39 protein-coding genes and 4 pseudogenes (1 of these 43 running past the window's edge) are annotated in these 57,671 nt (G+C 67.6%); 16 read left to right on the forward strand and 27 right to left on the reverse strand.

Going from position 1 to position 57,671, the window contains the following annotated elements:
* The 18 genes and pseudogenes from G6039_RS11820 to G6039_RS11905 all read right to left on the reverse strand — a co-directional run.
* Nucleotides 1-952 (reverse strand): annotated as a pseudogene (locus tag G6039_RS11820) (hypothetical protein); the annotation flags it as partial.
* Nucleotide 953: 1 nt separating this feature from the next.
* Nucleotides 954-2,804: a hypothetical protein gene (locus G6039_RS11825; protein WP_043802109.1), complete on the reverse strand. Its 1,851-nt coding sequence runs from the start codon at nt 2,802-2,804 to the stop codon at nt 954-956.
* A 27-nt stretch (nt 2,805-2,831) separates the two neighbouring features.
* Nucleotides 2,832-5,075 (reverse strand): IPT/TIG domain-containing protein, encoded by a 2,244-nt coding sequence (locus G6039_RS11830; RefSeq protein WP_043802106.1) that lies wholly within the window; start codon nt 5,073-5,075, stop codon nt 2,832-2,834.
* An 11-nt stretch (nt 5,076-5,086) separates the two neighbouring features.
* On the reverse strand, nt 5,087-6,745 hold the full coding sequence (locus G6039_RS11835; RefSeq protein WP_043802104.1) for a hypothetical protein: 1,659 nt from the start codon (nt 6,743-6,745) through the stop codon (nt 5,087-5,089).
* Nucleotides 6,745-9,627 (reverse strand): phage tail protein, encoded by a 2,883-nt coding sequence (locus G6039_RS11840; RefSeq protein ID WP_043802102.1) that lies wholly within the window; start codon nt 9,625-9,627, stop codon nt 6,745-6,747. Before G6039_RS11840 ends, G6039_RS11835 begins: the two co-directional genes overlap by 1 nt.
* The gene (locus G6039_RS11845; RefSeq protein WP_043802099.1) at nt 9,627-11,843 is read right to left on the reverse strand and encodes a baseplate J/gp47 family protein; all 2,217 of its coding nucleotides are present in this window, start codon (nt 11,841-11,843) and stop codon (nt 9,627-9,629) included. The genes G6039_RS11840 and G6039_RS11845 overlap by 1 nt, the downstream gene beginning before the upstream one ends.
* Nucleotides 11,840-12,253, reverse strand: a complete 414-nt coding sequence (locus tag G6039_RS11850) for a GPW/gp25 family protein (protein ID WP_043802096.1) — start codon at nt 12,251-12,253, stop codon at nt 11,840-11,842. The genes G6039_RS11845 and G6039_RS11850 overlap by 4 nt, the downstream gene beginning before the upstream one ends.
* Nucleotides 12,253-13,851, reverse strand: a complete 1,599-nt coding sequence (locus G6039_RS11855; protein WP_043802095.1) for a hypothetical protein — start codon at nt 13,849-13,851, stop codon at nt 12,253-12,255. Before G6039_RS11855 ends, G6039_RS11850 begins: the two co-directional genes overlap by 1 nt.
* A gap of 6 nt (nt 13,852-13,857) precedes the next feature.
* A complete protein-coding gene (locus tag G6039_RS11860) occupies nt 13,858-14,568 on the reverse strand; it encodes a phage baseplate assembly protein V (protein ID WP_051446163.1) in 711 nt (236 codons plus the stop codon).
* Complete coding sequence (locus G6039_RS11865) at nt 14,565-15,644, reverse strand: phage late control D family protein (protein WP_043802093.1); 1,080 nt, start codon at nt 15,642-15,644, stop codon at nt 14,565-14,567. Before G6039_RS11865 ends, G6039_RS11860 begins: the two co-directional genes overlap by 4 nt.
* Before the next feature lies 1 nt (nt 15,645).
* Nucleotides 15,646-15,816 carry a hypothetical protein gene (locus G6039_RS11870; protein ID WP_161780460.1) on the reverse strand — a complete coding sequence of 57 codons (171 nt, stop codon included), beginning with the start codon at nt 15,814-15,816 and terminating at the stop codon, nt 15,646-15,648.
* A complete protein-coding gene (locus G6039_RS11875; protein ID WP_043802089.1) occupies nt 15,813-16,523 on the reverse strand; it encodes a CIS tube protein in 711 nt (236 codons plus the stop codon). The genes G6039_RS11870 and G6039_RS11875 overlap by 4 nt, the downstream gene beginning before the upstream one ends.
* On the reverse strand, nt 16,516-16,980 hold the full coding sequence (locus tag G6039_RS11880) for a phage tail protein (protein WP_043802086.1): 465 nt from the start codon (nt 16,978-16,980) through the stop codon (nt 16,516-16,518). Before G6039_RS11880 ends, G6039_RS11875 begins: the two co-directional genes overlap by 8 nt.
* A complete protein-coding gene (locus G6039_RS11885; RefSeq protein ID WP_043802083.1) occupies nt 16,977-19,799 on the reverse strand; it encodes a phage tail sheath C-terminal domain-containing protein in 2,823 nt (940 codons plus the stop codon). The genes G6039_RS11880 and G6039_RS11885 overlap by 4 nt, the downstream gene beginning before the upstream one ends.
* Before the next feature lies 1 nt (nt 19,800).
* On the reverse strand, nt 19,801-20,253 hold the full coding sequence (locus G6039_RS11890) for a phage tail protein (RefSeq protein WP_043802079.1): 453 nt from the start codon (nt 20,251-20,253) through the stop codon (nt 19,801-19,803).
* 9 nt (nt 20,254-20,262) lie between these two features.
* A complete protein-coding gene (locus G6039_RS11895; protein ID WP_043802074.1) occupies nt 20,263-22,197 on the reverse strand; it encodes a phage tail sheath family protein in 1,935 nt (644 codons plus the stop codon).
* A gap of 91 nt (nt 22,198-22,288) precedes the next feature.
* Nucleotides 22,289-23,194 (reverse strand): hypothetical protein, encoded by a 906-nt coding sequence (locus G6039_RS11900; protein ID WP_152103834.1) that lies wholly within the window; start codon nt 23,192-23,194, stop codon nt 22,289-22,291.
* On the reverse strand, nt 23,191-23,781 hold the full coding sequence (locus tag G6039_RS11905) for a Pvc16 family protein (protein ID WP_152103835.1): 591 nt from the start codon (nt 23,779-23,781) through the stop codon (nt 23,191-23,193). The genes G6039_RS11900 and G6039_RS11905 overlap by 4 nt, the downstream gene beginning before the upstream one ends.
* A gap of 215 nt (nt 23,782-23,996) precedes the next feature.
* On the opposite strand from G6039_RS11905, the gene G6039_RS11910 reads away from it, so the two are divergent.
* The 4 genes and pseudogenes from G6039_RS11910 to G6039_RS11925 all read left to right on the forward strand — a co-directional run bounded on the left by G6039_RS11910 (nt 23,997) and on the right by G6039_RS11925 (nt 31,807).
* Entirely contained in the window at nt 23,997-25,403 is a 1,407-nt protein-coding gene (locus G6039_RS11910) for a glycosyltransferase family 2 protein (RefSeq protein ID WP_043802068.1), read from the forward strand.
* A 255-nt stretch (nt 25,404-25,658) separates the two neighbouring features.
* Complete coding sequence (locus G6039_RS11915) at nt 25,659-29,012, forward strand: DUF4185 domain-containing protein (protein ID WP_080688629.1); 3,354 nt, start codon at nt 25,659-25,661, stop codon at nt 29,010-29,012.
* A gap of 196 nt (nt 29,013-29,208) precedes the next feature.
* Nucleotides 29,209-29,439 (forward strand): annotated as a pseudogene (locus G6039_RS11920) (transposase); the annotation flags it as partial.
* A 310-nt stretch (nt 29,440-29,749) separates the two neighbouring features.
* Nucleotides 29,750-31,807 carry a caspase family protein gene (locus tag G6039_RS11925; RefSeq protein ID WP_080688628.1) on the forward strand — a complete coding sequence of 686 codons (2,058 nt, stop codon included), beginning with the start codon at nt 29,750-29,752 and terminating at the stop codon, nt 31,805-31,807.
* Nucleotides 31,808-31,810: 3 nt separating this feature from the next.
* Here G6039_RS11925 and G6039_RS11930 read toward each other — a convergent pair whose 3' ends face one another.
* Complete coding sequence (locus G6039_RS11930) at nt 31,811-32,203, reverse strand: effector-associated constant component EACC1 (RefSeq protein ID WP_152103836.1); 393 nt, start codon at nt 32,201-32,203, stop codon at nt 31,811-31,813.
* Nucleotides 32,204-32,387: 184 nt separating this feature from the next.
* Between G6039_RS11930 and G6039_RS11935 the strand changes: the two are divergent.
* Nucleotides 32,388-33,760: pseudogene (locus G6039_RS11935) on the forward strand (IS1380 family transposase).
* Nucleotides 33,761-34,236: 476 nt separating this feature from the next.
* On the opposite strand, the gene G6039_RS11945 reads toward G6039_RS11935, so the two are convergent.
* Nucleotides 34,237-34,806 (reverse strand): hypothetical protein, encoded by a 570-nt coding sequence (locus tag G6039_RS11945; protein ID WP_043802066.1) that lies wholly within the window; start codon nt 34,804-34,806, stop codon nt 34,237-34,239.
* Between the two features lie 250 nt (nt 34,807-35,056).
* On the opposite strand from G6039_RS11945, the gene mobF reads away from it, so the two are divergent.
* The 4 genes from mobF to G6039_RS11965 all read left to right on the forward strand — a co-directional run bounded on the left by mobF (nt 35,057) and on the right by G6039_RS11965 (nt 42,095).
* Nucleotides 35,057-39,343, forward strand: a complete 4,287-nt coding sequence (gene mobF / locus G6039_RS11950; protein WP_164528077.1) for a MobF family relaxase — start codon at nt 35,057-35,059, stop codon at nt 39,341-39,343.
* Between the two features lie 47 nt (nt 39,344-39,390).
* The gene (locus G6039_RS11955; RefSeq protein WP_043800234.1) at nt 39,391-40,554 is read left to right on the forward strand and encodes a hypothetical protein; all 1,164 of its coding nucleotides are present in this window, start codon (nt 39,391-39,393) and stop codon (nt 40,552-40,554) included.
* 213 nt (nt 40,555-40,767) lie between these two features.
* Entirely contained in the window at nt 40,768-41,214 is a 447-nt protein-coding gene (locus G6039_RS11960) for a hypothetical protein (protein ID WP_080688567.1), read from the forward strand.
* Nucleotides 41,215-41,255: 41 nt separating this feature from the next.
* Nucleotides 41,256-42,095: a zeta toxin family protein gene (locus tag G6039_RS11965; RefSeq protein WP_051446093.1), complete on the forward strand. Its 840-nt coding sequence runs from the start codon at nt 41,256-41,258 to the stop codon at nt 42,093-42,095.
* A gap of 64 nt (nt 42,096-42,159) precedes the next feature.
* On the opposite strand, the gene G6039_RS11970 is transcribed toward G6039_RS11965, so the two are convergent.
* The 5 genes from G6039_RS11970 to chvE form a co-directional block, all read right to left on the reverse strand.
* Nucleotides 42,160-43,092 (reverse strand): intradiol ring-cleavage dioxygenase, encoded by a 933-nt coding sequence (locus tag G6039_RS11970; RefSeq protein ID WP_051446092.1) that lies wholly within the window; start codon nt 43,090-43,092, stop codon nt 42,160-42,162.
* Between the two features lie 126 nt (nt 43,093-43,218).
* Entirely contained in the window at nt 43,219-44,265 is a 1,047-nt protein-coding gene (locus G6039_RS11975; protein WP_043800231.1) for a maleylacetate reductase, read from the reverse strand.
* A 114-nt stretch (nt 44,266-44,379) separates the two neighbouring features.
* Nucleotides 44,380-45,624, reverse strand: a complete 1,245-nt coding sequence (gene mmsB / locus G6039_RS11980) for a multiple monosaccharide ABC transporter permease (RefSeq protein ID WP_043800228.1) — start codon at nt 45,622-45,624, stop codon at nt 44,380-44,382.
* Nucleotides 45,621-47,159: a multiple monosaccharide ABC transporter ATP-binding protein gene (gene mmsA, locus G6039_RS11985; protein ID WP_043800226.1), complete on the reverse strand. Its 1,539-nt coding sequence runs from the start codon at nt 47,157-47,159 to the stop codon at nt 45,621-45,623. The genes mmsB and mmsA overlap by 4 nt, the downstream gene beginning before the upstream one ends.
* Nucleotides 47,160-47,234: 75 nt before the next feature.
* The gene (gene chvE / locus G6039_RS11990) at nt 47,235-48,392 is read right to left on the reverse strand and encodes a multiple monosaccharide ABC transporter substrate-binding protein (protein ID WP_043800223.1); all 1,158 of its coding nucleotides are present in this window, start codon (nt 48,390-48,392) and stop codon (nt 47,235-47,237) included.
* A 299-nt stretch (nt 48,393-48,691) separates the two neighbouring features.
* Between chvE and G6039_RS11995 the strand changes: the two genes are divergently transcribed.
* The 5 genes from G6039_RS11995 (at nt 48,692) to G6039_RS31415 (ending at nt 54,065) form a co-directional block, all read left to right on the forward strand.
* Nucleotides 48,692-50,320 carry an IclR family transcriptional regulator gene (locus tag G6039_RS11995; protein ID WP_152103988.1) on the forward strand — a complete coding sequence of 543 codons (1,629 nt, stop codon included), beginning with the start codon at nt 48,692-48,694 and terminating at the stop codon, nt 50,318-50,320.
* 183 nt (nt 50,321-50,503) lie between these two features.
* Nucleotides 50,504-51,562: a Gfo/Idh/MocA family protein gene (locus tag G6039_RS12000; protein ID WP_235194080.1), complete on the forward strand. Its 1,059-nt coding sequence runs from the start codon at nt 50,504-50,506 to the stop codon at nt 51,560-51,562.
* The gene (locus G6039_RS12005; RefSeq protein ID WP_235194079.1) at nt 51,559-52,449 is read left to right on the forward strand and encodes a sugar phosphate isomerase/epimerase family protein; all 891 of its coding nucleotides are present in this window, start codon (nt 51,559-51,561) and stop codon (nt 52,447-52,449) included. Before G6039_RS12000 ends, G6039_RS12005 begins: the two co-directional genes overlap by 4 nt.
* Nucleotides 52,450-52,542: 93 nt before the next feature.
* The gene (gene iolG, locus G6039_RS12010; RefSeq protein WP_043800217.1) at nt 52,543-53,556 is read left to right on the forward strand and encodes an inositol 2-dehydrogenase; all 1,014 of its coding nucleotides are present in this window, start codon (nt 52,543-52,545) and stop codon (nt 53,554-53,556) included.
* 176 nt (nt 53,557-53,732) lie between these two features.
* Nucleotides 53,733-54,065: an RES family NAD+ phosphorylase gene (locus tag G6039_RS31415; protein WP_373867516.1), complete on the forward strand. Its 333-nt coding sequence runs from the start codon at nt 53,733-53,735 to the stop codon at nt 54,063-54,065.
* On the opposite strand, the gene G6039_RS12020 is transcribed toward G6039_RS31415, so the two are convergent.
* Entirely contained in the window at nt 54,041-54,622 is a 582-nt protein-coding gene (locus G6039_RS12020) for a DUF4913 domain-containing protein (RefSeq protein WP_043800215.1), read from the reverse strand. The genes G6039_RS31415 and G6039_RS12020 overlap by 25 nt on opposite strands.
* A 2-nt stretch (nt 54,623-54,624) precedes the next feature.
* Nucleotides 54,625-56,617 (reverse strand): annotated as a pseudogene (locus G6039_RS31235) (type IV secretory system conjugative DNA transfer family protein).
* 141 nt (nt 56,618-56,758) lie between these two features.
* Between G6039_RS31235 and G6039_RS12030 the strand changes: the two are divergent.
* Together G6039_RS12030 and G6039_RS30565 are read left to right on the forward strand one after the other, a co-directional pair.
* The gene (locus G6039_RS12030) at nt 56,759-57,514 is read left to right on the forward strand and encodes a hypothetical protein (protein ID WP_152103989.1); all 756 of its coding nucleotides are present in this window, start codon (nt 56,759-56,761) and stop codon (nt 57,512-57,514) included.
* A gap of 46 nt (nt 57,515-57,560) precedes the next feature.
* A protein-coding gene (locus tag G6039_RS30565) for a hypothetical protein (protein WP_241258760.1) crosses the window boundary here: on the forward strand, nt 57,561-57,671 show its beginning. The gene runs 543 nt beyond the window's last position; 111 of the gene's 654 nt are visible here — the first part of the coding sequence; its start codon is at nt 57,561-57,563; its stop codon lies off the right edge, out of view.

Raw genomic sequence — 57,671 nt, forward strand, 5'->3', positions numbered from 1 at the left:
GCTCGGGCGCGGGTGACGCCGTCGCCTCGGGGGCGGGCTCCTGCCGCCGCCGAGGCCCGGCTCGGGCCGGGATGGGTACCGGATCGCGGGTGTGTCGGGCCGATTTGGCAGAACCGGCGTCGGTTGCGGCAGGGCGCGGTTCGACGTCGTCGACCGGGGCGCTGTCGTGCTCGGTTGCGGGTGGGGCGGCGGCGACTGCCACCGCGACGTGGGTGAAGGCCGATGACCGTGCCAGGAGGGGGTCGTCGGCGAGTTGCAATGCGCAGGCGGCGAACAGTCGCCGGGCGGGGCCGACGATGCCGGTCAGTGTGCCCACAAATGCCCGGTAGGCGCAGTCAGCGACTGGTTTGCCGACCGGCGCCGGTGCCGTCACAGCGTCGAGGGCCCGCGTGAAACGGGGCGCGGCGTGGACGTCGGTGAGTGTCCTGGTGAGTTGCGCACATGTCGGCTCGTCAAGCACCGAAACGACGTGGGCTAGCCGTCCCAGCGTCCGCAGTTCGGCGAAAATGCTGGGCGTGCAGGCCATCTGCTCGGAGAGGATCCCGGCCACGGTGTCGTTCCAGGCAAACCTGCCGTGCAGCGCGGCCCACCACCAGCGATCGCCGACACGGGCATCGGCGAGATCGACGAGATAGTGGGTGAGCAGCTCGGTCAGGTCGCGGAACACGACGGCGTTCGCAGTCGCCGCCGCCGGGATGGGTGGCAGTGCCGAGCGCCAGCATTGGTCGACGCGGTGCTGCAAATCTGCGCTGAATGCTGCCCGCCGCTGCGGGTCGAGGCGGCAGTCGGTGATCGACCGGATCACGAGGATGGCGCGCGATGAGGGCCCCGTCGTGCGCAGTGCAACTCGGCGCACGGCGTCGGAGGCCGCCAGCTTGCTCTGCGGGTTGTCTTGGGCGCTCCTGACACGAACGGTTCCGATCGTGTCGGTCAACGCGGGCATCGCCGACATGTCACGGACCGAACAGTCCGGTGATGCGTTTGAGGATCGATTCAATGAAGCGCCAGATCGCGCCCAGGCATCCGGGTCGGCCCGGCTCCAGCGCCTCGACGACGGTGGTGATCTGCGCGGTACCTTCTTCGGGCACCTCAAGCGAGAAGAATCGTTCGGTCAGCTGGGTGGCGCCGCGGATCTCGTCGTGCCAGCCGCCGAGGTCCCCCTCGTGGTCGACGAAGAACCCAAACGCCGTGCCTGGACGCACCACCCGTCGTGTTCTGCCGTCGCGGTTCACGTCCAGGCCGGTGTCGTGGTAGGCGTGGTAGCGGATCGTAGGTTGCTGTTCGAGCCGATCGTTGGGGTCGCCGAGCTGCTTGGCCGCTTCGGCGAGCAGCTCGGTGGGATCCTGTTCGCCGTTGCCATGGCCAGTGCCATGACCGTCCGCTGCGCGCTCCGTGGCGTCGGGCGGGCGATCTTGGCTGCCGCCGCTCACCGTCGGCGGCATGTTCAGCTTCTCGACGAGGATGTAAGCCGGCCGTGGGTTTCCGGGCACGGGGCTGGGGCCCAAGCCGACGTTGCTGATCGTCGCGGCACGAAGCATGGTCGACGCGGAGACGAAGTCCATGTTGCGCCAGACGCTGGCCGGGTTGAACGCGTGGGCCCCGCTGAGGGTGACGAGGATGCATTGGTGGCGGGATTTGGGGCCGCCGGGGGCGAACTGGTCCCGCTCGGCATTGCTCAGCTGCCATTTCATGGTGATGAGGCCCTTGGTCGCATTGGCGATGCTGCCGGTGTTCGACGCGGGGTTGGTCGACCCGCCGGTGGCCGGTATCGGACTCCACGGGGCGTTCGGGTCGGCCACCGACCCCCAGTTGGCCAGGCGGAATTCGGCGTGGATTTCACCCGGGTTCACCGTGGCGCCGGTCAGGTTCTCGGGCTTGGCCTCGAACGTGTTGTCGGAGACGAGGTTGATCTTTGACGTAGGGGCGTTCTGCGTGCCGACATCGGCGACGGTGAGCCTGACGAAGCCGGTGGCTGTGCAGGCGGGGTCGCCGGGGCCGGTGCTGAGGTGGAAGTCGCCCCAGTCGGCGGGGTCGGGTACGTTCATCCGGCTGGGCAGGCCGCAGAAGTCGACGACGCAGACGTCGCGGGGCCAGCTGTAGGGGGCCATGAGGTTTCCGGGCAGTTCGATCGACACCTCGAACCACATCTTGAAGGTGTCCGCGAGGTTGAGCTGCGTGTCGACGTTCGAGTCGCCGATGGGGACGCGCATCTGCACGGCCCACCGGTGTGACACCGAGTCGACCCAGACGTGAGTGTTGGCGGCGATCCACGACGGCGTCGCCCCGCCGTTCTCGGTCCAGGTTCCCACCGGGCCGCCGCCGGCGGGCACCGTTGAGACGGTGACCGGGCCGACCGGTGCGGCGCTCACCGTCGCCGGCGAGGTGCTCGGTATGATGCGTAGCACGAACGGGTCGCCGCTGGCGCGGGTGAAACCGACGTGAATGGCGTCGTCGAGCAGGCTGTTGACGTCGGCGGCCTTGACCCACCATGACAGATAGAGGAAGCGGCCGGCGCCGACGGAGTCGTACAGGGCACGGAACACGACATCGTCATTGGTGGCGGCGCCGAAGGTTTGCGACGTGGCCGCCGATCCCCCGCAGCAACTCGTGGGCGCCGCGGTGACCGACGGGAAGCCGATGGACAGATGTCCCTGCCAGCGGGGATCGTCGAGGCCGAGCGGGGTCGACACCGAATTGGTAGTCGACCAGGCGGTGTGTCCGTTGAGCGCGGCGATGGGCTGCCAGGTCGGTGGCTGGCCGAACAGCCCGGGGACGCCGACGGCTTCGGGTATGCACCAAGGCATGGGATCCTCCTCGTTGTGGACGAGTCGTCATAGACCGGCGAGCTGGAATGACACCCGCGCGTCGTCGGCCCGGCCGGGCCGGTTCACGATCAGAGTGACGGTCGCGGGTGGCGGCGCTCCGGAGCTGTCCCGGCCCACCGTCACCCGTATCTCGCGGGTGGCCACGCCGTCGCCGCCGATCTCGCTGACCTGGATGCTGGGGAACACTCCGGTTGACGGGGCCGACAGCACGCTCGGCCACGGCGGGGACAGCGATGACGGTTCGACCCGCACCTCGTACGATCCCGGCTGGGTGACCTCCAGCACGAATTCGAGGTTGGCGGTGGCCTGGTGGGCCATTCGGATTGTGGTGCCGTCGAAGGTGGCCGCCGGGCCGGGCTGCGGGTCGAAGTCGGGAGACAGGATGGTGATGGCCGGGTCGCGTGGCGGTGTCGGCATCCCGATCGTGAATTGCCGTGTGTTGGAGCCAGTAATGCCCCCGACCGCAGCGGCGAGGCTGATGGTGAGGGTGGCGACCTGTGGCACTTTCTCGATCTGCAGCCGCACCGTCTTCTCGTCGCCGGTGTTCATCCGGATCGGGCCGGTGATGGCCGTGCCCGCCTCGTCGACGAGTTGCGCGAAGTCGGTCGCCGACTGGGTGAGCACGACGTCGACGGCCGGAGTGACGGCCGACCGGATCCGGTAGGTAAGGGTGGCGGGCAGGCCGATCTCCAGCGTCGTGGGCTCGACAGACACCCACTCGACGTGTAGCTGGCCGACTGGTGACTGTTCGGGGTGGCCTACGACGACGGGTACCGAGTCGGTGCCGATGTTGCTGGACACCTCGAGCGTCATCGCGGTGCCTGTCGGGTCGACGGTCAGGGTGAGGGGCACCGTGACGAGCAGCCTGGTATCCGAGGATCCCGGCAGCGGGTTAGCGGCCCGGTCATCGAAACGGACCCGGGCATCTCCGGTGGTGAAGCCGAAGCCGCGGCCCCGGATCTCGATCTGCTGCCCGATGAACAGGGTTCCGCCGGGGAAGACCGCGTCGATCACCAGTTCGTCGCCGAGGAATTCCATGCGGCTGGTGCAGAACACCAGGTGGTCGACGGCGCCGGAACCGGCGGCGACGGTGTAGACGAAGATCACCTCTCCGCTGGCGAGGTCAATCGCGGTGTGACGGAACGACTCGTCGAGGATCGCCCCGACGCGGGTGGGTGCGATTGGGACGGGGCCGCGCACGATGGCGTCGCCGAACACGGTGTCGGCAAATCCGCTGCGGCCGGTACGGGCGATCGGGATCAGACCTGCGGCCGGCAAGTACCGGAAGGCATCGGCGAGTTCAAAGGCTTGGCGGGCGGCCGGGCCGAGCTCGCTGCGGATGGTGTCGAGGTGGTCCTGGAACTGGGCGAACGATGCCCGCCCGAGGAGTTGTCGGCGCGCGGTCCCCAGCGACTGGATCGCGGTGTAGGCCGGTTCGGTCGACGGTGGCCGGCGCACCGCCCAGGTGTCGATGAATCCGACGCCGTCGAACGACCAGGTGATCAGCGCGATCGGAACCTCGCACGGTCGCAGCGCGCCGGCGCGCAGGGCGGCGAGGGTGCCGAGTTCGACCTGGCCGGTCGGGTCCCCGAACGGGTCGGCGAAGCGCTGCGACCAGGGCACGGTGTCGAGGAACAGGTGGGCCAAAACGTTGCGGGCCAGTGGACTCTGCGTCGCGCCGCCGAGGGCGCCGAGGTCGTCGACGTCGGCGGGGTCGTGGCCGGCCTGGGTGGCCAGCGCGGTGGCGTCGATGCCGATGAGACGGAACGACACGCCGTCCACGGTGTACTTCGGACCGCATTCGGTGGCCACGCCGGACCCGAGGGCCTCCACCCCGACCGCCAATGATTGTGACTGCGACGCGGGCCGCGCGGCGAGCAGGTACAGCCCGGTGCCGGTCGGCGTGTTCGAGGTGACCGGGTCGCACACCGTGAACACCCCGTCGCCGCCGGCGGTTTCGGCCGGCACGACCAGCGACAGGTCTACATCGACCGGCAGTTCGATCATCTGCCCCGACGGGTCGACCGCCAGTCCGGCGCTGACCATGACGTGCGTCGGTGACGATCCGGGGGACACTGCAAACCCGCGGACCATCCCGGCGCCGACGGCGCGGCCGATCCGGTTGCGTCCCAGCAGGTTGGCCACCTGCTCGGCGCGCAGATCCTCGGCGGTCAACACCCGCCCGTTCCAGAACGCGACGTGCGGGATGCCCCTGGTCGCGAACGCAGTGTCGAGTGCGAGCTGCTCCATCGTCGTTCTCCTCAGAGCTGCGGATCGGAGCCGAATACGAACACCGTGACGAGGTCATCGACCTGCCCGGTGAACCAGATGCCGTTGTGGTTGGCCCAGTCAAGGACGGTCCCGCCGCCGCCCCCGGTCAGCCGAAGCCGGTTCAGGTCGAAGGTGAATCGCAACGTTGTTCGATCGTTTCTAACCTGGACGACGTACACGTTGCGGCTGAGGCGGCTTGGTCTCCCTGTCGTGGCGGGATCGAGGAAGGGGTCGACATCAGTTTCGCGCTGGACAACTAGAGAGCCCTCCACGCTGTCGTGGTCGATCTCAGCTTGATTCGCCGGTGCATCGAGGTTGAACCACACGATGTACCGCTGGTTCATTGCCCGCCTGATCGTCGCGAGTGGAACGATGCTGGGGCGTCCGGCGACCCACTGCCCGTTGCGAACGAGGAGCACGTGCCGTTCGGCCGGAGCCCGGGCAGTGACCGGGGTGTTCTGGATGGCGGCCAACTCCAGGTCGGGGTACTGCTGTACCAGATCACCACCGGCGTCCTGGCCGAACACGATCGGCTGCCCGGCGGCGGTGGCGGCGGGCAGATCGGTCAGCCGGTTGTTGCCGGCGCTGAGGTCGCCGCTCAGCGGCCGGCTGCCGTCGGTCAGCAGGTATTGCGGGTGGTCGTCGTTGCCGAGGCCGGCCAGGGCGCCGTGATCGGCCACGCCCCCACCACCGAGATTGCCGGGAACCCAACTGACGCCGTCGAACACCAGTTCGTCACCGGCGGCCGGGCCGACCCCGAGGTTGACGTCATCAAGACCGGAAAGGCTGTGGCTGTGCCCGATACCGCCCTGGTCGCCGCCGGCGATCAGGGCTTCCTGGAGCAGCCGGGTGCTGACCAGAATGGGACGTTCGGCGTCGTCGATGGTGGCGGCGGCGACGTCGACGCCGCCGAGCCCGACCGCGGTGTCGAGGTCGACCCGGGCCAGCAGCACGCAGGTCTCGTCCGGCGCGGGCAGGCAGGCCTCGCCGGCGACCACCTCGGGTCGCCGATCGACGGCCCAGTCACGCAACAGTGCGGCAACGCCGTCGGTGTCGGGCGGTGAGCCGCCGGAGACGTCAAGCATGCCGCGTAGTTCGCTGATGAGCACGTCGAGACCGTCGAGGCTGCCGGGTGCGACTTCGCCGACCGGCGGGGGTGGCTGGGTGCGCAGGCGCAGCTCGAACGAGTCCTTCAGCCGTGAGGCCGCGCGGGAGTGTTCGGCCGACAGGCAGGAGTCGGCCGGGATCGGGACGTCGTCGGTTGGGCATTCGGTCCAGCACAACACCACGTACACGGTGAGGGTGGCCGGTAGGCCGCCGCTGACCTCGTCACTGTCGGCATGGTCGCGCAGCCAGTCGGTGAGCGAGGCGCAGTATTCGACCGGCACGCAGATCAGACGTCCGGCCGGGTCGACGGCGAGGCCGGGTCGCACATGCAGCCGGCGATTGGCGTGGTCGTAGCCGACGGCCAGCCCCGACACCGTCCCATACCCGTGCAGGGCGCGGGTCGCGTGGTGGTCGCGTTCACGGTGGTGGAACTGGTCCTGGCGGAATTCGTCCTCGCCGAGCACCAGCCCGAGTTGGTAGTTCACCCGTTTGCGCGCGTCGAGGCCGGCCGCACCGGCAGCACTGGGTGTGAATCCGCCCATCACTGGCCTCCTGTTCCGGCCGGGTGCGCCGACCGCTCGATTCGGTTGCGGCCGACGACCACCCGGTCCTCGACCCGCCAGTTGGCGCCGCCCGGGATCGCGGCGTGCGCCAGCCGGTCGGCGCCGAGGACCAGGTCGACGTACCGGCTGCCTTCGCCGACGATCGTCTCGAACCCCACCCGCGCCGAGCCGACGCGGAACGCGGCCCAGTACGGCGCGACCGTGACCAGGGTGTGGGCCGGCCGCTCGACGTCAACGACGCGCTGAACCCGGCCGAGGCGTTGTCGTCGCGCCTCGTCGGAGTCCTCGAAGCGGATCGGGACGAGCACCATCGCCTGGTGGGCCGCGCGCCGGACCGGCAGCACCGATGACACGAACAGCATCCAGTCCTGCAGCGGTGCACCGTCGGCTGGCAGCTGGGCCGGGAAACCGACCGCACCGAAGCTGCCCGGCGCGGCGGTGGCGGTGACCGCCCAGGCGGTGCGGTAGTCCTCGATCCGGCGGTAGCGCTGGGCCAGAAATGCCCGGTAGCCCGCGAGGTCGTTGGCGCCGACGTCGGCGTAGGTGACAGCCAGCTCGGCCCGCACGAACTGGCCCCAGTCCCGCGCCGCTGCGGCGATCACCGGGGTGAGCACCGGGAAGGCGGGCGGTGTGCCGACCGCGGCCACCGGCGCCCCCCACGCTGCAGCAACAGCTGTGCTCAGGTCGCCGCCGCCGGTGTCGTAGCGGTCGGCCAGGAACGCCCGCCAACGACGCTGCAGCGCCGAGCCGCCCTCGGTGAGCCGCCACCGCGCTTCCGGCGCGGTGTAGCGCGGACCCGCCAGATCGGTCGGATCACCCAGGGCGGTGCCCGGCACCGAGCGGGTCCGGAACGCCTCGACGACCCGCACATCGAACCGGTCGACGCGCGGATCGGGATCGAAGATGGCCTCGGTGGGGCACGGGTCGGTGGCCAGCCGGATCGCCTCGATCAGACCGCGGGGTGTGCCGCGGCGGGTGAACATCCGGGCGGCGTACCGGACCAGCAGACGCTGGCGCTCCGGCTCCCAATCGGGTTCCACGACAGCGCCTACCCATGCGGCCAGCCACGGCAGGAATTCGGTGTCGATGGTCTTCGGGTCGACGAGTCGCCGGATCGCGGTGATGCGGCCTTCCAGCGCCGTGTACAGGCCTTCGGCGTTGGCGAGGTAGCGGTCCAGGAACCAGGCCGACTCGCGGTCCCCACGGTAGATGTCGGGTAGGTAGTGCTCCAGATAGGAGAATCGCGGATAGTGCAGCCGCGCCGCCCACAGCCGCGGGGTGCGGCGCCCGTCTCCGCGCAGCGTCAGCCTGACCTGCAGGTAGCGCCCGACCGCATGCTGCAACAGCAGCTCCCAGCTGCCCTGGCCCACACAGGCCCCCGGCCGGTACTCGTGGTAGGGGATCTCGCTTCCCCCACCGCGCAGGTAGGGATCCGGTTCGGTCAGCCACCGCTGACGCTGCAGGACGACGAGGTCATCAGCGGCACGGGTGTCCACCGACACCGTGGTGCCGGGCGGGATCGCAGCGTCGAACACGAGCCGATGCCAGACGGTGCCCGGCGCGCCGGCATCGAAGCCGCGGTGGGTGCCGTCCCCGGGGGCGAGCACGATCACCGCCTCGGTCGCATATCGGCGCACCGGCAGCGTCGGAATCGGATACCACCGGTCGGCGAGGTCATAGGACACGGTCGACCCGTCGGAGATCAGCGCCTTGCCGGAGAACAACCGCAGGGGGTGGTAGCTGCTCACGAGGTCGGCGCCGGTCTCGTCGAGGACGAACTCGAACGCCTGGTCGCCGCGGTCGTCGACAATGAACAGCCGCGCGAGAGCCCCGGTGTCGGTCGCCGCGACGGCGACCAGATCGTGGCCAACCGCCCCGCCGAGCGCCTGTTGAACACTGGCGCGCTGGTCGGTGCACGCCAAGGTGGTGGCGGGATCGGTGGGGTCGTTCCCACGGATCTCGAACGCTGTCCGGTGACCGCAACGCCACCGCGACACTTCGAGGCGGTCGCGGGGACCGACCCGGTCGAGCACCAGGACCGAGCCGTCGGGGAGTGCCTCGACCGCGGTCGCCCAGGTGACGTCGAGTGCCACCGCGCACGCCGCGTCGGCCCGGTGCAGATCGCAGCGGTCAACCGCCGCGGTGGCGTCCCCCCCACCGGCGTCGGTGTCGACCGGACGGAAATGGGGTGCGTACGCGTCGGCGGGCTGCATCGCGGTCGGGGGCACCACCCGCAGGTGGCGGTCCACGTGCCACAGCCTGGCAGGTCCGGGCACTGACGGGTGGGCGACGTCGAGCACCACCACCCCTCCATCCGGTGTCGCCGCGAGGTCGAACGGGCGCACACCCAGGCCCGCCGGCCACCCCAGCGGGAGCGGGGGGCCCCCACCGGTCAGATCGAACACCAGCAGACCGCCCCCGACCGAGTCGCCGACGGGCAGGTCGAGCACACCGACGACCAGGTGGTGACCGGGGGTGATGGCCAGACCGCTGAGCTGGAGATCGTCGAACGCGGGCGACTCGCACCGGGTGAACGCGCCATCGGGCTCGCGCCGTGGCCCCGGCGTTGGCGGCCACCAGCTGAAGGCCCGGGTTTCGGCGGCTCTCGAAGCCCACACGCTGCGCCGGTCAGAGCCGATCCAGAAGCGGTTTCCGTAGCGATCCACCCCGGCGCCCCGTCGGTCGGCCGGTAGCAGGGGGGTTGCGTGCGCGCGGGTAGGGAAGATGAACGGGCGCGGCCGCAGCCCGAGCGTGTCGTGCTGGCCGTCGAAGCACACGCGGGGATCGGCGGGTGCAACGATCGAGCGAGCCCAGTCGTCGAATCCGAGGACCAGATGCAGCCGGGTGCCGTTGGCGTCCATCAGCATTCCTCGGGCACGACGGGGATGGGCAGGCCCGAAGGGGCGGGTTCGGCCACACCCTGCAGATTGGTGATCGGCAGCGGGTCACCCTGACGAACCTCGATGCCGACCAGGTGAGGCAGGTGCAGCGCGGTCGGCATGTCGACCTGCTCGACCGGGGTACCGCCCTCGCCGGCGAGCTGCACGTCGAAGACCTTCCCGACGCCGTCGACCCGGGCCACCACCGCGGTCAGCTCCAGTCGGCTCACTGGGGTGAGCAGCGGCCAGCCGGTGCCGGGGTGTCCGCCGGTGAGAGGCGACAGGTAGGCCCGGACCGCGGCCTTGGCGGCCTCCCGCACGGGGCCCACCGCGCGTCCGGGCATCACGTCGATACCGATGGACGCCCAGACCGGCACGTAGACCGGGCCGCGCAGGTGAACTTCTGTGGTCAGCAGCCGCCGGTCCTCGACGTAGTCGCACACGGCCCGCAGGAAGTGCTGGTCGGGCGTGGGCGCATCGGGCGATACCGGGTCGTGCAGTGGGATGAGAAGCAGCGTCACCACGCCGGGCAGCTGCTGACCGGGAAGGTCCGGGTGCACCAGGGGCAGCGCCTCGACGCGTCCGAGATCGACACCCGGGGTCTGGCGAGTGACGTCTTCGAAGTCGGCCGGGGCTACCATCCGGTCGCGGTGGCGCACGAACGCCGCGATCGACCGCTCGGCCTGCGCGACGGTGGGGGCTTCGTCGCCGCCCCAGGTCGGCAACGGGTTGGCGACCCGCGCGCCGGCCGGCAGGAACGGCGCCTGGGAGATCGAGCCGGCGCCGACGAGGCCCTGGCGGCCGCCTCCGGTGTCGTAGGAGGCGACGATCGCGGCGCCCTTGGGTGGCCGGGCCCCATGCAGGCCGTCGCCGAAGACCAGCTCGCCGGCCGCGGCCCCGAACTTGACGACACGGCTCGGCAGGTTCGGGTCGGGCGCGATCCCCGGACGCCCGGAGGGTGCACCGGTCGGTATCTCGGGTCCGGCCTGCATCAGGTCGTCGACCAACCCCCACGCCTGGCCGTCGATGATGATCTCGACGGTGTCCGGCAGCACCGGCACGTTGGCGAGGCGGTAATGCTGGTCTGGCAGCCCGCTGCCGTGACCGACCAGCTCGCGGGTGATGCGGGTGCACTGTTCGACGAGTGCGGCGTTGGCGCCGATCCAGGTCAGACGGGCGGTACGGCGACCGGCGGCATCGCGACCCGCGCCGCCCGCGGTCCGCATCCGTATCCAGGTGATGAGCCGCTCGGCGTCGGAGCCCTCAAGCATCGGGGGGAACGCGCCGACTCCGGCCTCCAGGGGGTCCAGGTCGTCCCAATGGTTCAGCTGCTGCGACGACGGCAACAACAGCTCCACCACACCCGGTTCGGCGAGGACATTGGTGTCCGTGCGGGTCTCGATCGGCCGGTAGGTGGGGACGCGGCCGGCGGCGGAGGCGGACAGGGCGACCGAGGTGTCAGGCAGATGGAACTCGAACGCCTCGGTGCTGGTCGCGGCGGCCGAGCCGGCCGGCGGCAACACGACCGTGTCGAGAGTCACGTCGGGGACGACGCCGAGGGTCAGGACCGTGCCGCCGAGTAGCTCGCGAGCCGGCGTGACTTCGGCCGCGCGGCGGGCCAGCACTGCCAGCCAGATCGCGCCGTCGACGGTGCTGGCCGCATCCACGGTGTTGGCACCGGTCGCCGACCACATGACCGGCTCGGTCCGGTAGTAGTCGAAGGTGGCGCCCTCGTCGAGGAAGCTGCCGAACAGCAGCGCGTACTGCTCATCGAAGCCCTCCTCGGCCGCCACACGCCGCTTGACGTAGGCGCGGACCTGCACCGGAGCCGCGGTCAGCCCGGTTGTGGTCCGGAACGGCACCCGACTTGCCAACACCTCCTGACCGGTGGGGATCGAGGTGACCTCGAGCCGGCCCTTGGGGAAGTCGAACGCCACGACGCCCCGGGCGGCGGTGGCGGGTGGGATGTCGATCCCGAGCAGCTCGAAGAAGGTGAGCCGGACCCGGTCGGGGATGAGGCGGGCCTGGTAGAGCAGGTTCTCCGACATGAACGCCCACAGCTGCAGCAGGGTCATGCCGGGATCTGCGTCGGTGAAGTTGCGCCACTCCGGGTTATGCACGGGTATACGGGCGGTCGCTTCGGCGAGCAACTCGCGGTAGGTGCGGTCGTCGATGCGCGGAGGTTCGAGGATGTTCATGCTGCCGGCCCCCCGGCGACGGGCACCGCCAGCTCAACGTGTTCGTGGGTCTGGGTGGCCACCAGGGTGTAGTTGATGGACACGGTGGCGCGCGCCGGGTCGTCTGGGTGTGCGGCGACCAGCACCGAGCCGACGGCGACGCGAGGTTCCCAGCGCCGCAGCGCATGGTCGATCTTTTCCTCTATGAGCCGGTGGGTCGCAGGGATGTTCGGCTCGAACAGGAACGCGCGGAGCCCAGCCCCGAAGTTCGGCAGCATGATCCGCTCCCCCGGCTCGGTGGTAAGAATGATGCGGATCGCGTCACGCACGCTGCGGTGCCCGATCGCCCACCCGAATCGTCCGTCGGCGTCCAGGCGCGGCGGAAAGGCGATGCCCTGTCCGAAGAGGTCGGCGTCCGTCGGGGTGGCCATCACGGCGCTTTCGGCAGGCAGAATCTGAACAGCGGAACCCAGAAGAACACGATGTTGAGCAGCGATACGATGATCATCAGCAGCACCAGGGCGCAGATGGTGATGATCGGAATCGACAGCGAGCACACCAGGCCGAGATCGAGCGGGCGTTCACCGGGGATGTTGCCCTCGTCGAGGTCTTTGAGTTTGATCGCCTGGACGCGTTCCATCTGCCTGCGCAGCTGCGCCGACAGTTCGATTGTGACGGCCCGGGGGAACTTGCGCAGACCCTCTAGCGAGGTGTCGACCGGCAGCACGATGCGGTTCTGCCGGAACGGCGCGTCGGGGTCGTAGAAGTGGGCGAGCTGGAAAGCCTCCGTCGGCGCGCTGATCGTCAGTCGGTGCGATGGCGGGCAGTGCGGGCGCTCGTAGACCAGACGCGCCGCGTACACCGCGCCGTCGAGCCTGCTCGGCGTTACCGGTAGAGGACCCGGCGGACCGGTCGGCGGCACGGTGACCGGTTGCACAGCGCCGAGCGAGTTGCTGACCAGCCGATAGAATGGATCGGTCAGGGGGTCCTTCGCCGGCGTGACGCCGAGATCTTTGACCCCGTGGACGACGTCGTCGACCGAGATCCCGGTGACGGGCGCGGGCGGTGCAGCGAGTTCGGCCAGCACCGCGTTGCGGTTGGCGTGAGCTTCGTGCAACGCCGACAGCCAGTTCGGCGCACCGGTGTCGGCCCGGAACTGGGTCTGGGTGAGCCGGGATGTGAGTATGCCGGGGAAGCCCGCCGTCGCGCTGCCTTGCCACACAGCGGGCAGCTCCTCAGCGAAGAAGGTGGCCAAGTCGACCAGCGCGAAGAAGGTCGCCTCCCGGAATCGCTCGAGGGTCGAGGCGCTGGTGGGCCGCGGGAGCTGGCACAGGGTCTTGAGCCCGTACACGATGTTCACCAGCCGGGCGCGCCCGGGCAACGCCAGCTCACCGGCCGGATCGTCGGCGGCCGGGCCGACCGCCTCGGCCGGCAGCGCCGCCTCGTAGCGCTCGCGCGCGGCGACCGGCACCGTGGTGGCCAGCATGCGGCGCCGGTGCCCGTCGACGTAGGTGATGGGGAACATCGGCAGACGCTCCTCGCCGGCGGCCAGCCCCCCCGGCGCTGCCACCCATCTACCGGCGGTGCCCGACGGCACCCAGCCGAACTCCCGGAACGTGGACCGGTCCGACGGGTCAACCCGGGTGGCGCGGACCGGCTCGAGTCGGCGCAGCACACAGAAGACAGACTCGTCGCGACCCGGGTGCACAGCCTTGTCCGGCACCCCGTAGCGCTGGCACACCAGGCCCCCGGTCACTAGGTAGAACCGGCCGTGCAGCGGGTGGTAGAGCCGCGGCACCTGGCTCGTTGCGGGTGGTGTGAGGCCCGCCGCGGGTTGTCGCCAGGTTTCATGCCGCAGCACGAACCCCCCGATGTCGCGCCGTGCGGGGTCGTCGAGGCTGGCCTGCAGCCGAGTCATGAAATCATCGGTGTCGAAACGCAGGATCGCCGGCCGGTCGAGATCGACGGCGCCGGTGAGGCCGTCGCGCCACAGCGGCGGCGCGGTCTTCCAGATCGCTCGGTCGCGCATGGCCGCCTACCACATGTTCCCTGCGCCGGGCGAGTAGCTGGCGCTCACTATCGAATTCGTGATGACGGCGTCGGCCTGGATGACGCCGCTGAACCTGGCCATCCCGGCGTTCACCGTGACCGAGCCGGCGCTGATGTCGACGGTGCTGGCATTGACCGTCACCTTGACCGCGCACTCGATGCTGACACCGCTCGCGGCGAGGGTGACGGTGTTGCCGTTGCCGTCGCGCACGGTGATGACGCCGGGCCCGTCACCGAGGGTGATCATCTGTCCACCCGGGGTCTCGAGGTGCAGCCGTTCTCGCCCGGCGGTGTCGTCGAAGGTCAGCACGACACCGTTGCGGGAGTGGATCGAGCGAATATCGTTGCTGGGGCCCATCGTCTCGGGGGGCGCGTCCTGCCCGTTCCACAGCGCGCCGATGACGTATGGCTGGTCGGGGTCACCAGCCCAGAACGCGGCGAGTACCTCGTCGTCGACCTCAGGGACAAACCAGGTGCCGCGACCGGCGCCGGCCATCAGCGTCGCCAGCCGCGCCCACGTCTCGTAGCCGTCGCGGTCGGTGTCGGGCGTCCAAGGAAGCCGGATCCGCACGCGGCCCTGGCCGTCGGGGTCGGCGACGTCGGTGACCGTCGCCGGGTACACCCCGTAGAGCGGGCCTGCGGGCCGGCAGGAGCGGGGGGGTGCCGCGGCGGTACGCAACTCATCGGAGAGGGTCATGGCGCTCCCGCCAACCCGGGCCGCTCGGCGCGGAACCGGGTCTGGTAGCCGTGGTGGGCGTCGAAGATGTGCTCGACCTCGATCAGGGTGTACCGGCCGCTGAACCCGGCACCCAGGCCGGCGAGGTTCACGCGGGTGCCGACTCGAAGGCGGGCATCGCCCTCCGTTCGTCCGGTGGCGGTGACGAAGCGCCGAGCGGTGGTTCGCAACGCCGTGTCGGCCTGCGCCCGTGCCTGCGCACTGGTGGACGGCGTGGTGTGCACGAGGGTTTCGGTACGGGCGGTGAGCGCCCGCGCAAGCAGGTCCACCCCGGCGATGTCACCGCCGAGTTCGGTATGGATGACGGCGACGTCGGCCTCGGCGACGATCGGCTCCTTGGCGGCCACGTCCCAACCGGCCACCACGATCTTGCTGCGCTGGTGGGCCAGATCGGCCAGCACCGACAGCTCGCGCAGGTCCGAGTTGTAGGTCAGGGTCACCTCGTCGCCGCGGGGTTGTGACCGCCTGGCGACGTGGACGGTCGAGCCGTCGATCCACAGGTCGGCGTCGAGCATGTGGGCCCGGTCGCGGATGAACGCGAGATCGCTCTGATTGAGCTGGGCGATGTGGCGGTGTGTGGGGCCCTCGACATCGATCGACGGCGTCAGCCCGTGGGTGTTGACGACCTCGCGGATGACGTCGGCGTCGGCGACGTCGTCGAAACTGCGGGTCCGCCGGGTCATCCGCAGGTCTTGGAGCCGGTCCTCGGCGAGGAACACGATCTCGGGTGTGCGGGATTCGGGATAGTGCGCCTCGATCCCAGTCACCACGCCGTGAAACACGCTGCCGGCCCGGTCACCGTCACCCAGCCGCACACCCAGCCGGCTGCCGAAATCGACTGTGTCGCGGGTGTTGAACACATACCCGTCCGGAGGGTCGCCGCTCCAGTTTCCCGCGACGAGTTCGCACCGGAACAGCCCTTCGGTGGTCTCGGTCACGACCACCGACAGCACCCGGGCGGTCAGCTCGGCCGATTCGGCGTCGTCGAGCTCCACGACCGGCCGCGCGGTATAGAGCACACTGGTGGCAAGCGTCATCTCAGTCCGCCCTGACCCGCTCGGCGCGGTCGGCGAGGTGACGGATCACCGCGCGCAGGTCGGATGGGGTCGGCGCGGCCGCCGGCGGGATGCGCGCCGGCGAGTTCACCGGGCCGTTCGGTGCCGGTTCCGCGGTGGTGATCACCTCGAGTTCGTTGATGATGACGCTCACGCTCGGCCCCCGGTCAGGCTGATGGAGGTGCTGAGGTCGACGAGCGTGCCAGGGTCGAGGCGGCGCGGGTTCTCGATCCCGTTGGCGATGGCCACGCCTTGCCAGCCCGCAGCGCCGACCCCACGCCGCCGGTCGCGGTCGATCATCTGCTGCAGGCTGTCGCCGGCCTGGGCCTGCCGGCGTGGTGAGGTGCCCGGCACGTCGCCGCCCGAGGACGGCGGCGGCGGTTCGTGGAACTGAATATCCTGGCTAGTGATCGAGATCGACACCTTGGCGCGCAGCGGGCGGCCATCGGCGCTGAAGAACTCCAGCGTCTCGTCCATGGAGTCCATGACGCCCTCGAACAGGAACGATCCCCAGGCGAACCGGACCGCCGGGGGAGCCATTCCCTGACCCTGCCGGATCGGTGTGATGAAGTGGTTGACCTTCTTGGTGGTGCGGCGCACATCGTCTTCGTCGGCGCGGGCCGAGGCGTCAAACCAGAGCTCGACGCTGAGCTTGGTGGAGCTCTTGCTGACGAACTGGATCGCGGCGCCGCCCGACTGGTCGCCGCCTTCCATGGTGTTCGAGTAGCCGACCTTGAGGGTCTCCGGGTTGAACTGAACCTCGACGGTCGTGTTGGGGTTGGTTTCGCGTGACTCGGCGTCGCCGTCGCCGAGCTCGATCTGGATGAGCTTGGCCTTCGCCAGCGGGGCGGGTTCAGGCATGCTGCTCACCCCCGCTCGGGGGGACCAGCCGCATGCCCTCGTAGGCGATCTCAATCTCCTCGATCGCGATGCCGCCCTCTTTGGCGTTCAGGTCGGGTGCCTTGAGTTTGACGGGTAGGCAGCGCGTCAGCCGCAGCGAGTAAGCAGTCGCGGTGCGATCTGGGGTACGGACCTCGATCTCGCAGTCGGCGCGCCGGTGACGCCCGTCATCGCGGTGCACCTGGTCGAACCAATTCCACAGGTCGAACGTTTCACTCATACCTCGCTTGAGGGTGGCCGTGCCGTAGGAGACGGGGCCCGCGAGGTGCACCGGCCCGGCATTGTTGCCACCTTCCATGATGGTTTTGGCGGTGGCCGACATCTCCAGGCCAGCGCACTCGGCGAAGGCGGCCTCACACAGCGGGCCGCCGTCACCGGTGTCGATGCGGATCAGGAAATTGAAAGTCTGGTGGATCACACGCTCTCCTCCCCACGGTCGGTGCCGGCCAGCACCAGGCGGACCGTGATGAACTCCAGCGGCCGCGACGGGGCGAACCGGATCTCGACCACGAAGCGACCGGCGTCGATCGACGCCGCCGAGTTCACACCGCCGCCGGTGGAGACCTCGAATGCTTCGGCGGGTACAGCGCCGGCGAACGCGCCGCGGTGGAACATGGCGGTGAGCAGGCGTTCGAAGCGCATCCGCACCAGCCGCTGCAGCGTGCGGTCGTTGGGTTCGAACACGATGCCAGCGCCGTCCCGGCGGGCCAGCCGGCGCAGCAGCATGACGAGGCGGCGCACGTTGACCGGCCGAATCGCGGCGACATCGGTCATCGTCGCGGCCGTCAGCGCCATATGGCCCGACGGGTCCGCGGCGACGGGGTTGATGGCGGCGCCGACCATCGAGGCAAGGCCGTCGGCCTCGACGGTGGGGGCGAGCGCGAGCACCGCGGTCAGGGGCATTCGCGCGGGAGCGATCCACGCGCCGTGGGCGCGGGCCCGGGCGGCGTAGGTGCCTGCGATGCCGCCGTCCGGCGACACCGCGCGGAGGCCGCCGGCGTCGGGCCGGCCGACCACCGGCCACGGATGGTAGAGCGCGCCGTACCCCAGCACGCCGGACTCGCCGTCGGTGAGGGCGGGCACCCCGCCCGCCAGGACGGGTGCGGGATTCGACAGCCCGGTATCGTCGAACGAGGGGGTGGTGCTGCGCAGCGCCCGCACATGCTGCACGGCGTCGTCAACGGTGAACATCGACGGCATCGCCAGCACGGCGAGCACGTCGCCGCGCGCCGCACACCACCGCAGGACCGCCGTCTGGACCGCCCGCAGGTCGTTCCACGGTGACGCCTCGGCGGGGGTGCGGGCTCGCCAGGCGACCCGCCCGGAAACCGGTGCCGGTGGCGGTTCGGCCGGGTTGGCGGGGACTGCCCTGGGCTGGCAGGGCACGAACGTCGTCGCCGGCACGTGGACGCCGGCGGTGTTCGACCACGGGCCGACCTCGTCGCCGCGCCGGGCGCGTACGCGTACGTACCGGAGGTGCGGACAGCCGGTCTGCGGTTCGAGCACGGCGTCGCGGCCGTGGACGCCGGTCCGTATCGGGTCCCCCCAGCCCAGGTCATCGTCGTGTTCGAGGTCGTAGCCACTCGCCGTGTCGATCTCCGACCAAGTCAGGTGCGCGCCGGCGTTGTCGAGGCCGTCGATATGCAGGACCGGTGCGGTCAGCGGTGCCGGCGCGGCCACCTCGGCGGGCTGCCAGCCGGTGTGGACGGCGTCGGGGACACAGATCAGTGTGATGTCGTCGTTGGTGGCCAGTGCGTGCACGCCACGCAATCGCCGGGGTGGATCCTGAACGTAGCTAAGGTCCCACGCCGTGGGCATGATGGTGTCCACACCGAGTCCGGCGATCGCCGGGTCCACAAAAACACCGGCGTCGAATCGGCCGAGCCCGTTGCGTTCCGGGGCCGGAGCAGTGTCGGCCTCGCCCGGCGTCGGCCCGAACCGTGTGCCGGATGGATCGGTGGGAACCCCCAGCGGGAGCATGAGCGGCACTGCGGGCGCGCCCGCCAACGGGAAGCGGGGCGCAAGGGTTTCGCGCTCCAGCGGTGTCAGCGATCGGTAACCCAGGTCGGCGGGATCGGCCCCGGCGACCCGGGCCCGGGGCATCCGGGCCAGCAACGTGTACAGCTGATCGTCGGACGGCACGGCGGCTGCGGCCCGAGGATGGTGCTGCCCGAAGCCCAGACCGTCGAGTTCGGCTTCGACTGCTGCTCCGTTGCGGACCGTGAGGCGCAGCCGCTGGACCTCGACAACGACCTGGGCGGCCGACGCCTCCAATGCAGTCAACCAGTCGGCCGGTGCGTCCGCGACAGCCCAGCTACCTGCGACCGAGAAATGCCTGCGGAGTGTGCCGACCGAACCGGCGCGCTCCTCACCGACGGTGAGGAGCGTCAGCCCCCTGCCCGGTGCGGCACCGACTACCACGACGACGTCGTCGGGCCGCAGTGACGCGGCGCCGTCGACCGAGATGACCGGTTCGGGATCGGGCGCGTCGACCAGTTCGGGGTTGGCGGCCTCGACCGTGAAACCGGATACCGGCTGTGCTGCATCAACGCCGAGGCGGTAGGCGTCACCCGTGGTTAAGGCCGGATTCTCGGCGATGCGCCAGCCGGCGCCAGCGTCAAACGTGACGCATTTGCCGTAGGTGTCGAGCGTCACAGCGCTGACGGTCGCGACTAGATCGGCGCCGTCGGCGAGGCCGATCTGGATGAGGTCGCCGCGGGTGATGTCGGTTGTGTGATCGACGACCACCCGGTCGGAGTCGATCGAGGTGGCTACCGTCGAGGTGACGGTGAGTGTGGCGCCCACCGACAGCCCGTCGGACCAGGCGCCCGGCGAGCGGGCCGCCAGCGACGCGAGCCGCCAGCCGGAGATGTCGGTGGCGGTCGGGCCGGGCACCAGCAATCCGGGCACGACAAACGTGTTGGTGAGCGCGCCACCGGAACCGCTGCGCGCGACCCGGACAATCCAGGCGCGGGCGCCGCCGTTGGCGAAGAACGCCTCCACCGCCGATCCGAGCAACCCGCGCACCTCGCTGCCGTCGTCGGTGTGGGCGACGACCGGATCGGGGCCAAAGACGTCGCGGAAGACGACTGGGTCCTCGACAACGACCGGCACGTCGACCGGCCCCCGCGAGGCGAACCCAACGAACCCGCACACGTCCATGCGCGGCAGGGCGTCGTCGAGCGCTCGCGGGAGCACCTCGAAGGCGATCCCGGGCAGCGGCGGCGTGAGTGACATGTCAGGTCGACTCTTCGGTGATGTCCTCGCAGGCGAGCACCAACTCGGCGACGGCGACGTCGGTAGCCTTGCCGCTCAGGGCGGGCCCGGTGTATTTGATCGGGCGTGCGCCCTTGAGGTTCCAGATCTGCGCGGTCTCGCCATCCTCACTGAGCAGCTCGATGGTCACCGTCCGCAGGGCTTCTGCCTGTTTGCCCTGACGGACCTCGTCCAGCCATGAGTAGAGGGTGTCGTCGCCCATGACTCCGCGCTTGCAGGTGACGTCGGGCACCTTATACACACCGGTAATCTTGTCCGGGGCATTGCCACGTTTATTACCGGCGCGGTATTCCTGCACGGTAATCTCCATGCCCAACCCGCTGATCTCTTGGAAACCAGCCTTCGGATCTCGCTTGTCGGGCCCGAAATTCACCAAGAAGTTGAACGCGGAGTAGGGCCGTTCGCGGAATGCCATCTGCTGCTCCTATCCCGTGAAGTCCAGCGTCTTTTGGCCGATCCGGAAGATGACGAACTCGGCGGGACGCAGCGGCGCGATACCGACGAGGCAGTTGAGCCGTCCGTTGTCTAGGTCGTTTTGGGTCATGGTGGTGCGGTCGCACTTGACGAAGTAGGCCTCCTCGACGGTGTCGCCAAGCAGGTGACCGGACTTGAACTCGTTGAACAGGAAGTCGTCGATAGTGCGTCGGACGTTGGCCCACAACGCCGACCCGTTCGGTTCGAACACCGCCCATTGGGTGCCCCGATCAATCGAACGTTCAATGAAGGCGAAGTACCGGCGCAGGTTGAGGTACTTCCACTCCGGGTCTGAGGAGATCGAACGTGCACCCCACACGCGGAAGCCGCGGCCCTCGAAGTAGCGCAGGCAGTTGACGCCCTCGGGGTTGAGGACGTCCTGCTGGCCCTTGTTGATCGGCAACTCGAAGTCGATCGCGAGTCGCACGACCTCGTTGGCGGGCGCCTTGTGTACGCCGCGTTCGATGTCGTTGCGGGCATAGATACCGGCCACGAATCCAGATGGGGGGGTAGTGATCTCGGCTTCGGTGAACGGATCGGCGATCTTGATCCACGGGTAGTACAACGCCGCGTGTTTGGAATCGAATTGGGCCCGGTACCCGCGGATGTCGGTGGGCAGCGCGGCGTCGGGTGCGTCGAGCACGGCGATCCTGTAGAACATCCGTTCGGCGTGGCTGATCAGCAGTTGGGCGATCGTGTTGCTCTGCGAGGACTCGTCCCGTCCGCCGCGGCTGGAGCCGGGGGCGGCGATGATGCTGATGTCCTCAAGGTCCTCAAAGGCCAGCAGCCCCGACTTCTCCCCAGTGCCCGATACGTCGCCGGTGTAGGCCATGGCGCCGGGTCGGGCACCATCAGAACCGCCGGTGAGCCGGAAGCTGACACGGGGGGGCGTCGGAGGCGGGTCCTCTCGCCGGCGCGGCACCACCAGGGCATGCTCGATCAACTCGGCGGCGGTCGACGCTGAGGGCAGCGAAGTTACTAGCAGGCTCTCCAGCATCGCCTCGACGAGCGAGGCGCCATCGGTCAACTCGCCGAGCTCGATAATCAGCGGCACGTTGAGCGCTGTGGCCCGGTCGGTCGGCGGCGGGGCGAAGATGCGGGCCAGGGAACTCGACTGGTGTCGCGGGTCGGGATTGAGGTTCTCCCACACCTGGTCGTCCATGAACCGTCCGCGCCGGCCCACCGTCACTGTGACGGTGACGACGCGGATCTCCTTGGCGCCGCTCGCCAGGATCTCGGGTAGGTTCTCTTCGGCGTCGCCATGACGCAGCACGATCCGCTCCTGCTGCAGTGCGTTGTCAAACTCCCGGTCGACCACGTGCAGGGTCGCGGCGACGGGAAGCGAGGCGTCGAAGTTTCCGACCAGCACGGTGTCCCACCGCAACACCCCCGACAAGGCCGACCCGCCGGGGGTGCCGGTCAAGATGTTCGGGCCAACCCTGACGTCGAACGTGACGACGAAGTTGCCCGCCGCGCCCGGCCACCGGGCACGAAGGGCGACGCCGGGGCTACTGAGCGTGTCGTCGAGGATGAACAGGCCGGCGTCGGGGAACCGCTCCTCGAGAGCGCCTGACCCGGTATCCGGGATCGGTGGATGCTGGAATGTGCGGGCGACGTAGAGCCGCCGACCGCCATTCTCGAAGAAGCCCCGCACCGCGTGGGCGAGGTCGTTGTGCTGGGTGGTATCGCCGAAGGACAGCGGGTCGATGCCGCCGTAGATCCGCTCGAAATCGAGGAAGCTGGTGAGCAACTCGGGTTGCCCCGTCGTGGGCCCGAAGCGGGTCGGTCCGACGAAGCCAGCCGTACTGGTGCTTACCCCCTCGATGCTTTTCTGGCGGTACGTCGTCTCCTCGACGTACACCCCGGGAGCGAGGTACTCGGGCATTACTGCTCCTCCATGGTGTTCGGACGTCGTGGCGGCGCTGAGGACCGGCGCCTGGGCGCGGCGTCGGTGTAGTCGTGAATCGGTGCGCTGGTCACGCGGCCGGCTCCACGAACAGGTACGACGTGCGATCCGCTGCGGTGTTCGCGCTGGCGAGTACCAGCGGGACGCCGTACTGCAGCACCCCGGCCGAACTCGGTGCGCCAGCCGCCGCATCGTCGGGGAACACTAGGCCCGGCCGCTGGCAGAACACCGAGTGGATGCGGGGTATGTCGACACCGGAAGGAAACGACAGCTCCGAGGGGTCCCAGCGAACTTCGACGGTGACCGGCCAGTGTTGCGCGGCGGTAGGGATCCCGTGCGACCCCGCCGGAGTTGACCCCGGCAGAGTCGTCACATCGAATTCGGGGTAGGGAAACGCGACGAGAACGTTGCCGGTGGCGTCGGCGACGCCGACCGTCCGCGACAACGCGGTCTCGATCACGAGCACGGCGTGAGCGGCGGGTGCCATGGTGGCGTGGTCGCGCAGGCATGCACGGACCACCGCGCTCGATGCCGGCACTGAGCGCTGCGGACCCGACATCAGGAACATCGGCATGTCATCGGGCACACTCCAGGCAAGCGCCGCGCAACCGGCCAGTGCGTCGGCCGCGACGACGAGGCCGCGACGGGGAGCGACGATCCGCATGGCGGTGGGCAGGAACCGGCCGTACCGATCTTCAACGATCACGTCGATCGCCACGCCGAACCCGCTGGGCAGGTCGTCGAGCTCGAGGCGCTCCCCCGAGCCTGGGCGCGGGCACTCGACGTTGCGCAGCACCGGCAGGCCCGATATGGCATGAACCCCGCTGGGGGTCGGTACTGCGGCGCGGAATGCCCCGATCTGGTCACTCGCCCGGGCCGACACCGTCAACCCGTCGGTAATCGGGGCGTCGGTGAGTAGGTCGTAGAACGCCACCCCGAGCGGGGTCACTCGTTGGACGGTTTCCACGATTCTCATCGACTGTCCAGACACTGGTAGTCAGTGATGCGTTCCTGCACCGGGGCGGCGGTGATCAGCTCGCGGCTCGATTCGATGCGGATATTGCGCGCGGTGTAGGGCACCGAGAGCTGATAGGTGCCGCTGCCGAGCAGTTCCCACAGGTGCAGCAGGTCCTCGGTGACCAACTCCCCGACCAAGACCTCGACCGTTTCGTCGTCGCGGAATACACCGGGTGAGAGCCGGTTCAATAAGCCCGGCGGCAGCACCCGGTGATCGTCCATGGTGCGCATCATCCATCCCAGAATCGCCTGTTGGAGGGATGCTTCGGGCGCCCAGGTGGTGAGGACGAAGTGCGCGTCGAGCGGAAGCTGAGGTTGCTGCGTCTCGCCGTTGACATCGCGGCGTCCGGGGGGTGTGCGATGGCTGTCATTGAGCATTACCCGATAGAGGAACACCGACACCCCGGCTGTCAGCCCACCGTTGAAACCTCCGGTGGACAGCACACGAAACTCGAGGTCGCGGTTGAACGCCGCGGGATCGTAGTTGTCGCGCAACAGCTCGACGACTGCGTGGCAAGCGGCTTCGATCCCGCGGTAGGTCGCCATCACCACTCCCTGGTGTGTCGCGTGGCCATCACAGCAACACCATCCCGTGGGCTCGTCACCGCAGCGTCAAAGCTTCGTCACGCATGGGGGTTTCGAGTCCGACCGGGCGAATTTGAAATCGGAACCCCGTGCCGGTGCCGTCTGCCGGAAGGCACCGCTCGATTTTGAGTCCGGGGTTGACGTTGCGGTGACGGTCAGCTATCAGGCTCAACGCCGTGCACGAAGTGGTGATCGACGGTATGCGGTACGTTCCCGAATCCCGGTCTCTGGGCGTTGCCATCACCACCCGCAACCGCCGGGATATCTTCAACAAGACGTATGCGGAGTGGAAGCGGTTCATGCCGCCGGAAGGCGTCCTCGTGGTCATCGACGACGCCAGCGATGAGCCAGCACCAGGTGACAATGTGATGCGGTTCGGCGACCAGCAAGGTATCGCCAGGGCGAAGAACGCCAGCATCGCGGCATTGATGGGCTTCGGCGTTGAGCATCTGTTCTTGGCCGACGACGACTGCTACCCGTTGCAGGCCGGCTGGGCAGATCTGTATTCCACCTCCGCCGAACCCCACTTGATGTTCTTGTTCAAAGACCCCGGTCCCCGCGGCGAGAAGCTGTCGACCCCCGCACTCGTCTACCGGGACAGTGACCTGTACGCCTACGCACACCCGCGGGGCTGCCTGCTCTACCTGCACCGATCGGTGGTGGACCGGGTGGGCGGCATGCGACCCGAATTTGGGCTGTGGGGCGAGGAACATGTCGAGTACAGCCTGCGCATTCATGCCGCCGGCCTCACCACCGCACCCTTCCAGGATGTGCCTGGCTCCGACAAGTACTTCTATTCGATCGACGAGAACTGGCACAAGCACCCCGAGTTTGAGCGGGCCGTCCCGACCCAACAGCGGCTGGCCCAGATACAGCCCAACAACGACCTGCTCGAACGCTGCCGTGGATCCGCTGACTACGTCGAGTACCGTCTGTTGCCCAATGTGGTGATCACGACCCTGTTCACCAGTCGACCGGATCCACAGCGCGGCCCGAACAGGCTGAAGTCCGATCTCGGGGAGGTGAGTGCCTGGCGCAGTTCGCTACGCGGCTGTAAAGCCGTGGTGCTTACCGATGAAGTGCCCACCGGCGGTGACGCATGGCGCGTACCCACCGGTCTGCAACCGTACCTGCAGCGCTGGGTGTCGCTGTATCAGCACCTGCGGGACAACGACTACGGCTGGGTATGGAGCACCGATGGTACCGACGTCGAGATGCTGCAGGAGCCGTGGTGCCGGATGGCGCACGGCAAGCTCTACGTCGGTCACGAACAGACCGTGGTCGATATTCCGTGGATGCGTACACATCACCCGCACTACCTGCCTTGGATCGAGGCCAACGGGTCTCGGCAGCTACTCAACGCCGGTATTGTCGGTGCGGACCATGCCACGATGCGCGCTTTCGCCGCCGCGATGGTCCGGGAAATCCTGGACGTACTAACAACCGGCGGAACGATCGACAGTGACATGGGCAGCTTCAACAAGGTGGCCTACGAGTTCGGCGATGTGGAGTGGGGCAGTCAGTGGGTGACCCCATTCAAGGCCTACCAACGAAACGACTGGAGCTGCTGGAGACACAAGTAGAGGTTTTCTCAGTAATTTGATCTTGCTGGCAAGCGTCTGGGCCGGATCGCGAACGGACGCAGGGCCCCTGGTAGGACTAGATTTGCGAAGACCAAGTCCACGAACCAGAGGCCCCGCGTGATCACCTATTCTGTCACGCGCGATGTGCCCCGCCCGCTTGCCCAGTACCTGGGCCGATTGCTGCAGGCAGCCGCCATCTACCAGCATAGAAAGCCCGGTGAACACAAGACTGGAACTCGCACTGGGGAGGATGTCATGACCACGAGGCCCGTGAAGGGCACGTTCGCAATCTCTTCGGGATTCCGAACTGCCGACCGGCCCGACCACGACGGAATCGACATCGCCGCACCGTCCGGTACACCGATCTACGCACCGGTCGACGGCATCGTCATCGAGGGAGCAGATCGAGCAGCGGGTTCAGTGTCGGGTTTCGGGAATTGGGTGTGGATCGACGCCCAGCAGGAACGCGGCATCGACCTCATCTTCGGGCACATGCGCCACTCGTCCATCCTGGTCAAGCGGGGTGATCGGGTGCGCGAGGGCCAGCTGATCGCGACTGTTGGATCCGAAGGTCAAGCGACCGGCCCGCATTTGCACTTCGAGGTGTGGGGGCCACCCGGTCGGATCGGCGGTGACGCTCGTAACCCAGAAGACCTGGTTCGCGACGCAATCGAGCCCGGCGCGCCGGTTGGTGTCGGGACGAACGGCGGCTCCGCCGGCGTATTCTCCGAGGCCTTTCCCCTCCCCCGCGGCTTCTACTTCGGCCCCCTCGAAGGCCCCGACTCTTCGATCTCGGGTCGGCATGGCAGTGAACGGACCGAGTGGATAATAGGCCTCAAACGCTGGCAGAAAGCCCAAGGTTTGCCGCAGACCGGCGTTTACGACGTGGCCACTGCCGATGCCGCCCGAGCGGTCCAGCTCGCGCATGGTCTGACGCCGGACGGATTGATCGGCGAGGACACCTGGCGGGCCGGGATGGAAGGTACCGCGCCCTCCCTGCCGCCCGTTGAGGGGACGCCGAACCTACAACTCGTCGATCATGCGGCCGCCCGGCCCGGCGCCAAGGCCGTCAAAGCCGACGGCTACGACGGGGCGGTCCGCTACTTAGTAGATTCGCCTGATCGCGGCCTTATCAACAAGAAGCTCACCCCGGAAGAGGCGGCCGGATATCTGGCGCTCGGTATGCCGCTCGTCAGCAATTGGCAGAAGGGCAAAAACGCCACCGCAGACTGGAGGCGCGGATTCGACGGTGGCGTGGCGGACGCGAAGGCTGCGGACGCCTGGCACAAGAACTGCGGCGGCCCCGCCGCTGCTCCCATCTTCTTCTCAATCGACGATGACCTGACGTTGGCGGAGTGGAACAGCTTGGCCGCGCCGTATCTCCGAGGTGCGGCCTCGGTGATCGGAAAGCAGCGCGTCGGGGCCTATTGCAAATATATAGCCTGCGACTGGGCGATCGAGGACGACGTCGTGGGAGTGTGCCGTGACGGTAGTGGGCGGCGCTACCTGTGGCAGCCCAATACCTGGCTCGGCGGGCGGCCCCTGGGCACGATCTCCGAACACGCGTGTTTGTTCCAGCGGTTGATTCACCCGCGCGACAATGTGACCGTCGCCGGTATCAATGTCGATGTCAGTGACACCCTGACTGCAGACTTCGGCCAATGGCAGTACGCCGAACAACCTGTCGACCCCGAACCGGGCGGCGTGCGTGCGCCCGAGGGGTACGACATCACCTGGCGCGAAGGTCCCGGCTACAACCAGGGACATGACGTCTATGCGCGAATCTACCTACATACTACTGAGAACCAAGATTGGATCGCTCGGGCCGAGAATGTCGCCGACTACCAGACCAGCACGAAGAACGACCCCGCCAAGGCGGGTTCGTACCACTATCTGATCGACGACAATCACATCGTTCAAACGGTCTCGACGAAGAACACTGCCTGGGGCGTCCCCGGCGCCGGCAAACGCATGTCGGTGGACATTGCGATGGTCGGCACCTCCGGAGCGATCCCCCGATGGACCGGGATCAATCCGAACGAGGAAGGGAATCCCAAGCAGCGCGATAGATGGCTCGAGCACGACAAGATGCTCGACATGGTCGCCTTCACGATCGCTAAAGTGTCGAAGGAGCACGGCATTCCGATCGAACGGGTCGACACCACCGGCGTCCGAAACAACATGCGCGGAGTGTCGAGCCACAACAACTACACCTACGGTTCCGGAATAGGTACCCATTGGGACGTTCCGGACACCTTCCCCTACGATGTAGTTCTCGCCACGGCCATGCGATACGCCGGCATCCCGGATGACCCGGACCGTTTCCCCCTTCCCAGTGGACACTACTGGGGGCCGCTCGAGGGACCTCAGGAGTCCTGGTCGAACCTGTTCGGGAATGAACCGCAGTCGTCGAAGGACGGCTTGAAGCGGTGGCAAGCGACCCTCGACATCCCCCAATCGAGCGTCTTCGATAGGGCCACCAGCGACGCGGCGAAGAAGATGCAGATTGCAAAGGGCTGGCCGGTCACGGGGCACGTCTACGCCGGAGAATGGTACGGCGTGATCAAGGATGGGTGGCGACTTCCGGGCACCCCCGTCGACGCCGGCCACGAGATCACGCCGGTGGCCCACAAGGTGGCCGACGCCACCGGACCAGGCCACACGGACAGATTCGGTATGGCCGCCACGGATCTCGGCGTGATGACCCGCACACCGTCCGGTCGGATCCTCGCGGTGTTCGGCGACACCTTCCGCGATCCCAGGGTCGGTAGCGCCGACTGGCGAGCGCCGGTCGCCCTCTTCTCGGACACGACGCGGCTTGACGACGGCATTCGATGGCACGAGGCCGCCGGACCGGATTCCGGGTATGCCCGGCAGCTGCTGCCCTACGATCACGGGGACGGCACAACCGTGCTTCCGTCGGACGTCATAACGATCGGTCCTGACATCTTTCTGCACGTCATGGTCAACAAGGGTCTCGGTAACGTCGTGCGGACCGAAATCTGGAAGTCGTCGGACGACGGAAAGAGCTGGTCGCGCACCCCTGCCGAATTCGATGCCGGCCTCCACGGTGGGTTCGCGCAGCTGTGGACTTGGGCGCGAGACGACGACGGTTGGGTGTACGTCTTCTCGACAGGATTCCAGCGCGACAAGGGCGCAATCTTGCGCAGGGTCCGGGAGGACCGGATCACCGATCCAGACGCGTATATCGGATGGGGCTGGCGCGACGGCCAATGGAACTGGGGAAATCCGCCGACACCCGTTCTCGAGAAGCAGCCGTCCGCGGAGAAGTTCGGCGAGATGTGCCTGCGCAAGATTCAGAACAAATGGGTGCTCGTGAACTTCGACGCCTCGACGGTCGGGGGCTATGACATCGATATTCGTATCTTGGACAAGCCGACCGACAACCTCTACCAAGTCCGAAAGACGACACCGATCAGGGGATCAGCGTGGGCCGAGGAAGGCGGCGACCGGATAGCCCAGCTATACGGACCCAGCATCGTTCCGGGGTCCACACTGGACGGGGGTCTGCATCTACTGGTGTCGCAATGGAAGACCGCCGATGGCTGGCCCTACCGTGCAATGCACTTCAAGGTCCAAGTCGGTTAACCTCACGCTTTCACAGTGATTCGTGATCGCGGGTGCGGGGACTAAGATCGACCGGCAAATGATGACCACTTGAGTCGTCGGGTGGTGGGCCGGGTCGGCCACCGGTAGTACGTGCGTGCACGGTTGATCAGGCGCCTGCCTCGACCGCTGATGCACATCGACCACCAGGGGTTGATCCCACCCCGAGGGCCGGATAGAGGAACGGCTGAACAAGGAGATCTGGCGGCGGACCGACGTGGTCGGGATCTTCCCGGATCGGACTGCTCTAATCCGGCTGGTCGGAGCGGTGCTCGCCGAGCAGCACGACGAGTGGATCGAAGGCCGCCGCTACCTCGGCCTCGACGTCCTCGTCCGCTCCCGCACCGACAAGCCCGCCGACAGTGTCACCGAGGAGACCGGGGAGGTGACACCGGCCTTGACCGCCTGATCCACCGACGAGGAGTCACCCGACGACGTCGTACACCACCTTACGGGACTTGACCGACTTGACCCACCATCACGCGAATCGGTGGCATGAATACTCTCAGTGAGCCTTCACGTAGCGCTGAGGAAAAGGAATACTTGGTGTTCCTGGTCCGAGCAGAGCGAGAATTTTCGAACATTACCGCTTCTTTCCGGACGGGTTAAGCACGAGCAGTCGGTGGAGGACAGGATTAGGGCTGTGGGCAGTTGGCGGTGGTTAGAGCAGAAAAGCCTCACGGCTGCTTGGATACCGAGTCAGTGCAGGCAGGTGCATTATGGCAACTGGTCGACGTAGCGCCTTGATCGTTGCTTGTGATGACTATCAAGACCCTGGGCTGCAACGGCTCAGGGCTCCGACACGGGATGCTGAGGCTCTTGCTTCCGTCTTAAGAGACCCGCTTATCGGGGGCTTTGACGTGCGCATACTGATGAACGAGCCTGCCTACGTGGTGAGCGAGGGCGTCGAGGAGTTCTTTTCCGACCGCACCACCGAGGACTTGCTACTACTGCACTTCTCCTGCCATGGAGTCAAGGACGAGGCCGGGGAGTTGTATTTCGCTGCATCAAACACCAAGTTGAGTCGGCTGGGAGCGACGGGTGTGCCAGCAGAGTTTGTAAGCCGTCGGATGAACAGAAGCCGGTCCCGGCGCATCGTCCTGCTGCTGGACTGCTGTTATGCCGGGGCTTTCGAAAGGGGCATGACGCATCGAGCCGATACCGGTATGAACCTCCATGAGCAGTTGAGTGGCCGCGGTCGCGCCGTGATCACCGCATCGAGCTCAATGGAGTACTCCTTTGAAAGTGGCGAGTTGACCGATGCCAGCAACGACGGACCCTCAGTATTTACTGGCGCTTTAGTGGAGGGCCTTGCAACCGGTGAGGCCGATCGAAACCAAGACGGGTTGATCACCCTCGACGAGTTGTATGACTACGTATATGCCAAAGTGCGGGCTTGCTCACCGAATCAGACACCGGGCAAGTGGGTGTTCGGTGTGCAAGGTGATCTGCACATTGCCAGGCGCCACCGGCGTTTGAGTGAACCGACACCGTTGCCTGTCGAACTCGAGCAGTTGATCGATAGTCCTATATCAAGCGTGCGCGTGGTCGCTGTCCACGAACTTCAGAAACTCTGCAGAGGCCGGCACCTCGGACTCGCAGAGTCGGCTCAACAGGTGCTCCGGAAACTTACCAAGGACGACAGCCGACGTGTGGCCGCGGCGGCCTCGGCAGCCCTTCGGGAACACATACGACTCCCGGTGCTTCCATCGGTCCATTCAGATGCTGGGAGTCCGAAACCGTCCCAACTGAAAGCTAGCTCGGTGACTCCGACCCCATCGAAGCCAGCACCAGCGAAACCAGCACAACCATTCGGCGGACCGCATGCATTTCCATCACCTCCTCGTCGGACCACCAATGACGCCAGGCACACAAACCCGGAAGCGCGACCGATCCAGCATCCTCCAGAACAGACGAATCTGGGACACCCCGCCGACGGACCTCGGAGTACACAGGAACGCCCTGCGCATCCTCATCCGGGAACCATCGAAGTCAACGCGACCCGAAACAAGGATGCCCTCCTGTGGCGCGCCGCGGGTACGTTGACGATTCTCGCTGCCGTCTTGATGGCAGTGAACCCCTTCGTTCCGTACGTGCGAGGCTCGGACGAGACACTGATCGACATCGGCCCGCACGTGGTTCTGCCAGCACTCGCGACGGCCACTGTAATAGGTGTCGCCGGCGTTGGCCTGTGCAGCGCTTCTAGGAGGTTGTTTGGAGCAGGCATGGTGCTAGGGGAAAGTGCTACCCTTCCATGGTTTATCTGGAACCAGTGGGAGCCTTGGACCATGTGGGGCCTCGCAACGTGGATTTGGTATGTCGCCTTGTGGGTGCTGGTACTTACGGCCGGGCTGGCGGGGTTGGCTGTGGGCCGGTGCACTGAGGTGCAACTGAAATGGGGCACAAGTACGTCTGCGGCGTCGTGGTTGCTTGTGCTAATCGGCATGCTCACCCTTGTCGTGCTGGCGATCGACCAATTCGTCATCGGAGAGCATCCGGTCACCTCGGACAATTGGGGTGCAATCGTGTGGGTGACCATGGCACTCGTTATTCCTGTGTGCGCTGCGGCTGCTTCACCCCGTAAATTCGCGGTTTCGTTGCTTATTGGATGGAGTGGGGCGGCTGCAATCGTGGCCTATTACTCGGCGTATTCCGCACGCCACGCAGGCACAGATATAGAAATGATTATCATTTTCGTAGCGTTGCTGCCCGCTTTGCCCATTATCGCAGCATCGAGCGACTCGCATGGATCAGGGGCAGAGAGACATCGAGTGTAGTCCCTACACGGCCCCATGACGGCGAATGAACTCGTTCACCAGCCTCTCTTCGCTTTCCGATGAGGCATCCGTAAGCTCGATTTGATCCTCGCCGATCCGCACACTGATCTTGAGTTGGCGCCGGCTGGAGTGCCAACTCCGTACGGTCTCCAGCAGTTGACGTAGTGCAACAAGACCGGGCCCGACTCCCACTATCAGCTGACCGATCGTCTCGGCATCGAGGCCCCGAGTTCCGGAAGGGGCGGCCTCACCCTTTCGGGCCGTGACATGGTCCACATCCAGGTCCAGTAACTCGGACCGAAGCGTTCGGGTTGTTTCCTCTAATTGTTCAGCATCGAATTCGTCGCTGGATAACCACAGATCCACATCAATCGGCTTGGGCCGGGAAGCGTCCACGATCAGAGAATAGCGCTGCGGAGAGGCACGTTGGGCCACTTCCGCTCCGGGTGGGTTGCCTCAGCCTGGATCCACCGGTGATGTGGGGGTGTGAGCGTGTCGTAAAGCGCGAGAGCCTGTGCGGTGCAGGAGAATCTGAGTTACCACACAAAGATTCCAGCACCAGAACAGAGGCATCTCGCAGGTGAAGGCATCTAATACCATCACCCCGGTTTTCGATGACCCGAACCTCGTGTCGGCCGCCGGACTGATTCCGGTGATGCGACTGGCCGAGAACGCGGGCCTGCACGAGGTACTCGGGCAGCGGCTCAGTGTCGATTCACCGAACCCGGTGGCCAAGTCCGCGAGCATCGTCGCGGGCATGCTCGCCGGCGCCGACAGCATCGACGACCTGGACCTGCTCAGGCACGGCGCGATGGAGAAGGTGTTCGGTGGGGTGTGGGCACCCTCGACACTCGGCGCGTATCTGCGCTCGTTCACCCACGGTCACGTCCAACAACTCGATGCCGTCGCCGCCCGATTGTTGACCGGCCTGGCCAGCCGCGTCTCCACTCTGCTCGCCGGAAGCGAGGAGATCGCCTACGTCGATGTCGACGATACGATCTGGGAGGTCCACGGCTACGCCAAACAAGGCGCCGCGTTCGGCTACTCCGGAGTGCGACGATTGAACGCGCAGGTGGCGGCGCTCTCCACGCCGACAGCGGCTCTGGTCATCGTGCGGGCACGGTTGCGGCGCGGCAACGTCGCCTCCCACACCGGTGCCGGACGCCTGCTCGCCCAGGCGATCGCCGCCGCCCGCGCCGCCGGGGTCACCGGGCAGATCCTCGCCCGTGCCGATTCGGCCTACTTAGGGCACGCATTCGCCGCTGCCGCACTCCGCGCCGGAGCGTGGTTCTCGGTGACCGCGCGGATGAGCCCACAGATCAGGGCGGCTACCGCCTCGATCGAGGAGTCCGCGTGGACGGCGATCACCTATCCCAACGCCGTCTACGACGAAGACGAGCGACGGTGGATCTCCGACGCGGAGGTCGCCGAAACCGAAGTCACGATATTCACCTCCCGCCGCACACGGGAGCACGTCACCTGCCGGCTGGCGGTGCGGCGGGTCAGACGGTTGAATTCTGCCGCCACCAGCGGCAGGACGAGTTGTTCGCCACCCTCCGTCATCACGGATTCGTCACCAACTCGACCCCGACCACGGTCGAGGCCGACGCCCGACACCGTGACCATGCGACCGTCGAGCAGGTCATCGCCGAACTCGAGAACGGACCGCTCGCGCACCTGCCGTCGGGGAAGTACGCGGCGAACGCGGCCTGGCTGGCACACGCGGCCATCTCCTTCAACCTCGCCCGCGCCGCCGGTGTCGCGGCCGGGGCCCGTCATGCCCGCGCCCGGTGGGCGACGCTGCGCACCCACCTGATCAACATCCCCGCGACGATCGCATCGTCGGGACGCCGCCTAACCCTGCACCTACCAACCCGCTGGTCCGGGGAGTCGTCCTGGCTGGGTCTGTTCGACATCGCGGTCGGCTCACCTCCTGCGTTCACCGCCGCCTGACCACCCGCCCTGCAGGGCGCAACCGGAGACCGCAGTGGAAATGCCGGGCAGACCGGCGGATCACCCGTGCCTGCAGGAAATCGCTCACCGAAATTCGGCGAGATGTCAGTTCCGAATCACGATGGTGGATCAGGGCTCAGACCGTCCATGCAACGTGGAGAAGGTTGCACATTGACGGGCGTTTGATGGCGCTCATTGATTTGATTCTGCTCAGTCCTGCTGACCGAAAGTGCTCACCCGTGTGGCTCTGCCGATGAGGGCGGGTCTCCTTCCAGTACCAACACGTCGGGGATTGACGATCTTCGCCCGGAACGCCGCGACGTTCGCCTTCGACGGCCGCAACGAGTTGTCCACCACGCACCCGCATCCGCCGCGGTTGATCCGACGACTCCGACGCGACGTACTCGACATCGCACTCCGCGAAACCGAAGTCGAGCGACGGCTCGCTGTCGACACTCATGACCGGCGCAGCGTCATCACGCTGCGGTTACCGGCTGGTTGTCGTCGGGACCGGGCGACGGTACCGGCGTAGCCGTCGGGGGTAAGGCGACGGTGCCGGGCGCGGCCAGGTCGTCCTTCGCCTGCTCGATGATCTTCTTCGCCTCCCGGGTGCTCACACCCAGCAGTGGCGCGAGTTCGGCGGGCGAGGCGTTCGCACTGAACTCCACGATCGCCGACGCATACTCGCGGAGCAACGACGACTCTTGCTCTTGTTCTTCCGGTGTCAGATGGGTGCCGGCCGACGCTGCTTCTGCCTGCACGGCCTCGATCTTGGCGGCGTACTCCTGCTGGATCTTCGCGATGCGCCGATCCCGGGCCTTCTCCAGCCGCTCGATCTTGCGCTGCGGCGTGGCTGCCCGGGACTCGAGCACCGCGTCGAGCTTCGCCAGCTTCGCCGCAGCATCGTTGATCGGAGCTGCCAGGGATTCGAGTTCGGCCTGCCGCGCCAGGACGCGTTCTCGTTCGCGCCGGAGGTTCTCGCGCACGTTCGGGGTGGTGTGCGGGCGCAGGGAGCGGCGAGCTGCCGCCTTCGAGGAGGTAGCCATGGCCGGGGAGTCTATCGGTTCGCCGCGATTTCGCACGGCTTCACACCCCGGATGCCGTGTTGCGGTGTCAAGTCACAGCTCTCATCCGCCTTCCCGACGAACCCCTTCCGCTATTGCCTCACGGCGGCAGCCCCATCGCGTGCCCAAACCGTCGAGGTTCAGGGCACGCCCGGGCTGACCTGTGGTCAGCCCCAAAACTTCTACACACCTCATGCACTGAAGTGCCGACGTGGCATGATCAACTTCCGTGATGACCGTCCACAAGCTCAATGCCGGGGACGGTTATGTCTATCTGACCAAGCATGTGGCGGCCGGGGATGCGACCGAGTCCCGCAAGGCCGATGCGGTCGACTACTACGTCGCCAAGGGCACCCCGCCCGGGATCTGGTGCGGCAAGTTGGCCGAGAAGGTCGGTGTCGAGGTCGGCACCGAGGTCACCGAATCGGCGATGCGGTCGGTGTTCGGAGCCGCTCGTACCCCGACCGCGTTCGACACCCGGCCGGGGACAGGGTCGACCCTGGAAGAGCGCCTCGACTGGTCCGCTCGCACCGCTCTCGGACGGGCGTTTTCGTGGTTCCAGAACAGCCAGGAGTACGTCAACGACGTCGAGGAACTGTGCAGCGCGTACAAGGGGCAGCACGGTGAGTACCCCGACAGCGAGGCCAAGAAGACTATCCAGTTCGCCACCGCCCGCAAGCACCTCGAACGCACGAACGGTGGGCGCGCCGACCTGCTCGGCGACGACGACATCTGGACGTTCGTCGCCGAGCAGTACGGCAAGGCCCGCTCCCCCGTCGCCGGTTACGACCTGGTGTTCACCCCCGCCAAATCCATCTCCCTGTTGTGGGGACTCGGGGACGAACGCGTCAAGGCGGCGGTCGAAGCGGCCCATGCGCAGGCGGTGTCCGAGACGTTGGAGTGGATCGAGAACGAGGTGATCTACACCCGCCGCGGGGCCGGCGGTGCGCGCAAGGTCAAGGCCGAGGGTCTGCTGGTGGCCCGGTTCGATCACTACGACAACCGCGCTGCGGATCCGAACCTGCACACCCACTGCGCGGTGTTCAATCGGGTACTCGCCGAGGGCAAGTGGACGAGCATCGACGGCACAATCCTGTACAAGGCGAACGTCGCCGGGTCGGAGAAGTACAACACCCGTGTGGCCGAGTTGGTCTCGCGCAAGCTCGGTGTCACCTTCGCTCGCCGCCCCGATACCCCGGTCGGCAAGCTGCCGGTTCACGAGGTCGACGGCATCCCGCTGTCGCTGATCGAGGAGTTCTCCCGCCGCTCGCAGATCGAGGCACGCCAGGAGGAACTGGCACGGGAATACAAGACCCGCTACGGCAAGAACCCGCCGAAGAAGGTGCAGTACGCCCACGCACAACAGGCCACCCTCGATACCCGCAACGCCAAGAATCCACCACGCTCGCTGTCCGAGTTGCGGGCCGAATGGCGCCAGCGCGCCGAGGCGATCCTCGCCGGCGGTGACCCCGGCGAGCTGGTGGCCGCGGTGCACGGTGACCGCGATCGCCGCCCGGAGCTGTCCCCGGATCAGGTCCCCACGGTGGTGGAGCAGGCGGTCGAGACGCTCTCGCGGAAGGTGGGCACCTGGACGGTGTTCTCCCTGTCCGCGCAGCTCGATCGGCAGCTGCGCGAGTTCGGTTTCGCCCACGACGAGGAGCTGCGGGCGATGTACGACAACGCCCTCGCACTCGCCCTGCGGGACTACTGCCTGCCGACCTTCACCGAGCAGTACACCGGGCCGGAGCGCATCACCGAACGCATCGAACGGGGCCTTCGGCGCAGCCAGCTCGTCGATCGTGCCGAGATGCGCTACACCGCACAGGCCGTGCTCGACGCCGAGGACTTCATGCGCCGACAGGCCGACACCGACGATGAGCGCACAGTCTCCGACTTCGTGATCCGACGCCAGATCCGCCGCGCCGAGAAACAGGCCGGCCACAGTCTCGGCGGCGACCAGATCGCCCTGATCGAACACTTCCTCACCGCGAACAAACGCGTCGCGGTGGCGGTCGGGGCGGCCGGTGCCGGCAAGACCACCGCCGCGACGGTGATCGCCCGCGCCTGGGAGGCCGCGCACGGAAAAGTCGTCGCGCTGGGTCCGTCGGCCCGTGCCGCCGAAGTGCTCGGAGAAGAGATTGCGGTGCAGGGCCGCACCATCGCCGACGTGCTCACCCGCCACCGGGCCGGTCTGCCGACCGGCATCGAGCAAGGCAGCCTGTTGCTCGTGGACGAGGCGGGCATGGCCTCGGCCCGGGATCTGGCGGACCTGACGCGCGTCGCGGTCGAAGCCGGTGCGGTGGTGCGACTGTTGGGCGATCCGCAGCAGCTCGCCTCCGTCGAAGCCGGTGGCGTGTTGCGTGATCTCGCCGATCTGACCGGCGCGCCGTTCCTCGAGAAGGTGCACCGGTTCACCACACCGGGTGAGGCCGAGGCGAGTCTGCTGCTGCGCAGCGGCAACGCCGAAGCTCTCGACTGGTACGCCGAGAACGACCGCATCCGCGAGGGCATGGCGCACGAACTGACCGGCATGGTGTTCGACGCCTATGTCGCCGACGTCGAGGCCGGCCATGTCACGGTGATGGTCGCGCCGACCAACGATCTGGTGCGCCAGCTCAACGAGAAGGCCGCCGCCTACTACCGCGCGGGCGGCACCGTCACCGGCCCCGGTGTCGTCCTGGCCGACGGTCTCGAGGCTGCCGTCGGGGACGTGGTGGTCACCCGCAAGAACACCTCGAAGTACGTTGTGAAGGACTCCGACGGCAAGAAGTCCGGTCGGGTGAAGAACGGCGATCTGTGGACCGTGGCCGGGATCGGCACCGACGGATCGTTGCGGCTGCGCCACACCATCAGCTCAGGTGAGGTCACCGTCGCCGCCGACTACATCACCGAGAACGTGCAACTCGGGTACGCGACGACCGTGCACCGCTCCCAGGGCATGACCGTCGGCCACTGCCACGTGCTCGCCGCAGCGAACATGAATCGGCAATCGCTGTACGTGGCGATGACCCGCGGCAAACTCGCCAACATCGTCTACGCCGCCCACGACGAACTCCCCGACTGGGACGTCGAACACGCCCAGGACGAGCACCCCGGCGCGATCGGGCTGCTGGCGAAGATCCTGGGCCGGGACGGCTCGCAGCGCACCGCCCACCAGATGATCGAACAGGCCCAGCGCCAGGCCGCGTCGTGGTCGCAGCTCACCGAGGTGTACGAGCTGGCGGTAAGCGCGCTGTACGAGGACTACACCGAAGCGCTCCTCGGCCGGATCCTCACCGAGCGGCAGTTCGGCTGGGTGCACGACCTCGGCGGCTGGGACACCATCGTCACCTGCGTCGCCCAGGCCGAAACCTTCGGCTGGGACACCCCGGGCCTGCTGCGCGAGGCCGTCGACACGATGCGCGAGCACGGCCGCGCCGGACGACTCGACGACGGCACGAACGCCCCCGGCCGCGTGCTGGCCACGGCGTTGAAGGACCGCATCTCCCCCACGGACGGACCGGCGTTCCCGCGCACCCGCACCGACGATCTGGCGCGGTACAGGGTGCCCGCCCTGACGGATGCGGCAGCGTCGATGGACCCGATCCTCGCCGCCTACGCCCGCGCCCACCAGCAGCAGATGCACGCCTTCGTCGACTCCTACCTCACGGCCGCGATCGAGCAGAACGCCCCGTGGCTCGCCGCCGTCGGCAGCCCCGGGGACGATCCGAGGCGAATCAGGCTGTGGAACACCACCGTGCGCGACATCGCGGTCTCCCGGGTGGTCGCCGGTGCACCCGACGATCAGCACGATCCGCTGGCCTACCTGCGCGGTGCCCGCCGCGAGAAGGCCGAAGCAGCGATTGCCCGGTTGACCATCCCGCCGTCGCAGCGGAAAGGTTCGGCGACGCCGGCCTCGCCGTATGCCCGCTACAGCGACACCGAACTACGCGCCGCCCGCCGGGCGAGCCTGCAGCGGCTCACCGAAGACCGGATGCTGCTGGCTTTGGCGCAGGAGGAGCTCGCCCGCGTCAGCGGCACCGACTCCGCGATTACAGCCGTCGACGAACGCGTCGCCGAGGTCGACCGTCAGAATGGGCAGATCCAGGCGGTGCGAGCCTCGCGTGCTGCCCTCGGCCGGTTGCGCACCGATCCGGCCGCAACCCCGGCGCAGATCGCGGCCGCGACGTCGGCGGTGTCGGTGGCCGAGCACACCGCACCGCTGGAGCGGGACTGGCCGATCATCGAACGCTCCGCACAGTTCAACCGGGCCTCGGCCTCGCGCTACGACTGCGCCCGCGTCCTCGACGACCAGGCCATCGGCCGAGTGCGCGACCGCATCACCCGGCTCGACGACGGACTGCGCACCGAAGAGAACATCCTCGGCCAGATCGACGCCGAGATCGGCCGACGCGACCACGAGGGAACCCCGCCCGACGCCCGCCGGAGCGGCCCCGAGCAGACCCCGCCACCGTCGGCGACCCCGCACCCCGAGCTGGACCCGACACAGCCCGAGTCCGGCCCCGAGGCGCAGATGTGACACCGACCGACGAGCACCGCGAGACGAAGACAGCGAGGACCCCGCCGATGGCTGACACCGACCGCACCCGCCGCTTCCGCCGTACCCGCCCCCAGACCACGCAGGATCCTGCCGCGTACATCGACGCCCGAGCCGATCGACGCGCAGCACCGCCGCAGACCACCGCGGGACAAGGATCCCGGCCTGCACCGGTGCAGGCGCGGCAGGATGTGGTCGATGTGGCCGCGTTCCTCCGCAAGGTCGACACCGCACGCAGCCAGGGCCGGCCCGCTCCCCGGCCCCAGCCGGTCCAGACCATTCTCGGTGCCTTCCGCGGCTCACCGGCGGTCCAGACCACCGTGCAGATTCTCGCCGCCGCCGCGACAGCACGGCACTTCGGCGGTGAGAAATCGGCCGCTGCCCGCAAGTGGGAAAAGCTCGCGCAGGACAACGGGGCCCGTCTCGAGGCGATGCGGGCCGCGCAGTACCACCAGGAACAATCCCGGTGCCTCCAGGCCCAGATGCCGCCGGAGGAGATGGACCGCCAGCTTCGCGCCCGTGTCGACGCCGACCGGGAAACCGACAGGCGGGCCTTCGACGCAGCCGGTGCGCTGGCTCTGAGCTACGTCGCGGTCCAGAGCCTGCCCTCGTTCGACAAGCTCGCCGACCTGTCCCGCGAACACCTCACCACCGACAAGCCAACCGCGGTCTCCCACGACGTTGCTGCCAGCATCGAGGGACAGACCCCTGAAGCACAGACCGAAAGCGGCACTGAGGAAGCCACAGCGGATACCGGAATCGACCTCGACAAGTCCCCGGTCTCCGGGGACACCACCTACGCGACCGAGCGGGACCTTCAGGCAGGCACCGCAGCCGAGAGCGGGCTGGATGCGGATGCCTCCGACCAGCTCGAACAGGTCGCCCAGCCCGCCCAGAAGACCAGTCCTGAACTGGGCAAGATTGGGTCCGTACTCCAGGCAGCCGGCCGAGGCATCACCTCCACGATCGGCCCGGTCAACGGCGACGACGAGGTAGCTCCACCGCTCTCCCCCGTCGACATGCACCAGCTCAACCAAGAGCTGCTGTCGGCCCTCGGTGCCGCGATGAGTGGCCACCCCCGGTCGGTGGCCGAAATGCTCAACAGCGAACGCCGACCCGACCCCACCAGCGAGGCCGCATTCGTCCCCGAGATGGGGATCGAACACGGCCAGGATAGGGCAGTCGGGTACTGACCACACCCGACGTTCGCGGCCACATCTCGCCCTGTCGGCCTCGTGGCACGCCAGGGGCTGGGAATGCGCCCGGATGTCCCTGCGACGTACTAGCTGCTGCAGACGGTGCGCCGCGTGTTCGAGCCGGCCAGTGGACGGGTGCCCCTACGAGCGGGACACAGAGGAACCAGCCTGATACAATTTCGTATAACACCAGTTGAGGAGGTGGTTTCTGTGTCGGTTGCCTTCGAACCGGAGATCGAACGCCGACTGCGGGCGGTACCCGCACGCAACGAACTCGCGAAAATCCTCAAGCTCCGCGCCGTCCACGACGCCGTCGAGGCCGGATGGACGCAGCGGCGCATCGCCGACGAGATCGGCGTCGAACAACCCGAGGTCAGCCGTCTGGCCAAAACCGCACGGCTCACCCCGCAGGTGTGCGAGCGCAACCCCCGGGAGGTGCTCCTCGAATACGCCGTGGGGATGCTCGACCACGCGGCGATGATGCGCGAACTCGAGAACTGGGACTACACGTTCGGGACAACCGATCCCACCGGCGAGGTCTACCTGCCGGGCACCTGGGACCAGATCGAACGCGCCGGTGACCTGCTCTCCGATGAGGACTACCGGCATCTTCTGCAAGTCACCGCCGCCCGGCGAGAAGCCGCGGGACGCGCATAGTGGCGGATCTGCGGGCAGCGACAGCAGCAGTCCTCGAGCGCATGTGCTCAGGCGGTGGCACCCTCGACCGCCACGGCGCCACCGCCTCCCACCGGCTCTACGCCCACGATCCGCACCGGCGCCGCACCGTGGACCGGATCATCGACAGCTATCTCGCCGAACAGCACAATGTCGTCCTCGACGGGCAGTTCTGCGCGATCGCCACCGCCGGGGTGCCGGGCGCCGGCAAGTCCACCAGCATCAAACGCCACGGCCTCGCCGGGCAGGGCTGGCGCGTCCTCGACGCCGACCGGGTCAAGGACTACCTGATCCGGGACGCCCTCGACACCGGCATCTACCGCAGCATCCTCGAGATGACACTGCCCGACGGCGGCACCGTCATGCCCCGCGAACTCGCCACCCTCGTGCACACCGAATCGACGAAGATCCTCGACGCCCTGCAGGAGGTGTGCCTGCGGCGCGGGGAGAACATCGTCATCGAAGGCACCTTCAGTTGGCCCGGACTCGGTGAACGCCTGCTGCGGCAACTCGGCGCCGCAGGCTACGAACGGTTCACCATCATAGACGTCGAAGTCCCTCGTGAACGCGCCCAGGGGCAAGCCCTGCAACGCTGGTGGGACGGTCGGCAACACTGCGACGACGGCCTCGGTGGCCGGTTCACCCCCGCCGCGGTCATCGCTGCCCTGTACCCGGACGACGGCGGTGGCACGATCTGCGCCGCCAACGCCCGCGCCGCCTTCGACCACCCGCTCGCCGCCGAAATCCACTCGGTCGAACTGCTCGTCGACGACTACACCAGCGGCGAACTGATCCAACGGGTCGCCACCCGCTGCGACGGCGTCCTCAACTACGAGTCCGCGACCGAGCACTCCGACACATAGGGTCCAGTCCCTCCAGGGAAGTTCGCAGCAGACACCCCGCCGAGAATTCCGCTGTCCGAGCCGGCTAACTCGTGGAGGGGGCCAACACGATGTCGAAGCGGACCTGCGACCAGGAGCGGTCACCGAGGTCGCGGCCGTCCGGGGTCGCGGTGCCGGCGGGTTGTTCGTCGAAGTCTTTGACGAGGGATTGCTTGACGCCGAACACGGTGTCGTACTTCAACAGTTCGTCACCGCGCACGAAGATGTGGGTGACGAGGGTGCGTTTGCCCGGTGCGGTGACCATGAAGTGCAGATGGGAGGCACGCATCGGAGAGCGTCCGGTGGCTTCGAGCATCTTCCCGACCGGCCCGTCGTGGGGGATCGGGTACGGGGTCGGTGTCAGGCCCCAGAAGCGGTAGTTTCCGTCGTCGTCGCTGAACAGATGGGCGCGGGCCGATACCCGGTCGTCGGTGTACTGCACGTCGTAGAAGCCGTCTTCGTCGGCTTCCCAGACCTCGATGCGCGCGTTGGGGATCGGGTTTCCGTCGGTGTCCGTGACGCTGCCTTCGACCCAGCAGGGCTGGCCCGCGGCGCCGCCGGAGATGTCGTCTCCGTTGTCGATGCGCGGGGAGTTCTCGACGAAGAACGGGCCGAACACCGTTGCTTCGGTGGCGTCTTCGTACGCTTCGTTGTTGACGTTGATCGTCTGCATCGACGCGCCGAGCACGTCCGAGAGCAGGATGAATTCCTGGCGGCGCTCGTCGGTGATGTGACCGACGGCGGTGAGGAATTCGATCGCCTTGTTCCATTCGGCCTCGGTCAGGCGCACGTCACGGATGAAGGCGTGCAGATGCCGCACGAGAGAGTGCATCAGCTGCTTGAGCCGCGGGTCGGTGCAGTTGTCGAACGAGCGCAGCACGTTGCTGATCAGCTGCTCTTCGACGGCCTGCTGCTCTGGGGAGATGTGCTCGGGGTTCGGGCGGTGTTCGGCTTCGAGGACTCGGGGGTGGTCGGTCATGGGGTTTCCTCGCTGTGGCGGGTGGCGTCGGTCGATCCCGGTGGGATCATGGCCGGGACGCCACGGTGGTTCAGTGGTCAGCACGGCGCCGATCGTGCGATCGCGATCGTGTCTGCGCGGACGAGGTCAGCGCAGAGGGTTCGCGGTGGGAGGTTTGCCGGCCCACGCTGCCTGCAACAGGCCGCGTACGTCGTTGTACGTGACCGGGCGCGGGTTGCCGTAGGGACGGCTGGTGACTTCGTCGGCGATGCGGTCGAGGTCGCTTTCCTGTGCTCCCAGCTCGGCAAGCGAGCGCGGGGCCCCCAGTTCACCGGCGAGCTCCCACAACCGTGCGGCGGGGTCGGCGGCACCTCCGAGGGCCCGGGAGAGCGCGGCGGTCGCCCCGGCAGCTGCGGGTTGATTGAAGGCCAGTGCGTGCGGGAGCACCACGGTGTGGGTCTGGGCGTGCGGCAGGTTCAGCGTTCCACCGAGGGAGTGGCAGAGCTTGTGGTGCAGCGACATCGTGGTCGCGCCCAGGCAGGCGCCGCACAACCAGGAGCCGTAGAGCGCTTCGCTTCTGGCCGACAGGTCGGAACTGTCGGCAGCGATCGCCGGCAGGGCGGTGGCCAGCGCCCGAACACCATCTTCGGCCATCAGCGAGATGATCGGCGTGGCGTCGGGGGCGTACAGGGCTTCGACAGCGTGGGCCATGGCGTTGATGCCGCTGGTCACCGACATCGCCACCGGCAAGGTCGCGGTGAGGGCGGGGTCGTAGACCACGCTGCGCGGCAGCACCCGAGGGTCACGTCCGGTGGTCTTGAGGCCGTCGGTGGTCAGTCCCCACACGGGCGTCATCTCCGAACCCGCGTAGGTGGTGGGGACGGCGACGATCGGAAGGCCGTGCTCGAGGGCGATCGCCTTGCCGAGTCCGATGGCGGACCCGCCGCCGACGGCCACGCAGCCGTCGGCTCCGACCCGGGCAGCCTCGGCGCTGGCCCGGTGCGCAACCTCGGCGGGTACGTGCATCACGGCCTCGGGCAGCACCCCGACGCTGCGGTCTCCGAGAGCCTCGGCGACCCGGGTGCCCATCGCCTTCTGATCGGGAGAGCAGATGACCAGCACCCGCTGCAGCCCGATCTGGTCGAGTTCGTCGGGCAGCGTGGACAGTGCGTCGACTCCGAAACGCACGCGCATCGGTAAGGCTTCGTACACGAATCGGCCTTTGGGAGTGGGGCGTGGGGCGGCAGAGGTGATGCCGATCTGGGGGTTCATGTGGTCTCCGGAAGGACAGGGCCGGGGAAAGTCGTGTCAGTTCGAGCCGGCGCGGCGCTTGTTGTAGATGTCGAAGGCGACGGCGAGCAGCAGGACCAGGCCCTTGACCACGGACTGCACGGCCTGGTCGATGCCCATCAGCTGCATGCCGTTGCTCATCACGGCCATGATGAGGCCACCGGTGACGGCGCCGATGACTCGGCCGACACCACCGGACACTGCCGCGCCACCGATGAACGCCGCGGCGATCGCGTCGAGCTCGAACATGTTGCCGGCGCCGGGCTGGGCCCCGTTGGTGCGGGAGGAGAACACGATGCCGGCGATGGCCGAGAGAAGGCCCATGTTCACGAAGATCCAGAAGTTGACGGCCTTGACCTTCACCCCGGACAGGGTGGCGGCGGAGAGGTTGCCGCCGATGGCGTAGACCTGTCGACCGAACACGCTGCGCTGCATGATGATGCTGTAGGCCATGATCAGCACGGCGAGCAGGATCAGCACGATCGGCATGCCGCGGGCGGTGGCCAGCTGCCAGGCGAAGGCCATCAGGGCGATGCCGACGACCAGGATCTTGGCGATGAACAGTGAGAAGGACGGGACGGTCTGGTTGTAGCGCAGGCGGGTCTGGCGGGTGCGGTACTGGCTGACCGCGTAGCCGACCACCGCGATCCCGAAGATCAGCAGGGTGAACACGTCGTAGCCGTAGCCGCCGAGCAGTCCGTTGAGGAAGCCCGAGGCGATCATGCCGTACTCGGAGGGGAACGGCGAGAGCGAGACGTTGTCGAGCACAACCAAGGTCAGGCCGCGGAACAGGAGCATGCCGGCGAGGGTGACGATGAACGCGGGTATCCCGACGTAGGCGACCCAGAAGCCGTGCCAGGCTCCGATGGCCAGGCCGGTGACCAGTGCGGCGGCGACACCGACCCACCACGGCATGCCGAAGGAGATGACCACCACCGCCGAGACGGCACCGGTGAGGGCGACGACGGAGCCGACCGACAGGTCGATGTGGCCGGCGATGATCACGATCACCATGCCGATGGCGAGGATCAGGATGTAGGAGTACTGGAGAACGATGTTGGTGATGTTGGCCGGGGAGAGCGAAGATCCCTCGGTCAGGACTGCGAACAGGGCGACGATCGTCACGAGGGCGATGTAGATGCCGCTGGTGCGTAGGTTGCGGGTGAACATCTCCCGCAACTCGCCAAGGCCGGAGGAGGCCGCCGCCGGCGCCGAGGGGGCCTGGTGTCCCTTCTGGGATCCCCGAGGGGCTGTCATGGTCATCGGGTCAGTTCCTTGTCTTGGGTCATGAGGGTCATGAGGCTTTCCTCGGTGGCGTCGGCGACCGGCAGTTGGCCGGTGATCCGTCCTGCGCTCAGCGCGTAGATGCGGTCGCAGGTGCCGATCAGTTCGAGCAGATCGGAGGAGATGACGACCACGGCTTTGCCGGCTTCGACGAAGCGGTTGATCAGCGTGTAGATCTCGTACTTGGCACCGACGTCGATGCCTCGGGTCGGCTCGTCGAGGATCAGGACATCGGGGTCGGTCAGCAGCCACTTCGACAGCACGACCTTCTGCTGATTGCCGCCGGAGAGCTTGCCGACGATGGCTTTGACGCTCGGAGCCTTGATGTTCATCGACTTCATCGCCGATTCGGCCGCCGCCGTCTCGGCCTGGGCGTTGACCAGGCCCCAGGTGGACAGTTTCCCCAGGGCAGAGCCGGAGATGTTGCGGGCGATGTCGTCGAGGAGGTTGAGGCCGTATTCCTTGCGGTCCTCGGTGGCGTAGGCCAGTCCGCAGTCGATGGCGTCGGCGACGGTGCGCGGCTTGATCTCGCGACCGTGCATGTACGCCCGACCGCAGATGTACCGACCGTAGGAGCGTCCGAACAGGCTCATGGCCAGTTCGGTGCGGCCCGCGCCCATGAGCCCGGCGATGCCGACGACCTCACCGGCGCGGACGTCGAAGCCGGCCCCGTTCACCACCAGCCGATCCTGGTACGGGTGCCGGACGGTCCAGTCCTCGACCTGCAGCACGACATCGCCGGGGTGGGATTCGCGTTCGGGGTAGAACGATTCGAGGTCGCGGCCGACCATGCCGCGGATGATGTGGTCGACGGTGACCTCCGGGTCGGACATGTCGAGCGTTTCGACGGTGCGCCCGTCCCGGATGACCGTGGTGTGGTCGGCGATGGCCTCCACCTCGTGCAGCTTGTGCGAGATGATGATCGAGGTGATGCCGCGCGAACGCAGGCCACGCACCAGATCCAGCAGGTGGGCCGAGTCGTTGTCGTTGAGCGCGGCGGTGGGCTCGTCGAGGATGAGCAGCTTGACGTCCTTGGACAGCGCCTTGGCGATCTCGACGAGTTGCTGTTTGCCGACGCCGAGTTGACCGACCGGGGTGGTGGGTTGTTCCGCCAGCCCGACCGAGCGCAGCAGCCCCTCGGCCTCGGCGTTGGTGCGGTGCCAGTCGATCAGTCCGCTGCGGCCGCGGCGTTCGTTGCCGAGGAAGATGTTCTCGGCGATCGACAGGTGCGGCACGAGGGCGAGTTCTTGGTGGATGATCACGATGCCGGCGTGCTCGGAGTCGCGAATGCTCGAGAACGTGCAGGTCGTGCCGTCGAACCGGATCTCGCCGCCGTAGCTGCCGGCCGGGTGGACACCGGAGAGCACCTTCATCAGGGTGGACTTTCCCGCGCCGTTCTCGCCGCAGATGGCGTGGACTTCGCCGCGTTCCACCGCCAGGGTGACCCCCGACAGAGCCTTGACGCCGGGGAATTCCTTGGTGATGGAACGCATTTCCAGAATATGGTCGGCCATTGTCTGCCGTCCTCTACAGGTGTGTTGTCGGGGCGGGGCGTACGCGGAGGGCGCGATGCGGTGGTTGCCGGGTGCTCATTCGAGCCGCCCCACTTGGACCTCTTGTGCGGTGTAGTACCCGGAGTCGACCAGGACGGTGTCGATGTTGTCCCGATAGATCGCGTGCACCGGCACGAGGAAGGACGGGACGATCATGGCCCCGTTGTCGTAGGACTCGGTGTCGTTGAGTTCGGGTTCTTTCCCCTTGAGCAGGTCGTCGGCACCGTGGACGGCTTGGTCGGCGAGGACGCGGGTGTCCTTGAAGACCGTCGAGTACTGCACGCCGTCGCTGACCATCTTCACCGAGGCGATCTCGGCATCCTGCCCGGTGGTGATGGGCATCGGCCTCGGTCCGGACTCGAGCGTCGGCCCGTAGCCGGCGTTCTGCAGCGCGGTGATCGCTCCGCGGGCGACGCTGTCGTTGGGCGTGAGCACCGCGTCGACCCGCGAGCCGTCGGAGTAGTGGGCGGTCAGCAGGTTGTCCATGCGTTCCTGGGCCTTCTGCTGCGACCAGTTCTCCGTCGCGATCTGGGCAAGCTGCGTCTGGGCGGACTTGACGACGAGGGTGCCGTTGTCGAGGTACGGCTGCAGCACCGACATCGCGCCGTTGAAGACGAAGGTGGCGTTGTTGTCGTCGAGCGAGCCACCGAACAGCTCCACGTTGAACGGGCCACGCTTGCCGGTGTCGGCGCCGTCCGGCCCGAGCACGCCGAGTCCTCGAAGCAGGGAGGTGGCCTGCTGGGCGCCGACCTTGAAGTTGTCGAAGGTGACGTAGAGGTCGACGTCGTCGCTGTTCCGGATCAGCCGGTCGTAGGAGATGATCGGGATGTCGGCGCCTTCGGCGGCCTGCAGCTGAGGCGAGAGGGCGGTGCCGTCGAGCGGGGCGAGAATGAGCAGATCCGCGCCCTGGGTGATCATCTGATCGACCTGCTGTTGCTGGGTGGGGATGTCGTTGTTGGCGAACTGCAGATCGATCTGATAGCCGAGGTCGGCCAGTCCCTGCTCGATGGCGGCGCTGTCGGAGATCCACCGCTCCTCGTCCTGGCTGGGCAGGGAGATGCCGATCCGCAGATCGCTCGGATCTGCATTCGCATCGCGTGCCCCGCCTCCGCCACCGGCGCCGGGGCCTCCGCAGCCTGCCAGCACCAGTGCGGTCGCTGCCGTCGCAGCGATCAGCAAACTTCTACCTTGCACAGTTCTTCTCCTTCGGAGCCCGCAGGTGCCTGCGCCCTGTCGCGCCGGCGCCGCTGTGCTGATGATTCGCTCTGAATTGCCCACACCCTCAAGTGTCGTACAGTGGACAATATGTTCACACAGTACCACAATGGAAGGCCAGAGGTGATCCCCATTACATCCGGGCACGATCATCCGGTCTCGAGGTCGTGGAAGGTGGGACGGCGAGAAGTCGGCGTTCCCTCCCGCGTGCGGGGCGCCTGACCGGCGGATCCGGGCAGGCAAGGCAGGCAATGGAATACAAGGGACGAGGGCGGAAAGTGGCGACCATTCAGCTGTTGATGAAGGCGAGCCAGGTGGTCGACGAGGTGGCCCGGATGGGCCCGTCGACGCCGGCGGAGCTGGCCAAGGCGGTGTCCGAGCCCCGGCCGACGGTCTATCGCATCATTTCCGCGCTGGAACAGGCCGAACTGGTGCGTCAGGCAGGAGGCGGCAAGCTCGAGCTCGGGACCGGAATCCTGCGGTTGGGCGATGCCGCGGTCGATGCGCTCGTCGATCGCGCCGAACTGCGTGCGCAGCTGCTCTGGGTGCGCGAACAGCTCGGTGTCAGCGTGTTCTTCTGCGTGCTGCGCGAGGGTGGGGCGGTGTGCCTGGATCAGGTCGACGGCGCCGACGTCGACCTGTTCAAGATCGCTCCGGGGCGCACCATGCCGCTGCATGCCGGAGCGACCTCGCATGTGCTGTTGGCGTTCGGCCCCGCCCAGGCTCGGTCGGCCGTCCTGGCCGAGGCGCCGTATCAGCGCCTCGCCTCGCGGACCCCGCTCACTGCGGACGAGCTGCAGGCCAGGCTCGACGACGCGCTCGCCGACGGTGCGTGCGTCGGGGACAGCGAGGTCACCGAAGGTGTCGCCTCGGTCAGCGTGCCGGTTTTCCGGGGTGACGGCTCCTTGCTGGGGGCGATCGCCGTGGCCGGGTTGCGCGAGGGGGTGCTCGGTCAGGAGCCCGTCGCCCGCAAGGCGTTGCTGGCGGCGGCAGAGGCCCTCACGGCCACGATGGCCGATGCCTCCCCGTTCGAGGCCGGGGAGACGCGGCCGGAGCGCGCCCCGGCGGCGGAGAAGGATTCGCCGCGGATGCCGGCCGTGATCGCCAAGGCGAACGCGCTGATGAGAGCGCTGGCCCAAGAGCGGATCGCCACGTCCACGCGCCTGACCGAGATGCTGGACGAGCCGGTGAGCTCGGTCTACCGCATGCTCGCCACCCTCGCCGAAGCGGGTTGGGTCGAACAGCTCGGACCCCGCGGCGCATACCGGGTGGGCATCAAACTGCTGTCCCTGTCCGGCGAGCTCACCCGCCGCCTCGACATCCGGCGGGCCGCGGCGCCGGTCCTGCGGGAAATCCACGAGGCGACCGGAGAGACCACGTTCCTGTGCATCCGGCGAGGCTCGCGGGCGGTGTGCATCGAACGGGTCGACGGGATCCGCGTCAACAGTCGGGTCCTGCAACTGGGCGAATCCCTCCCGCTGCACGTCGGTGCCGCTCCGAGGGCCCTGCTGGCGTTCGAAGACCGCCCCGCCTGGGAGGAATACGCCACCGTCGTCTCCAACAGCAACGAACCGTGGCGCAACGTGCGCTCCCGCGGGGAGTTCTTCGCGGACCTGGAACACATCCGCGAGCAGGGATTCGTCGTGAGCGACAACAACGTCACCCCGGGAATCGCCGCGATCGGGGCCCCGATCTTCAACCACCGCGGCGAGGTGGTCGCCTCGCTGTCGACCAGTGGGCTGCGCGAGGGCATTCTGGCCCCGAGCGCCGACGGGAAACCGTCGGTGACCGAACTGGTCTGCCGGGGCGCCCGGACGCTGTCCGACTACCTCGGCGCTCCCGACGCGGTGGTGGCGCAGTGGCATGGCACCGCCGATGCCGCCGACGTGTCTCAGCTCATAGTTTGACCCACAGCCCCCGCCGTGGAATCATTTGGACAGGATGTCCACCAAGTGACACCACCCCCTCGGTTCGGCTGACGGCTCAGCGGCCGTTCTCGCCAATCATCCCGAGCAGCACCACATCCGAACGATGCCCAGGGTGCTCGACCGACAGGAGACACTGCGTTGGAACCGATCGTTGTAGGACTTGTGGGAATCACCCACCCGCATGCCTCGGCACGAGTGCGGGCGCTCCGCCAGATCGACGGCGTCGAGGTGGTCGCGGCCGCGGACGACGATCCGCGCCTGAAGTACTTCACCGACAAATACGACATGGAACCTCGCGAGATCGACGAGATCCTTCAGGACGAGCGCATCAACGCGATCATGGTCCACTCCAAGAGCAAGGACATGGTTGCGCACGCCCGACGCGCCCTCGAAGCCGGCAAGTCGGTCGTCGTGGAAAAGCCGGGCGGTGGCACCGTCGAGGACCTGCTCGCCCTCGCCGAAGCGGAAGCCGAGGCGGCACCCGGCCAGATCGTCCAGGTCGGCTACAACGTGCGGCTGGCACAGTCGATCGCCCGCGCCAAGGAACTGATCGAGTCCGGTGCGATCGGCGAGGTCGTCACCGTCTCGGCCCGCGGCGCCGCGCTGGTCGGTGAGCACCTGACCCAGCACCTGAACCAGCCGGCCGACATGGGCGGGGCACTGTGGATCATCGGATGCCACATGCTCGACTCGCTCGTGCACATGTTCGGCGCGCCCGAATCGGTCAACGCCCGAGTCCACAAATCTTCCCGGCTCTCCGACGACCGCAGCCGGGAAGACTCCGCCTCGGTGCTGCTGAACTACCCGGACATGTCCATCACGTTCAGCTTCGACGGACACGATCACCTCGAATGGTTCGAGAGCTCGCGCATCTGCGTCTACGGCACCGGAGGAATGATCGAGGTCGGGATCCTGCCGCAGCGGTTGCGGGTCTACGTCGACGAGGACCGCGCAGAATGGCAGGCCGGCTGGACCGAGTGGACCCAGAGTCACTTCACCCCGCCGTTCGCTCGCACCGAGTTGAACAAGTTCTCCGAACTGCCCGAACTCGAGAACATCAGCAACTTCCACCCCGAGATGCGCGGATGGGTCGACAGCATCCGCACCGGCGCCCCCGTCGTCTCGCCCGTCGCCGATGCCCTGGCCGTCGCCCGCATCGTCGATGCCTGCTACCGCTCGGAAAAGGACCGCGGAGCCTCGATCGAGGTGGCCCCGGCATGAACCAGGAGACCAAGGAACCGATGAAGCCCCAGTTGATCGCCACCTGCTGGACCAGCGCGGGTGACGCCGCCCCGATGCGCCCGGACGAGTCCAGCCCCGTCCCGCTGGCCGAGCGCATCGCCCTGATCGCCCAGACCGGCTGGTCCGGCATCGGCCTGGTCCATGCCGACCTGCTCAAAGCCCGCGACACCATCGGCTACCCCGAACTGTCCCGCATGATCCGCGAGGCCGGCCTCGAGCACGTCGAGGTCGAGTTCCTCAACGACTGGTGGACCACCGGCGACGAGCGCGTGGCGGCCGACCGTCTGCGCGCCGATCTGTTCGAAGCAGCCGTCGCTCTCGGTGCCCGCCACATCAAGGTCGGGGCAGGGATGACGTACCAGCGGCTGCCGCTGTCCACCATGGCGTCCGCATTCGCCGACCTGGCCGACGAAGCCGCCGAGTCGGGCATCCAACTCGCACTCGAAGCCACGCCGTTCTCCCACCTGCGCACCACCCAGGAAGCGGTCGAGGTGGTCACCCGCTCCGACAGCCCCTCCGCGGGCCTGATGATCGACATCTGGCACACCGCCAAGACCGGACTGACCCACGAGCAGCTGTGGGATTTCGTTCCCATCGAGCGGGTCGCCGCCGTGGAGATCGACGACGGATACTTCGAGACCCTCGGCACCATCTTCGAGGACACCATCAACCGACGCACCTACTGCGGCGAGGGCGACTTCGACACCGCCGACTTCGTGCGGCGCACGCTCGAGGCCGGCTACCAGGGCCCGTGGGGTGTGGAGATCATCTCGGCCGAACACCGCAGCCGGCCGGTGGCCGACGGTCTCAAACGCGCCTACGACACCGCCATGAGCTGCTTCGCGGACGTCCACCAGACGGCCTGACCCCCCCTCTGCCGGACCCGGCACCCCACCCCACATCCCCTCGAAGCGGCGAGTCCGGCGCCCGCTCGCCGCTACACCCACGGAAGGTCCCCCATGTCCAGCTCCCGACGCCTACGTCTTGCCCTCTTCGGTTCCGGCCGCATCGGTCAAGTCCACGCCCGCAACGTCGCAGCCCACCCGAACATCGACCTGGCGATCATTGCGGACCCGTTCATCGACGGCGCCCGCCGCCTGGCCGACGAGACAGGAGCCCGAGCAGTCGAAGACCCCGCAGAAGTCTTCGCCGAACAGGGACTCGACGGTGTCATCATCGGATCACCGACCAACACCCATGTCGACCTCATCTCCCGCTCGGTCGAGCACGGCCTCGCCGTGCTGTGCGAAAAGCCCATCGACCTCGACATCGAGACCGTCCTCGAGTGCCGAGAACAGCTCAGCGGCACCACGGTGCCGATCATGCTCGGCTTCAACCGTCGCTTCGATCCGCACTTCGCGGCCGTCCGCAGCCGGGTCGAGGCCGGCGAGATCGGCCGGCTCGAACAACTCACGATCACCAGCCGCGACCCGGCGCCGGCCCCCCGCAACTACATCGAAACCTCCGGTGGCATCTTCCGGGACATGACCATTCACGACCTGGACATGGCCCGATTCTTCGTGCCCGACATCGTCGAGGTCTCCGCGGTGGGATCCAACGTCTTCAGCGAGGACATCGAAGAACTCGGTGACTTCGATTCGGTCGTCGTCACCCTGCGCGGACGCGATGGCGAACTGATCAACATCACCAACTCCCGCCACTGCGCCTTCGGCTACGACCAGCGCCTCGAAGCCTTCGGATCCGAGGGCCTGCTGTCGGCCGGCAACGTCACCCCCACCAACGTGAGGAAGTACTCCAGCGCCGGCACCGAGGAATCGTCGCCCTACCTGCCGTTCTTCCTCGAACGCTACGTCCAGGCCTACAGCGCCGAACTGGAAGCCTTCGCGCATTCGATCCGCACCGGTGCCCCGTGCTCCCCCAGCTTCGACGACGGTGTCGCCGCACTGGTCTTGGCGAATGCGGCCGAAGAAGCGGCCAGCACCGGCAAGACCGTCACCATCGGCAAGGACTGACACCCACCACCGATTCCACCCTTGGGTGCCCTGGTCCTCACCAACCCCCGGTGGGGGCATAGGAGCCACAGGGCACCCAAGGGTGAATAGCACGAAATCTCAAGGCCACCAGCACGATTCTTCGGCTCCACAGTCTCCCGTGGGGCGTCGTCCCTGTGGTGGCACTGTCACCGCAGATGCGAATTGGATCCGCAGCACACGGCATCGCCCAGCACTGGGCACGCACCATCCGCGCCGCCCACCCAGATCTCGACGGGCTCGCCTATCGCCGACGGTTCGCCGGTGGACTGTGCGTCGCGCTCTTCACGCCCGCCGCCCAGGCGTTCCTGGATCACCCCGAGACGATCCCCTCGAGCGCTGTTCGCCCACCCTGCTCCTGCCTCTGTCTCGACAGCTGTACCCCCGGGAAGCACACCAGACCTCCCGGGGATACCGCGGGCGAAGGAGCAGCCTCAGACCTGTCGACGGCACATGAAGGGGTGGTTCACTGCCCTGCTCCTTCGTTCTGATCCAGAATCATGGCGAGCACGCCGGCGGGGACGGGTTCGGCAGGCATGGCCGGCCATCCCATGAAGCTGCGATCGGACGTGGCATTGGCCATCGGGCCGGTGTCGCCGTCGAGGATGACCCGCAGATGCGGTTCGAGGTGCTGGATCCACCACAAGGACATCGCCGAAGCCGAGTCGGAGACTCGGGCTTCTTCCCACGCGTGGTGCAGCGCGGTCAGCCGGGCGACGACCTCCGGGTAGGCCCACCACCGCGAATCCCAGGACAGGCCGCCGTCGTTGTCGCTGATCCGGCGCCGGATCACCGGCACGAAGTAGCCTTCCACGAACTCGATGACGTTCTTGAACTTCGGTTCCTTCTTCTCGGGCTCGTATTCATCCCGCCTGTCGTTCAGCTCGTCCTCGACTTCCTCCTCGAAGTCGTCGGTGTCCTCGAAGTCGTCGGTGTCCTCGAAGTCGTCGGTGTCCTCGTAGTCATCGGTAGCGTCGTAGTCGTCGCCGTCCGGGGCGTCGTTGCTGGTGTCCCACTCCTCGGGGTCTGCGGTGTTGATCTCGACCATGGTCAGTCCTTCGTCAGAAATTCGGAGTGGAAGAGACGGTCGGCGCGAGAGGTATCCGGCGTCGGCGCGACAGGGATAGGCGTCGTGTCGGCCCGGTCCTCGGTCTGCATCTCCGTGGTGGCCGCAGCGTCGGCCCGGTCGGATTCGCCGACGGGCAGGGCCTTCTGCTGGGCGGGCACGAGGTGCTTGCTTTCGCGTTGCGACTGGCGAATCGCCTCGGCGAACGGCGAGTTCCCCCAGAACGCCTTACGGACCAGGATCGGGGTGGAGCCACCGATGGTGACCAGGGCACGGGTTTTCGGCAGGGCCCGCAGGTCTCGCTTTTCGAAGATGGTCTCCTTCTGCCAACTGCTCGACACGCTCGCCTGGCCGCCCGATAAGAAGCCGGCGGGGCGGCTGCGGGATTCGGTGTCGACGTAGTGGGTGCCGACGGTATCGACCAGGCCGGACAGGAAGGCATCGTCGTCGACGTTGCCGCCGTACCAGATCACGCTGCACGCATCGACCATGGCTTTGAATGCTTCGCGGCCCCAGACGTTCTCTCCTTGGGAGGGGGACTGGAAGAAGGTGATGAGGATGATGCCGCGGCCGCCGAAGTGTGAGTACCAGCGCGGCAGGTCCTCGAGCTTGCAGATGTTGGCGGCTTCGTCGAGCACCGCCGTCAGCGGGAGCGGCATCCGTTCCGATTCCTGCTGTTCGGAGTATTCCTCGGCGCAGGTGAGGATCTGCCCGACCAGGGCACTCGAGATCGCCGAGGACGAGCCGGGGCCGTCCTTGGACAGCGCATACATCGTGTCGGTGCGCTTGACGAACTCCTCGGCGATGAACTCCGGCAGGTCGTGGACGCGGCGGCCAGGAGTGATGGTGACCTGGCCGTAGGTATCGGTGCCGATGACCACCCGGCGGTTCGGCAGGACCGCCTCGGCGTAGCGGGGCTCGTCCAGCGGGGACAGGAAGCGGCGGGCCATGTCGTAGAAGCCGTCGCGCTGCTTGGCGTTGACGGCCTGCTTGCCGCGCATCGTGCGGGCGAGTTCCGGGTAGCCGTACTGCTCGAGCACCGCCGGGGGAATCTGCGATTGGGTGTGGGTCAGCCACTCGACCACATGCCGAATGTCCCCGCCGGCCAACGCCGCGGCGAGCAGGTAGGAGGCGAACAGGTCCCGGGCGTTGCCGTCGAAGTAGGCATCGACCCGGGCACCGGCATCGGTGGCGGCGGAGATGAAGTAGCCGCACACGACCGCGGCGGAGGGCAGGTCGGTGACCGTGCGCAGCGGGTCGAACCAGAAGCTTGCCCGCTGCTGCCGGTTACCGGTGCTCACCCCTTGCAGGTCGAACACCCATACCCGCCCCGCTCTGGCGGCACAGACCGACGGTGTGCGAGTACACATCGCCGCGGTTCGAGGCCACCAGCGCCGCACCGGGGGCGTGGCAGATCGCCGGGATGGCGAGGCTGGCGGATTTGCCCATGCGGGCGCCGGCGAACGCGATCGCCACGAATTCCCAGGTCATGCGCACGGTGCGACCCCCGACCACCGTGTGTCCGAGGGGAATGCCGAGATAGCCCGGATGGTCTTTCGGGATGGCTGGGGCGAGCCGGTCGGTGCTGGCGGCGAGGTAGTTCGGGTCGGCCTCGTCGACCTCCTTTGGGTCGACCATCGTGCGGGCGAGGCGGTCGATGCGCTTTTCGAACTGCTTGCCCTTGAGGTTTTCGAGCACCCCGAACCGGCGCAGCGCCCACCAGCTCGCGCCGGCGATCGCCGCGACCAGGATGACTTCGAGGATGAGGATGGTGGTCGCTCCGGCCGGCCAGCTGGTCGCCCCCAACGCCAGGACGAAGAAGAGTCCGAGCGGATTCCAGGTGGGGTCTTCTCCCCCGCCGGTGTTGTAGGCAATCGTCGGCAGATACGCCGCCACCACGACGAAGGGGAACGCGGTGAGGAACACCTCGTCGGCGCCCGAGGAGGTGCGGGGCCGATCGCGTCGCGTCTGTGCCATGGTCGTGTGCCCCTTCTACTGCTGGAATCGGTAGTCGGTCAGGCGCCAGCCGTCGTCGGTGCGGACGGTGGTGGTGCGCCAGGTCTCCGGGGTCAGGCGGGTGGGCACACCACCGTGCGCGAGATCGCCGTCTCGCGAGTGGTGTCAGGGGCACCTGACGACGAGCACGATCCACTCGCCTACCTGAGCGACGGTCGCCGCGAAAAGGTCGCCTCCCGCATCGAACGGCTGACCGCACCGACTACGAAGCGACGGGAAGCGGCGACGCCGGCCTCTCCGTATGTCCGCTACACCGACGCCGAACTGCGCGCTGCCCGCCGAGCCAGTGTCCAGCGTCGCGGGGAGGATCGCCGGCTGCTGGCCCTGGCCCAGCAGGAACTCGCCCGCATCAGCGGCACCGACTCGGCCGTCTCGGCAGTCGACCAACAGGTCGCCGACATCGAACGCCAGGACCGACAGATCCAGAACGTGCGCGCTGTCCGCACTCACCTCGACGCACTGCGCCACTCCGGTACCGCGACCGCGCAGCAGCTCGCCGCCGCGACCGCCGCGGTGTCGGCGGCCGAAGCCGCGGCACCGCCCGAACGCGACTGGCCGATCATCGAACGCTCCGCACAGTGCAACCGGGCCGCAGCGGCCCGCCACGAACGGGCCCGCGTCCTCGATTCCCAGGCGATCGGCCGCGTCACCGACCGCATCACCCGACTCGGTGAAGGACTGCGCACCGAACACAGCCTCCTCGAGCAGATCGACGCCGAGATCGCCCGCCGCAGGGACGGAGGAACCCGACGACGTAGCGATCTACAGACGAGGCCGGCGGAACCGCACTCGCCGCCCCGCCAGGAGACCGAGCTCGACCCCAGCCGGCACGATCGCGGCCCGGACCTGGACCTGTAAGACCGCCCAGCCCGCCCAGAGGCGAGAAAGGCAAGGAACACAGGCGATGGCTGACCACGACAGGACGCGGCGCGGGCGACCGAACCGCTCCCGCCCGTCCGACCCGACTCCGACATCGCCGCTCCCGCAGCCGGACACCTCGGCCCCGACCTGGGCG

It is taken from the genome of Rhodococcus aetherivorans (assembly GCF_011058165.1).
In the GTDB taxonomy this organism is placed as follows: Bacteria; Actinomycetota; Actinomycetes; order Mycobacteriales; family Mycobacteriaceae; genus Rhodococcus; species Rhodococcus aetherivorans.

Coding starts and splice junctions, on each gene's coding strand:
- G6039_RS11915 (WP_080688629.1), top strand. CDS start 25,659: ATGACCACGAGGCCCGTGAAGGGCACGTTCGCAATCTCTTCGGGATTC.
- G6039_RS11970 (WP_051446092.1), bottom strand. CDS start 43,092: ATGACCGACCACCCCCGAGTCCTCGAAGCCGAACACCGCCCGAACCCC.
- G6039_RS11965 (WP_051446093.1), top strand. CDS start 41,256: ATGTGCTCAGGCGGTGGCACCCTCGACCGCCACGGCGCCACCGCCTCC.
- G6039_RS11865 (WP_043802093.1), bottom strand. CDS start 15,644: ATGACGCTTGCCACCAGTGTGCTCTATACCGCGCGGCCGGTCGTGGAG.
- G6039_RS11830 (WP_043802106.1), bottom strand. CDS start 5,075: ATGGAGCAGCTCGCACTCGACACTGCGTTCGCGACCAGGGGCATCCCG.
- mobF (WP_164528077.1), top strand. CDS start 35,057: ATGACCGTCCACAAGCTCAATGCCGGGGACGGTTATGTCTATCTGACC.
- G6039_RS11890 (WP_043802079.1), bottom strand. CDS start 20,253: ATGGCATTCCGCGAACGGCCCTACTCCGCGTTCAACTTCTTGGTGAAT.
- G6039_RS11855 (WP_043802095.1), bottom strand. CDS start 13,851: ATGCGCGACCGAGCGATCTGGAAGACCGCGCCGCCGCTGTGGCGCGAC.
- G6039_RS11845 (WP_043802099.1), bottom strand. CDS start 11,843: ATGAACATCCTCGAACCTCCGCGCATCGACGACCGCACCTACCGCGAG.
- G6039_RS11925 (WP_080688628.1), top strand. CDS start 29,750: ATGGCAACTGGTCGACGTAGCGCCTTGATCGTTGCTTGTGATGACTAT.
- G6039_RS11885 (WP_043802083.1), bottom strand. CDS start 19,799: ATGTCACTCACGCCGCCGCTGCCCGGGATCGCCTTCGAGGTGCTCCCG.
- G6039_RS11945 (WP_043802066.1), bottom strand. CDS start 34,806: ATGGCTACCTCCTCGAAGGCGGCAGCTCGCCGCTCCCTGCGCCCGCAC.
- G6039_RS11835 (WP_043802104.1), bottom strand. CDS start 6,745: ATGGGCGGATTCACACCCAGTGCTGCCGGTGCGGCCGGCCTCGACGCG.
- mmsB (WP_043800228.1), bottom strand. CDS start 45,624: ATGACCATGACAGCCCCTCGGGGATCCCAGAAGGGACACCAGGCCCCC.
- G6039_RS11955 (WP_043800234.1), top strand. CDS start 39,391: ATGGCTGACACCGACCGCACCCGCCGCTTCCGCCGTACCCGCCCCCAG.
- G6039_RS11850 (WP_043802096.1), bottom strand. CDS start 12,253: ATGGCCACCCCGACGGACGCCGACCTCTTCGGACAGGGCATCGCCTTT.
- G6039_RS11975 (WP_043800231.1), bottom strand. CDS start 44,265: ATGCGCGTGCGTTTCGGAGTCGACGCACTGTCCACGCTGCCCGACGAA.
- G6039_RS11875 (WP_043802089.1), bottom strand. CDS start 16,523: ATGCCTGAACCCGCCCCGCTGGCGAAGGCCAAGCTCATCCAGATCGAG.
- G6039_RS11860 (WP_051446163.1), bottom strand. CDS start 14,568: ATGACCCTCTCCGATGAGTTGCGTACCGCCGCGGCACCCCCCCGCTCC.
- G6039_RS11900 (WP_152103834.1), bottom strand. CDS start 23,194: ATGAGAATCGTGGAAACCGTCCAACGAGTGACCCCGCTCGGGGTGGCG.
- iolG (WP_043800217.1), top strand. CDS start 52,543: ATGTCCAGCTCCCGACGCCTACGTCTTGCCCTCTTCGGTTCCGGCCGC.
- G6039_RS11905 (WP_152103835.1), bottom strand. CDS start 23,781: ATGGCGACCTACCGCGGGATCGAAGCCGCTTGCCACGCAGTCGTCGAG.
- G6039_RS11840 (WP_043802102.1), bottom strand. CDS start 9,627: ATGGACGCCAACGGCACCCGGCTGCATCTGGTCCTCGGATTCGACGAC.
- G6039_RS12020 (WP_043800215.1), bottom strand. CDS start 54,622: ATGGTCGAGATCAACACCGCAGACCCCGAGGAGTGGGACACCAGCAAC.
- G6039_RS12005 (WP_235194079.1), top strand. CDS start 51,559: ATGAACCAGGAGACCAAGGAACCGATGAAGCCCCAGTTGATCGCCACC.
- G6039_RS11825 (WP_043802109.1), bottom strand. CDS start 2,804: ATGCCTTGGTGCATACCCGAAGCCGTCGGCGTCCCCGGGCTGTTCGGC.
- G6039_RS11895 (WP_043802074.1), bottom strand. CDS start 22,197: ATGCCCGAGTACCTCGCTCCCGGGGTGTACGTCGAGGAGACGACGTAC.
- G6039_RS31415 (WP_373867516.1), top strand. CDS start 53,733: ATGCGAATTGGATCCGCAGCACACGGCATCGCCCAGCACTGGGCACGC.
- mmsA (WP_043800226.1), bottom strand. CDS start 47,159: ATGGCCGACCATATTCTGGAAATGCGTTCCATCACCAAGGAATTCCCC.